49 protein-coding genes and 3 tRNA genes (1 of these 52 cut by a window edge) are annotated in these 56,491 nt (G+C 73.2%); 30 read left to right on the forward strand and 22 right to left on the reverse strand.

Annotated features, from left to right (window positions below; genetic code table 11):
• Positions 1–90: 90 nt before the first annotated feature.
• Both ABZ887_RS45015 and ABZ887_RS45020 read right to left on the reverse strand, forming a co-directional pair.
• A complete protein-coding gene (locus ABZ887_RS45015) occupies positions 91–702 on the reverse strand; it encodes a hypothetical protein (RefSeq protein ID WP_361304214.1) in 612 nt (203 codons plus the stop codon).
• A gap of 333 nt (positions 703–1,035) precedes the next feature.
• Positions 1,036–1,111, reverse strand: a tRNA-Trp gene (locus ABZ887_RS45020).
• A gap of 90 nt (positions 1,112–1,201) precedes the next feature.
• On the opposite strand from ABZ887_RS45020, the gene ABZ887_RS45025 reads away from it, so the two are divergent.
• Together ABZ887_RS45025 and ABZ887_RS45030 are read left to right on the forward strand one after the other, a co-directional pair.
• A complete protein-coding gene (locus ABZ887_RS45025) occupies positions 1,202–2,605 on the forward strand; it encodes a hypothetical protein (protein WP_361304217.1) in 1,404 nt (467 codons plus the stop codon).
• Positions 2,606–4,429, forward strand: coding sequence for an AAA family ATPase (locus tag ABZ887_RS45030; RefSeq protein ID WP_361304220.1), 1,824 nt, complete (start codon positions 2,606–2,608; stop codon positions 4,427–4,429).
• A 3-nt stretch (positions 4,430–4,432) separates the two neighbouring features.
• On the opposite strand, the gene ABZ887_RS45035 is transcribed toward ABZ887_RS45030, so the two are convergent.
• From ABZ887_RS45035 to ABZ887_RS45055, 5 genes are all read right to left on the reverse strand, one after another.
• Positions 4,433–5,623 carry a ribonuclease inhibitor gene (locus ABZ887_RS45035; RefSeq protein WP_361304223.1) on the reverse strand — a complete coding sequence of 397 codons (1,191 nt, stop codon included), beginning with the start codon at positions 5,621–5,623 and terminating at the stop codon, positions 4,433–4,435.
• Positions 5,620–6,948 carry an SDR family oxidoreductase gene (locus ABZ887_RS45040; protein WP_361304226.1) on the reverse strand — a complete coding sequence of 443 codons (1,329 nt, stop codon included), beginning with the start codon at positions 6,946–6,948 and terminating at the stop codon, positions 5,620–5,622. The genes ABZ887_RS45035 and ABZ887_RS45040 overlap by 4 nt, the downstream gene beginning before the upstream one ends.
• Positions 6,949–6,975: 27 nt before the next feature.
• Positions 6,976–7,047: transfer RNA gene (locus ABZ887_RS45045), tRNA-Asp, on the reverse strand.
• Between the two features lie 11 nt (positions 7,048–7,058).
• Positions 7,059–7,130: transfer RNA gene (locus ABZ887_RS45050), tRNA-Ala, on the reverse strand.
• A gap of 81 nt (positions 7,131–7,211) precedes the next feature.
• Positions 7,212–7,466, reverse strand: a complete 255-nt coding sequence (locus ABZ887_RS45055; RefSeq protein ID WP_361304229.1) for a WhiB family transcriptional regulator — start codon at positions 7,464–7,466, stop codon at positions 7,212–7,214.
• Positions 7,467–7,725: 259 nt separating this feature from the next.
• On the opposite strand from ABZ887_RS45055, the gene ABZ887_RS45060 reads away from it, so the two are divergent.
• Positions 7,726–8,517 (forward strand): VOC family protein, encoded by a 792-nt coding sequence (locus ABZ887_RS45060; protein ID WP_361304232.1) that lies wholly within the window; start codon positions 7,726–7,728, stop codon positions 8,515–8,517.
• A gap of 51 nt (positions 8,518–8,568) precedes the next feature.
• Here the strand turns inward: ABZ887_RS45060 and ABZ887_RS45065 are convergent, their stop codons facing one another.
• The gene (locus ABZ887_RS45065) at positions 8,569–9,597 is read right to left on the reverse strand and encodes a LacI family DNA-binding transcriptional regulator (RefSeq protein ID WP_361304235.1); all 1,029 of its coding nucleotides are present in this window, start codon (positions 9,595–9,597) and stop codon (positions 8,569–8,571) included.
• 121 nt (positions 9,598–9,718) lie between these two features.
• Positions 9,719–10,738 carry a non-homologous end-joining DNA ligase gene (gene ligD / locus ABZ887_RS45070; RefSeq protein ID WP_361304238.1) on the reverse strand — a complete coding sequence of 340 codons (1,020 nt, stop codon included), beginning with the start codon at positions 10,736–10,738 and terminating at the stop codon, positions 9,719–9,721.
• A gap of 142 nt (positions 10,739–10,880) precedes the next feature.
• Here ligD and ABZ887_RS45075 point away from each other — a divergent pair, with 142 nt between their 5' ends.
• Together ABZ887_RS45075 and ABZ887_RS45080 are read left to right on the forward strand one after the other, a co-directional pair.
• Positions 10,881–11,945 carry an ATP-dependent DNA ligase gene (locus ABZ887_RS45075; protein WP_361304241.1) on the forward strand — a complete coding sequence of 355 codons (1,065 nt, stop codon included), beginning with the start codon at positions 10,881–10,883 and terminating at the stop codon, positions 11,943–11,945.
• Positions 11,946–12,107: 162 nt separating this feature from the next.
• The gene (locus tag ABZ887_RS45080; protein WP_361304244.1) at positions 12,108–13,061 is read left to right on the forward strand and encodes a DUF3048 domain-containing protein; all 954 of its coding nucleotides are present in this window, start codon (positions 12,108–12,110) and stop codon (positions 13,059–13,061) included.
• Here ABZ887_RS45080 and ABZ887_RS45085 read toward each other — a convergent pair.
• Positions 13,031–13,522 (reverse strand): MarR family transcriptional regulator, encoded by a 492-nt coding sequence (locus ABZ887_RS45085; protein ID WP_361304247.1) that lies wholly within the window; start codon positions 13,520–13,522, stop codon positions 13,031–13,033. The genes ABZ887_RS45080 and ABZ887_RS45085 overlap by 31 nt on opposite strands.
• 184 nt (positions 13,523–13,706) lie before the next feature.
• Here ABZ887_RS45085 and ABZ887_RS45090 point away from each other — a divergent pair, with 184 nt between their 5' ends.
• From ABZ887_RS45090 to ABZ887_RS45125, 8 genes are all read left to right on the forward strand, one after another.
• Positions 13,707–14,462 carry a CoA transferase subunit A gene (locus ABZ887_RS45090; protein WP_361304254.1) on the forward strand — a complete coding sequence of 252 codons (756 nt, stop codon included), beginning with the start codon at positions 13,707–13,709 and terminating at the stop codon, positions 14,460–14,462.
• Entirely contained in the window at positions 14,462–15,106 is a 645-nt protein-coding gene (locus ABZ887_RS45095) for a CoA transferase subunit B (protein ID WP_361304257.1), read from the forward strand. Before ABZ887_RS45090 ends, ABZ887_RS45095 begins: the two co-directional genes overlap by 1 nt.
• Positions 15,103–16,305, forward strand: a complete 1,203-nt coding sequence (locus tag ABZ887_RS45100; RefSeq protein ID WP_361304260.1) for a thiolase family protein — start codon at positions 15,103–15,105, stop codon at positions 16,303–16,305. Before ABZ887_RS45095 ends, ABZ887_RS45100 begins: the two co-directional genes overlap by 4 nt.
• Before the next feature lie 107 nt (positions 16,306–16,412).
• Positions 16,413–17,186 (forward strand): protocatechuate 3,4-dioxygenase subunit beta, encoded by a 774-nt coding sequence (pcaH, locus tag ABZ887_RS45105; RefSeq protein ID WP_361304263.1) that lies wholly within the window; start codon positions 16,413–16,415, stop codon positions 17,184–17,186.
• Between the two features lie 6 nt (positions 17,187–17,192).
• On the forward strand, positions 17,193–17,795 hold the full coding sequence (gene pcaG / locus ABZ887_RS45110) for a protocatechuate 3,4-dioxygenase subunit alpha (protein WP_361304266.1): 603 nt from the start codon (positions 17,193–17,195) through the stop codon (positions 17,793–17,795).
• A complete protein-coding gene (pcaB, locus tag ABZ887_RS45115) occupies positions 17,792–19,132 on the forward strand; it encodes a 3-carboxy-cis,cis-muconate cycloisomerase (protein ID WP_361304269.1) in 1,341 nt (446 codons plus the stop codon). The genes pcaG and pcaB overlap by 4 nt, the downstream gene beginning before the upstream one ends.
• On the forward strand, positions 19,129–20,244 hold the full coding sequence (gene pcaD / locus ABZ887_RS45120; protein ID WP_361304272.1) for a 3-oxoadipate enol-lactonase: 1,116 nt from the start codon (positions 19,129–19,131) through the stop codon (positions 20,242–20,244). The genes pcaB and pcaD overlap by 4 nt, the downstream gene beginning before the upstream one ends.
• Before the next feature lie 64 nt (positions 20,245–20,308).
• Positions 20,309–21,100 carry an SDR family NAD(P)-dependent oxidoreductase gene (locus tag ABZ887_RS45125; RefSeq protein ID WP_361304275.1) on the forward strand — a complete coding sequence of 264 codons (792 nt, stop codon included), beginning with the start codon at positions 20,309–20,311 and terminating at the stop codon, positions 21,098–21,100.
• 100 nt (positions 21,101–21,200) lie between these two features.
• On the opposite strand, the gene ABZ887_RS45130 is transcribed toward ABZ887_RS45125, so the two are convergent.
• Positions 21,201–23,882 (reverse strand): AAA family ATPase, encoded by a 2,682-nt coding sequence (locus tag ABZ887_RS45130; RefSeq protein ID WP_361304278.1) that lies wholly within the window; start codon positions 23,880–23,882, stop codon positions 21,201–21,203.
• A gap of 181 nt (positions 23,883–24,063) precedes the next feature.
• Here ABZ887_RS45130 and ABZ887_RS45135 point away from each other — a divergent pair, with 181 nt between their 5' ends.
• The 3 genes from ABZ887_RS45135 to ABZ887_RS45145 all read left to right on the forward strand — a co-directional run bounded on the left by ABZ887_RS45135 (position 24,064) and on the right by ABZ887_RS45145 (position 27,727).
• Positions 24,064–25,347, forward strand: a complete 1,284-nt coding sequence (locus ABZ887_RS45135) for an MFS transporter (RefSeq protein WP_361304281.1) — start codon at positions 24,064–24,066, stop codon at positions 25,345–25,347.
• A 4-nt stretch (positions 25,348–25,351) separates the two neighbouring features.
• On the forward strand, positions 25,352–26,494 hold the full coding sequence (locus tag ABZ887_RS45140) for an anhydro-N-acetylmuramic acid kinase (RefSeq protein WP_361304284.1): 1,143 nt from the start codon (positions 25,352–25,354) through the stop codon (positions 26,492–26,494).
• A gap of 147 nt (positions 26,495–26,641) precedes the next feature.
• A complete protein-coding gene (locus tag ABZ887_RS45145; RefSeq protein ID WP_361304287.1) occupies positions 26,642–27,727 on the forward strand; it encodes a DUF2510 domain-containing protein in 1,086 nt (361 codons plus the stop codon).
• 154 nt (positions 27,728–27,881) lie between these two features.
• On the opposite strand, the gene ABZ887_RS45150 is transcribed toward ABZ887_RS45145, so the two are convergent.
• On the reverse strand, positions 27,882–28,496 hold the full coding sequence (locus ABZ887_RS45150; RefSeq protein ID WP_361304290.1) for a TetR/AcrR family transcriptional regulator: 615 nt from the start codon (positions 28,494–28,496) through the stop codon (positions 27,882–27,884).
• Positions 28,497–28,720: 224 nt separating this feature from the next.
• Between ABZ887_RS45150 and ABZ887_RS45155 the strand changes: the two genes are divergently transcribed.
• On the forward strand, positions 28,721–29,515 hold the full coding sequence (locus ABZ887_RS45155; protein ID WP_361304293.1) for a phosphatase PAP2 family protein: 795 nt from the start codon (positions 28,721–28,723) through the stop codon (positions 29,513–29,515).
• Positions 29,512–30,447 carry a hypothetical protein gene (locus tag ABZ887_RS45160; RefSeq protein WP_361304296.1) on the forward strand — a complete coding sequence of 312 codons (936 nt, stop codon included), beginning with the start codon at positions 29,512–29,514 and terminating at the stop codon, positions 30,445–30,447. The genes ABZ887_RS45155 and ABZ887_RS45160 overlap by 4 nt, the downstream gene beginning before the upstream one ends.
• A gap of 198 nt (positions 30,448–30,645) precedes the next feature.
• Here ABZ887_RS45160 and ABZ887_RS45165 read toward each other — a convergent pair whose 3' ends face one another.
• The 3 genes from ABZ887_RS45165 to ABZ887_RS45175 form a co-directional block, all read right to left on the reverse strand.
• The gene (locus tag ABZ887_RS45165) at positions 30,646–32,694 is read right to left on the reverse strand and encodes a phosphocholine-specific phospholipase C (RefSeq protein WP_361304299.1); all 2,049 of its coding nucleotides are present in this window, start codon (positions 32,692–32,694) and stop codon (positions 30,646–30,648) included.
• A gap of 203 nt (positions 32,695–32,897) precedes the next feature.
• Entirely contained in the window at positions 32,898–33,344 is a 447-nt protein-coding gene (locus tag ABZ887_RS45170; protein ID WP_361304302.1) for a hypothetical protein, read from the reverse strand.
• 101 nt (positions 33,345–33,445) lie between these two features.
• Positions 33,446–34,381: a hypothetical protein gene (locus ABZ887_RS45175; protein ID WP_361304305.1), complete on the reverse strand. Its 936-nt coding sequence runs from the start codon at positions 34,379–34,381 to the stop codon at positions 33,446–33,448.
• Between the two features lie 396 nt (positions 34,382–34,777).
• On the opposite strand from ABZ887_RS45175, the gene ABZ887_RS45180 reads away from it, so the two are divergent.
• The 4 genes from ABZ887_RS45180 to ABZ887_RS45195 all read left to right on the forward strand — a co-directional run bounded on the left by ABZ887_RS45180 (position 34,778) and on the right by ABZ887_RS45195 (position 40,426).
• A complete protein-coding gene (locus ABZ887_RS45180) occupies positions 34,778–37,828 on the forward strand; it encodes a BTAD domain-containing putative transcriptional regulator (RefSeq protein ID WP_361304308.1) in 3,051 nt (1,016 codons plus the stop codon).
• 106 nt (positions 37,829–37,934) lie between these two features.
• Positions 37,935–38,600, forward strand: coding sequence for a M15 family metallopeptidase (locus ABZ887_RS45185; protein WP_361304311.1), 666 nt, complete (start codon positions 37,935–37,937; stop codon positions 38,598–38,600).
• A 119-nt stretch (positions 38,601–38,719) separates the two neighbouring features.
• Positions 38,720–39,202: an RNA polymerase sigma factor gene (locus ABZ887_RS45190; protein WP_361304378.1), complete on the forward strand. Its 483-nt coding sequence runs from the start codon at positions 38,720–38,722 to the stop codon at positions 39,200–39,202.
• An 87-nt stretch (positions 39,203–39,289) separates the two neighbouring features.
• Positions 39,290–40,426 carry an NlpC/P60 family protein gene (locus ABZ887_RS45195; RefSeq protein ID WP_361304314.1) on the forward strand — a complete coding sequence of 379 codons (1,137 nt, stop codon included), beginning with the start codon at positions 39,290–39,292 and terminating at the stop codon, positions 40,424–40,426.
• 54 nt (positions 40,427–40,480) lie between these two features.
• Here the strand turns inward: ABZ887_RS45195 and ABZ887_RS45200 are convergent, their stop codons facing one another.
• Positions 40,481–41,059, reverse strand: coding sequence for a PadR family transcriptional regulator (locus ABZ887_RS45200; protein ID WP_361304317.1), 579 nt, complete (start codon positions 41,057–41,059; stop codon positions 40,481–40,483).
• A gap of 63 nt (positions 41,060–41,122) precedes the next feature.
• On the opposite strand from ABZ887_RS45200, the gene ABZ887_RS45205 reads away from it, so the two are divergent.
• Positions 41,123–41,518, forward strand: a complete 396-nt coding sequence (locus ABZ887_RS45205; protein WP_361304381.1) for a nuclear transport factor 2 family protein — start codon at positions 41,123–41,125, stop codon at positions 41,516–41,518.
• 106 nt (positions 41,519–41,624) lie between these two features.
• On the forward strand, positions 41,625–42,380 hold the full coding sequence (locus tag ABZ887_RS45210; protein WP_361304320.1) for a class I SAM-dependent methyltransferase: 756 nt from the start codon (positions 41,625–41,627) through the stop codon (positions 42,378–42,380).
• On the opposite strand, the gene ABZ887_RS45215 is transcribed toward ABZ887_RS45210, so the two are convergent.
• The 5 genes from ABZ887_RS45215 to ABZ887_RS45235 form a co-directional block, all read right to left on the reverse strand.
• Complete coding sequence (locus ABZ887_RS45215; RefSeq protein WP_361304323.1) at positions 42,349–43,224, reverse strand: helix-turn-helix transcriptional regulator; 876 nt, start codon at positions 43,222–43,224, stop codon at positions 42,349–42,351. The genes ABZ887_RS45210 and ABZ887_RS45215 overlap by 32 nt on opposite strands.
• 151 nt (positions 43,225–43,375) lie before the next feature.
• Positions 43,376–43,978, reverse strand: coding sequence for a hypothetical protein (locus ABZ887_RS45220; protein ID WP_361304326.1), 603 nt, complete (start codon positions 43,976–43,978; stop codon positions 43,376–43,378).
• Positions 43,979–44,022: 44 nt separating this feature from the next.
• Entirely contained in the window at positions 44,023–44,712 is a 690-nt protein-coding gene (locus ABZ887_RS45225) for a CBS domain-containing protein (RefSeq protein WP_361304329.1), read from the reverse strand.
• A 168-nt stretch (positions 44,713–44,880) separates the two neighbouring features.
• A complete protein-coding gene (locus tag ABZ887_RS45230; protein ID WP_361304332.1) occupies positions 44,881–46,626 on the reverse strand; it encodes a GAF domain-containing protein in 1,746 nt (581 codons plus the stop codon).
• A gap of 351 nt (positions 46,627–46,977) precedes the next feature.
• Positions 46,978–47,418, reverse strand: a complete 441-nt coding sequence (locus tag ABZ887_RS45235; protein WP_361304335.1) for a pyridoxamine 5'-phosphate oxidase family protein — start codon at positions 47,416–47,418, stop codon at positions 46,978–46,980.
• A 291-nt stretch (positions 47,419–47,709) separates the two neighbouring features.
• On the opposite strand from ABZ887_RS45235, the gene ABZ887_RS45240 reads away from it, so the two are divergent.
• Positions 47,710–48,090, forward strand: a complete 381-nt coding sequence (locus ABZ887_RS45240) for an STAS domain-containing protein (protein WP_361304338.1) — start codon at positions 47,710–47,712, stop codon at positions 48,088–48,090.
• A 56-nt stretch (positions 48,091–48,146) separates the two neighbouring features.
• Here ABZ887_RS45240 and ABZ887_RS45245 read toward each other — a convergent pair whose 3' ends face one another.
• Positions 48,147–50,531, reverse strand: a complete 2,385-nt coding sequence (locus ABZ887_RS45245) for a phosphoketolase family protein (protein ID WP_361304341.1) — start codon at positions 50,529–50,531, stop codon at positions 48,147–48,149.
• Positions 50,532–50,572: 41 nt separating this feature from the next.
• Between ABZ887_RS45245 and ppk2 the strand changes: the two genes are divergently transcribed.
• The 5 genes from ppk2 to ABZ887_RS45270 form a co-directional block, all read left to right on the forward strand.
• Entirely contained in the window at positions 50,573–51,376 is an 804-nt protein-coding gene (gene ppk2 / locus ABZ887_RS45250; RefSeq protein ID WP_361304344.1) for a polyphosphate kinase 2, read from the forward strand.
• 344 nt (positions 51,377–51,720) lie between these two features.
• Positions 51,721–53,445 carry a sulfate permease gene (gene sulP / locus ABZ887_RS45255; RefSeq protein ID WP_361304347.1) on the forward strand — a complete coding sequence of 575 codons (1,725 nt, stop codon included), beginning with the start codon at positions 51,721–51,723 and terminating at the stop codon, positions 53,443–53,445.
• Positions 53,446–53,670: 225 nt separating this feature from the next.
• Positions 53,671–54,135: a cyclic nucleotide-binding domain-containing protein gene (locus tag ABZ887_RS45260; protein WP_361304351.1), complete on the forward strand. Its 465-nt coding sequence runs from the start codon at positions 53,671–53,673 to the stop codon at positions 54,133–54,135.
• Between the two features lie 183 nt (positions 54,136–54,318).
• Complete coding sequence (locus ABZ887_RS45265; RefSeq protein WP_361304354.1) at positions 54,319–55,020, forward strand: response regulator transcription factor; 702 nt, start codon at positions 54,319–54,321, stop codon at positions 55,018–55,020.
• A gap of 171 nt (positions 55,021–55,191) precedes the next feature.
• Positions 55,192–56,491, forward strand: partial view of a glucosidase gene (locus tag ABZ887_RS45270; protein ID WP_361304357.1) — the 5' portion only. 1,388 nt of this gene lie beyond the right edge of the window; only the first 1,300 of its 2,688 coding nucleotides appear in the window; the start codon lies at positions 55,192–55,194; its stop codon lies off the right edge, out of view.

Genomic DNA, 56,491 nt, shown 5'->3' on the forward strand with positions numbered 1-56,491 from the left:
ACCTGGCACCTCGCACCCGCCGGTACATGACCGCAGGGGCTGTCCGGCCTGACGGCCGGACAGCCCCTCACCAAGATCTTCATCGACCTTCTAGGCCCCCGCCCGCTGCTTGTACGTCTCCGGATAGCGCTCGGTGAACTTCACCGCCCAGACCAGCAGGGCGATGGGGACGACCCAGTTGAACCAGTCGCTGCCCGCCGGGATCAGGATGGCCAGCCAGGTGGAGAGGGCCATCAGCGCGAAGACCGCTCCCCAGGCCGCGGTCAGCACCGTGTTCACGTGCTTGAAGACGGGCGAGTCCCAGTACTCGCGGGGCACCGAGTGGCGGGCGTACTGCGCGGTGAAGGGGTCGGACAGCAGGGAGCCGAGCGCCACGAGGGCCACGACCGCGCTGGAGACGACCTGGGCGTATGTCTCCAGCCAGATCAGCTCGTGGCGGTCCAGGGCCAGGGCGAGGACACAGAGCACGGCGAAGAACACGATGGCGACCATGTCCAGGAGGAAGAAACGGCCCCGGAGCATGTCCTTGCCGGAGAGCACGGCGGCGGCGATCAGCGCGGCCAGCGCCGCGTACTCCCAGGTGCTGGGGCTGGCCACGACGCCGAAGACGACCCATGGGGCGAAGGAGAGGAACACGCTTCCGGCGCCGACGGGCTTCTCGGCCCGGGACCGGGTGGCGGGTCGCTGTTCGGTGTGTCCCATGGGAACTCCTCCCATCACCACGTCGCTCTCCTACCAGCGTGCCGCTCGGGCGGGCCGCTCGCATGCCTGGCCCGGTGCGCGACCCGGCGGCACGGCTCCTGACGTGGGAAGGGCCGCCGACGCGGGCGCCGGGAGCGTTCCGGTGCCCGGGGCTCGTATCCGGTGACCGGGGTCCGCATCCGGTGACCGTCGGTGTGGGAAAGCCGGCCGCCATGCCCTACCGGTTCGCCGAGGCCCCCTCGCCCGCCCCCGCTGCCGAGGCCTCCGCCCGTCCCTGCTGTTGTCGGCGGACGCCGGATCGTGCCGGTCGGCATCGGCCGGGCCGACTCGGGGGGCGGGGCGGCCGGATTCGAACCGGCGTGTTCTGGTTCTGGAGACCGGTGCGCCTGCCTCTGCGCTACGGCCCCGCCCTTGCGCCAGATCGTAATGCCTTGGCCCGTTGTCAGTGCCGGCTGGTACCAATGGAGCACTGGGGGAACTGCGGCACGGGGGACGGCACATGGCGTACGGAGAGCGGGGGCGGCCACGCCCTCTCGTGGTCGACCTGGCCGACCGCAGGGCACTCGAGGCCTACCGCCCGGCGGATCCGGAGGTCGTGGCGGAGGCACGGCGGCTGAAGGAGGCCGCGCTGCTGGACTTCGGGCTGACGGAGTCGGCGGTGGCCTCGTGGCTGTACTCGAAGTGCCCGCACCAGATCCCGACGACGGCGGTGGACACGGCGGCCGTGGTCGCCTCGGGCGACGGCACCTGTCTGCTGCTCTACAACCCGGACTTCTTCGTCGGACTGGGCCTGGACGGCGTGAAGTTCGTGCTGTTCCACGAGGCCCGGCATCTGGTGCACCGGCATCTCCTGGCCGACCCCGAACTGCGCGAGGACCCGGTCTTCACGCTCGCCGCCGAGGTCGCCGTCAACCACGTGGCCCTGGTCCGTCTGGGCCGCACGGAGCTGCCCCTGGTGGAGGGCCGGCCGACGGGGGTGGACCCGCGCGCGGTGCACGACGCCTACCTCGAAGACCTGACGGCCCACGGCCTGGAGCCCCTCGCGTACGAGGAGTTCGTCGAGACCGACATGCGCATCTACGGCGAGCTGAAGCGCATGTGCGATCCGCCGGTGCCGCCGCCGCTGTGCCCGCACCTGGTGGCCGGTCTGGTCCCCGCCGACCAGGAGACGGTCGACGCGGTGACCTCGTCCGCGCTGCTCAACTCCCTGCTGGCGGCCCGGCGCGGCCACGCGGGCGCCGAGCACGAGCTGCTCGACCTCATGAACCGCACGGAGGAGGGTTCGGCGCGGGCCGCGAAGCTCTGGGGCAAGCTGGGCGCGGGCATGCTGCGTGGCGAGACTGCCCGCACCGGGACCGTCGACTGGTGGCAGCGCTGGCTGGTCGACGTCCTGGGCTCCCGGCTGCGTGACGGCGAGCGACTGGTGTACCCGAAGAAGCGCGGCGCCCTGCTGGCGGCCCTCGGCCAGGACCCGATGCTCGCCCGCCGCGGCCCGGTGCGCGACAAGGTGCTGGTCATCGCCTACGACACCTCGGGTTCGATGCCGGACCGGGTGATCGACTGGCTCACCCGGCTCGTCGGCCGGATCGACGGGGTGGCGGCGCACTGGCTGTCCTTCGACGCCGTGGTGATGCCGTTCCGGCCCGGCGAGAGGGTGTACGGCGGAGGCGGTACCAGCTTCCAGGCGGTCGCGGACTACGTGGAGGGCCGTACCGAGGTGGCGGGCCGGCGCTGCGAGGTGGACCCGGACGCGGTCGTCGTCCTCACCGACGGATACGCGCCGCCGATCACCCCGGCCGAGCCGGAGAAATGGATCTGGCTGATCACCGAGGGCGGCAACGACTGGCCCGAGACGCACACACCCGCGATGGACTGCCATCGCGTCACCACGGGATCACGGTAGATGACCACAGAGCCGCAGAAGACACAGCAGGCGCAGAAGACACCGGAGCCCACCGCCTCCCGTCTGGAGTCCTTCATCGACGCGATGATCGACCTGGGGCAGACCGGACAGGTCTTCGGCGAGCACGGCATCGGCAAGACGGCGACGTTCTTCTCGCACCTCGCCCGCGCCCACCCGGACACCACCCTGGTGTACGTGCCGGCGGCGAACCTGACCCCGGACGACCTGCTGGTCAACGCTCCGGTCCGGGACCCGCAGACGGGCGAACTGGTGCTGCGCCAGCTGGTGATGAGCCAGCTCAAGCCGGGCCGGCCGTTCGTGCTGCTGATCGACGACTCGCTGCAGGCGGGCGACACGATCCAGTCGCAGCTCATGCAGATCGCCTGCAACTGGTCGCTGGGCGAGCACGATCTGCGCGCCCTGGGCTGCGTCGGCGTGTTCCTGACCGACAACGAGTCGCTGTCGGAGACCTCGGCACGCCGTGGTGACCTGGCGCTCCTGGACCGCATGGTGACGATCCGGATCTCGGCGAACGACACGTCGTGGCGTCGGCACCTCGCGGCCAAGTACCGCCCGTGGGACCTGCGTCCGATCTTCTCGCTGTGGGCGTCCCTCTCCCCCGCGCTGCGCGAGCTGTTCTCCCCGCGCACCCTGGACCATGTGCTGGCCAACGCGCGCGAGGGCTTCCCGCTGCGCTGGGGCCTGCCGCTGGTCGACGGCGAGCGGCTGCGGCTGGCCGAGCCGGGCCCGGACGGACGGCCGGGGCAGAACCGCACGGCCGAGATCCTCGACCGGATCGCGGCGAGCGTCGGCGTGGCCAACCCGGCGACGGTCGCGGACCCGGTGCGGCAGGTGGTGCGGGCGGCGCTGCGCAGCCGCTGGACGGTGCTGCTCCAGGGGCCGCCGGGCTGCGGCAAGACGGAGCTGGTCCGGGAGACCCTGCGCGAGGGGCTGGGCCGGGACGCCCTGTACTTCTCGCTGCCGGTGACGAACGTCGAGGACCTGTGCGCGCCGGTGCCGTCTCCGGACGGCACGCTCGACAACCTCCTCGCCGCGCCCTTCACGGGCCCGGAGCCCAAGGCGATCGTGTGGGACGAGTACAACCGGCCCAAGGACAAGGCCGCGTTCGCCAAGCTGATGGAGGTCACCCAGGAGTGGTCGCTGGCGGGACGCCGGATCGAGAACCTGCGGGCCCAGATAGCCGTGCAGAACCCGCCGTACCACCTGGGCCGCAAGCTGCTGGTGTCGCGGAACAACATCGCCCAGGCGACCCGGTTCACGGCGTCGCTGCTGGTCGAGCCCGAGGACATCCCGGCCAACGAGTGGCTGCTCGCGCGGTACGGCCGGGACGCCGAGACGGTCCTGGAGTGGTGGAAGCACGACATCGACGACGAGGGCCGGGCCTGGATCACCAAGCGGACCCTGGAGCGGCTGGTCAAGCTGCACCGCAAGGGGCTGCCGCTGGAGATGGGCACGGTCTACCTCGGCGACGGCGAGTACGCGCCGGTGCCGCTGACCGCCCTCGTGGACCGTTTCAAGGGCCGCCCGGTCACCGGTCTGCGCGAGCTGGCCCGGGACGTCGACGCCTGGGAGGCCCGGCTGCGCAGGGCCGCCGCGCACTCCGACGAGGGCGGTGACGACAGCGACGTGGTGCACCAGGTCCTCGCCAACGCGGAGCTGTCCCAGCTGAAGAGGCACCGGGCGGCGGTGGGCCGCCTGGTGGCGCTGCTCCCGGCCAAGTTGCGCGCGACCTACCTGGTGGGGGCGTCCGAGCGGCAGCAGCGGTACTGGATGGAGGTCTTCACGGACCTGCGCCGGAGCTGACGGTCAGGCCTCCGGCGGCGCGGTCCGGTGGACGCTGCGTACGGCGGCCACGTCGGCCGGGACGGCGGGGGCCGGGATGTGGGAGCTGAGGTCGGCCAGGCGGCGCTTGACGCTCGCGGCGATGCCGGTGCCGAGCCGGTAGCGGGTGGCCGTGCCGGCTCGGTCCGCGTGGTCGAGGAGGCGGTGGGCTTCGCGGCTGCGCATCCCGGTGTGGGTGAGTACGAGGTGGGCGAGGCGGTGTTCCGAGCCGGACAGGGCCCGGCCGATCGTGTCGGCGGCGGCCAGGTCGATCCTGTTGTCGGCGGCCGCGAGCACGGCCGCCGCGCGGACCCGCCCCAGGTCGAGCAGGGTCACTCCGGCGGCGGCCGCCGCGGTCACCAGGCGGGCGGCGGCCGACGGGCCGATGCCGTTGCTGGCGACCGCGAGCCGGGTGAGCCGTCCGTACGGGGCCCGCTCCAGGGCGTCGGCCAGCTCCAGGGCGCCCGCGTCCCCCAACCGGGCGGCGGACACGTACAGTTCACCGAGCCCGCCGCCGGCGACGACTGCGGCGAGGGCCCGCGCCCCGGCCGCGCCCAGCGGGTTGCCACCCACGAAGAGCCGCTCGATCCGGCGCCCGTTGCCGGCCGCCGCCAGCAGCGCGTCGGCGAGCACCGCCGCTCCGTCCGGGTCGAGTCCGGTCTGGACGAGGTCGAGGGTGCGCAGGGAGCGTGCGGACTCGATGAGTTCGGCGGCGGCCTGCCCGCCTGCGCCGCCCAGCGGGTTGCGCTTGAGCCACACCCCGGTGACGACCTGCGGCGAGGCCCGCAGCTGGTCGGCGATCCGGCAGGCGCCGCCCGCCGTGATGCCGTTGCAGCCCAGGTAGAGCGTCTCCACCTCGGCGCCGGAACCGGCCACGGCTTCGGCGCCCTCGTCGCCGAGCGCGTCCGTGCCGAGCAGCAGGTGCCGTACCGGGGTGGGCCCCTGGCCGAGGGCCTCGGCGATGAGGGCGGCGCCCGCCGCGCCGACGTCCTGCTTGCACAGGTCGAGGCGGCCGTCCGGGAGGGCGGTGCCCGCCGCGAAGTCCAGCCGTTCCCCCGCCGGGCGGCCGGCCCGCAACCAGTCGAGCAGCGGGGCGAGTTCGGCGGCCGGGCGCGGCACGACGTGCGGGACACCGGCGAAGGTGTGCCGCCGAGGATCCTGCGGGTCCTCGGTCACCACTCCGCCTCCCGGTAGTCCTTCAGGAACACCCCGGACACCGGGTGCCCGGCCTCGCCGCGCACGATCGGGTCGTAGACGCGGGCCGCGCCGTCGACGATGTCGAGGGGGGTGCGGAAGCCGGCGCCCGCCATCCGGGCCTTCTTCGGCGCCGGGTTCTCGTCGGTGATCCAGCCGGTGTCCACGGCGCACATGTGGACGCCCCGCTCGGCGAGTTCGGCGGCGCTGGTGCGGGTGAGCATGTTGAGGGCGGCCTTGGCCATGTTGGTGTGCGGATGGCCGGCCATCTTGTTGCGGACGGCGAACCGGCCCTCGACGGCGGTCACGTTGACCACGTACCGGCGCGGGTGCGGCGAGGCCAGCAGCAGCGGCAGCAGCCGGTCGCACAGCAGGGCCGGGGCCAGGGCGTTGACGAGCTGGGTCTCCAGGACCTCGGCGGGGTCGAGCGCGCCGAGCCGGGCCGACCAGGAGTTCTCCGGCGACGGGTCGGGCAGCAGCCCGGCCTCGTCGGCCTCGCGCAGCGCGACGGGCAGGGCCGCGGCCGAGCCGGCCAGCCTGCGCATCGGGGTGAATCCGGGGGCCTGCCGGGCGCCCGGGGGCAGCGCCTCGGGTTCGCCGGCGGCCAGCAGGGCGTACGACTCGGGCGGTCTGCGCACGGTCTGGGCCGCGTTGTTGACGAGGACGTCCAGCGGCTTCCCTTCCTGCCGCAACTCCTCGCACAGGCCGAGGACCTGGCGCGGGTCGCGCAGGTCGACGGCGAGGACGGTGAGCCGCTCCAGCCACCCGTCGCTGCCCGGCACCGCCTCGAAACGCCGCCGGGTGTCGTACGGGAAGCGCGAGGTGACGAGGACCTCGGCGCCGTCGCGCAGCATCATCAGCGCCAGCTGGAAGCCGATCTTCACCCTGCCGCCGGTGAGCAGCACCCGACGGCCGCCGAGGTCGGTGCTCAGGGCGCGGCGCGCGGTGTTGTCGGCGGCGCAGTCGGGGCAGAGCCGGTGATAGAAGGAGTCGACCTGTCGATAGGGCGACTTGCAGACGTAGCAGGTGCGCGGCTTGTGGAAGACGCCGCCGGCGCCGGGCACGGCAAGGGGCGCGTCCTCGCGGCGGTCCAGGGCGCCGGTCGCGGTCGCGGCCATCGCCGCGGCATCCGCCGTCGACACCTCGTCGCTCCGTGTCCTGCGGCGGCGCAGCCGTCCGTCGCGGGCGAAGGAGGCGGCGACCTGCTCGGCGCGCAGCCGCACCGGGTCGTCGACGGGCAGCGCCCGCAGCTTCCCCACCACCTGGTGGAAGGCGGCCAGTTCCGCCTCGGTGATCGCCTCGCTCATCCGCCCCGCCCCGTGTCCGCCGTACCGCGGTCCCGACCGGATTCGAACCGGCGTATCCACCCTGACAAGGTGGCGAGTCTGCCTCTGCTCTACGGGACCTCGTCACGCGACCCGGACGACCGGATTCGAACCGGTGTGTTCCGTCTTGCCAAGCGGTGCGCCTGCCTCTGCGCTACGTCCGGCCGCGTCCCCGGATGGTATCCGGGCCTGGGCGTACGGCCGTACCGCATTATCCGGGCGGGGTTGTCCGGGCGGGCGTGGGTTCAGCGGGCGGCGCGGCGCAGTTCCAGGCGTTCCTTCTCGGACAGGCCGCCCCAGACGCCGAAGCGTTCGTCGTTGTCCAGCGCGTACTCCAGGCAGGCCGCACGCATCTCGCACATACCGCAGATGCGCTTGGCCTCGCGCACCGAGCTGCCGGGCTCGGGAAAGAAGAAGTCCGCCCCGGTCTGCGCGCACAACGCCTGCGCCTGCCAGGCCGGGACGGGCGTGCGGGGCGGGATGACGGTGTCGAAGTACATGGCCAGGATCGTGCCGGGCGGCGAAAAACGTTCGATCAACGCCCGCTCAACGCGACAGCGACAGACCACGGCAGCCTCGATCATGCGCCTGCGCGCCACGCCCGCGCACGGCGGCGCGCGGAACGATTCCGAAACTCGCCGAGTGCGTCGGGTGACCCACGGTAACCGGCCTGCGGTGGGCGTGGTCGGGCAGCGATTGTCAGTGGACGGTGGAAGACTCGGCGCAGCAGAGAACAGGACCCTTCCGAGGAGGGCGACGATGCTCACCACCCGTTTCGTCAACGGCGCTCCCAACTGGATCGACCTCGGCACACCCGAGATCGACGGCGCCATCTCCTTCTACAACGGTCTCTTCGGCTGGCAGTTCCAGTCGGCGGGACCCGACGCCGGCGGTTACGGCTTCTTCCAGTCGGACGGCAGGACCGTCGCCGGCGGTATGCAGACCACCCCGGAGCAGGGTCCGCCGTCCTGGACGGTGTACTTCCAGAGCGAGGACGCGCAGGCCACCGCGAAGGCGGCCGAGCAGGCGCACGGCAGCGTCCTCGCCCAGCCGACGGACGTCATGGGCCAGGGCCACCTGGCGATCCTCGCCGACCAGGCGGGGGTGCCCTTCGGCATCTGGCAGCCGGCACTGACCAAGGGCGTCGACGTGGCGGGCGATCCGGGTTCGCTGTGCTGGGTCGAGCTGTACACCCCGGACATCGCGGCCGCCGCGGCCTTCTACCACAGGACACTCGGTCTGGAGACCTCCGGCGTGCCCTTCCCCGGCGGCACCTACACCTGCGTCAACCCGGCGGGCGGTGACGACGCGTCGATGTTCGGCGGGATGGTCCCGCTGGCCGAGGACCCGGCCGAGGCGCAGGCCGGCGCGTACTGGCTGCCGTACTTCGAGGTGGAGGATCCGGACGCGGTGGTCGAGAAGGCCCAGCAGACGGGCGGCCGGGTGCGGATGCCGGCGACCACGCTGGAGGGTGTGGGCCGGATGGCCAAGCTGGCCGACCCGTACGGCGCCCGCTTCGCGGTGATCAAGGGCGAGCCGCAGCAGACCTGAGGGCAGCACCGGGAAGAGGCCTGACAGCGGGCCTGAGGCGGAGCCGGGCGGCTAGGCGGTCGCGCGCCGTATCAGTGTCGTGGGCAGGACGACTCCGGCCGGCGCGCCGGTCGCCGGCTCGCCGCGGTTCAGCGTGGTCAGCAGCAGCCGGGCCATCAACCGGCCCATCTCCTCGATGTCCTGACGGACCGTCGTCAGCGCGGGCTCGGTCTGTTCGGCGACGGGCAGCACGTCGTCGAAGCCGATCACGGCGACGTCCTCGGGCACCCGGCGGCCGCGCTCGCGCAGGACGCGCAGGGCGCCGAGCGCGGTGAGGTCGTTGGCGGCGAACACGGCGTCCACGTCCGGGCAGCGGTCGAGGAGCTCGCTCATGGCGCGCTCACCACCGGCCGGGGTGAAGTCGCTGGCGACGACCAGCCGTGGATCGGTCTCGCCCATGACGTCCCGGTATCCCTGGAGGCGGTCGGCGGCCGACGTCTGGTCCAGCGGCCCGGTGATGTGCGCGATCCGGGTCCGGCCGAGGCCGACGAGATGGCGTACGGCGTCCTCGGCACCGCCCCGGTTGTCGCAGTCGACGTACACGGCGTTCTTCGCGCCGCCGCTCCAGCCGGGCCGGCCGCCGAACACGGTGGGGACGCCGGCGCCCTCGATCAGTCCGGGCAGCGGGTCGTCGAGGTGGAGCGAGAAGACCAGTGCGCCGTCGACATGGCCGCCGGCGAGATAGCGGGCCACCCGTGCGTGGTCGTCCCGTCCCTCGGTGAGCAGTAGCACGAGCTGGTTGTCCTGGGCGGTCAGTTCCTTGCTGATGCCGCGCAGTTGGAGGGCGAAGAAGGGGTCGGTGAAGATCCGGGTCTCGGGTTCGGCGATGACGACGGCTACGGCGTCGTGCCGTTTGGTGACGAGGCTGCGGGCCGCCTGGTTGGGGACGTAGCCGAGTTCCTCGACCGCCCGGCGCACCCGTTCGACGAGCGGCTCGCGCACACCGTCCCCGCCGTTGACGACCCGTGACACGGTGGCCCGGGAGACCCCGGCCCGCGCGGCCACGGCCTCCAGCGTGGGGCGCGACACTGCCTCGGACACCTCGGCCCTCCTCGTCGGCGGCTGACGATCAGCATAGTCCCGGGCGCCGGGAGGCGGTCAGAGCGCTCTCGGGGCGGCACCGCCCGCCGACCGCCACCGGGATGCCGGCCAAGTCACGCCGTCAGGAGGGCTGTTCGGGCCGCGCCCGGCTCGGCTGGACGCGCTTGGGCTCGCCCGGCATCTTCGGGTACTCCGGCGGGTAGGGCAGGTCGCCGAGGCCGTGGTCCTGTTCGTCGCGGCGGGCGAGCTCCAGGAGGGCGTCCAGGGAGTAGGCGTGCTCGTCCATGTCGGCGTGCACGTCGCCGACTTCGGCGAACCGGACCGGCATGGTGGCCAGGTCGAAGTCCGCGGGCCGTACCTCGTCGACCTCCTCCCAGCGCAGCGGCGCGGAGACGGGGGCGTTCGGGCGGGGCCGCAGGGAGTAGGCGGAGGCGATGGTGCGGTCGCGCGCGGTCTGGTTGTAGTCGACGAAGATCCGCTCGCCGCGTTCCTCCTTCCACCACTTGATGGTCACCCGGTCCGGCATCCGGCGTTCCAGCTCCCGGCCCACGGCGATCGCCGCGCGCCGGACCTGGGTGAAGGTCCATCTCGGTTCGATGGGCACGAAGACGTGCAGCCCGCGGCCGCCGGAGGTCTTGGGCCAGCCCCGCAGGCCGCCGAACTCGTCCAGGACGGCGCGCAGTTCGTGGGCGGCACGGACCGCGTCGGCGAAGTCGGTGCCGGGCTGCGGATCCAGGTCGATACGGAGCTCGTCGGGCCGGTCGACGTCGTCGCGGCGCACCGGCCAGGGATGGAAGGTGAGCGTGCCGTACTGCGCCGCCCACACCACGGCGGCCTCCTCCGTGGGGCACATCTCGTCGGCGGTGCGGCCGCTGGGGAAGGTGATGTGGGCGGTGGGGATCCAGTCGGGCATGCCCTTGGGGGCGCGCTTCTGGTAGAACCACTCGCCCTCGATGCCGTCCGGGTAGCGCTGCAGGGTGGTGGGGCGCTCGCGCAGGGCGCGCAGGATGCCGGGGGCGACGGCCGCATAGTAGCGGGCGACGTCCAGCTTGGTGAAACCGCGCTCCGGGAAGAACACCTTGTCCGGGCTGGACAGCCGTACGGTCCGGCCGGCCACCTCCAGTTGCACCGCATCGCCCATGCGGCCACGGTAGGCGCACCACCCCCACCGCGCATATCGGCTCGACATGGTCCCCTGATCCAGGAGACGGCGGGTCCCGGGCCCCGAACCGGAGGGTGCCGCGTGACGAGCGCGCGCCGGGGACCGCTCGTACAGTCATGGCATGGATCTGCCGGTGATGCCGCCCGTGAAACCGATGCTCGCCAAGTCGGTGGCGACGATCCCGCCGGACATGCAGTACGAGGCGAAGTGGGACGGCTTCCGTGCGATCGTGTTCCGGGACGGCGCCGAGGTCGAGCTCGGCAGTCGTACCGGGAAGCCGTTGACCAGGTACTTCCCCGAGCTGGTGGCGGCGCTGAAGGAGCGGGTGCCCGAGCGGTGCGTGCTGGACGGGGAGATCGTCATCGCCCGGGAGGGCCGGCTGGACTTCGACGCGCTGACCGAGCGGATCCATCCGGCGGACTCCAGGGTGCGCACGCTGGCGGAGCGGACGCCTGCCTCCTTCGTCGCCTTCGACCTGCTGGCGCTGGCCGACGAGTCACTGCTCGACATGGTGCTGACCGACCGCCGCGCGCTGCTCACGCGGGCGCTGGAGGGGGTGACCCCGCCGGTGCATCTGGCGCCGGCCACGACCGATGTCGAGGTGGCCCGGCGGTGGTTCGAGCAGTACGAGGGGGCCGGCCTCGACGGGGTGATCGCCAAGCCGCTCACCCTGCGCTACCGGCAGGACGAGCGCGCCATGTTCAAGGTCAAGCACGAGCGGACGGCCGACGTCGTGGTGGCCGGCTACCGCTTCCACAAGAGCGGCCCGGTGGTGGGCTCGCTGCTGCTCGGCCTGTACGACGACGGGGGCGCCCTCCAGCACGTGGGCGTGTCGGCCGCGTTCACGATGAAGCGGCGGGCCGAGCTGATCGAGGAGCTGGAGCCGCTGCGCATGGCCGACGTCTCCGGGCATCCGTGGGCGGCCTGGGCGGAGGAGGCCGCCCATGAGTCGGCCCGGCTGCCCGGCGCGCCGAGCCGCTGGTCGGGCAAGAAGGACCTGTCCTGGGTGCCGCTGCGGCCGGAACGGGTGGCCGAGGTGGCGTACGACCACATGGAGAACGGGGCGCGCTTCCGGCACACGGCCCGGTTCCGCCGCTGGCGCCCGGACCGTACACCGGACAGCTGCACCTACGCCCAGCTGGAGGAGCCGGTGCGCTACGACCTCACGGAGATCCTGGGGTCCTGACCGCGCGGCCCCTCGGCCGGCCCGACCAGGCACGACGAGTTTCGACCGGGTATGGCCTCCGATGACCCGATGAGCACACAATCATGCAAGAGAGTGTGCGGGGTGGGACGAACGGGGTGGGCAGCGGTGGGCATGCGACACAGGGGGCCGACGCGCCGAACCGTGCTGACGGCAGCACTGGCGACGGCCGCGGCGGCCGTATCCCTCACGGCGGGCTGTACACGGCACGGCGCAGCGGACGACGGCCGCGCGCCAAAGGGCACCCCAGCACCGAGCGAGGGCACCCCGGCACCGACGCAGGCCACCGGATCCGTACTCGCCGTGAAGATCGACAACGTGGCCGCGGCCCGCCCCCAGACCGGGCTGGACTCGGCGGACGTGGTGTACGCGGAGCAGGTGGAGGGCGGGCTCAGCCGGCTGATGGCGGTGTACGCCACCCGGCTCCCGGAGGTCATCGGCCCCGTCCGCAGCGCCCGCGAGTCCGACCTGGAGCTGCTGCGCCAGTTCGACCGCCCGACACTCGCCTTCTCCGGCGCCCAGAAGAAACTGCTCCCCCTGATCCGCCGGGCACCGCTACGGCCGGAGTCACCCGCGGAGGCGTCCGACGCCTACTACCGGGGCAACGGCCGCGCGGCCCCGCACAACCTGTACCTCCGCCCGGCCAGGCTGATGAACGGGGCGCCCGGCAGGTCGGCGCTGACCACCGGCTTCCGCCACGGCCCGGCCCCGGCCGGCGGCACGGTCACCGCCGTACGCACCGTGCGGTACCCGGCGGCCCGCTTCGCCTTCACCTGGTCCGCCGGCCGGAACCGCTGGCTGGTGTCGATGGACGGCACCCCGGCGAGGGCTTCGGCCGGCGACCGGCTGGCACCGGCGACGGTCGTGGTGCAGCACGTGCGGGTGACGAGGTCGGCGTATCACGACGTGCTCGGCAACTACACGCCGTTCACCGAGACGGTGGGCTCGGGCAGGGCGGAAGTGCTGCGGGACGGGCGGTCGTTCGAAGCCACCTGGTCGCGCCCGGAGGCCACCGGCGGAACGACGTTCACGGGCACGGACGGCGGCCCGGTGAACTTCGCCGACGGTCAGGTGTGGGTGGTGTTCGCGAAGGCCTGACCCTGCGGCTCGGCCGGTTCGGCCGGGTTGCGCAGGTCCTCCGCCGCGTCCGAGACCCGGCGGATCAGGTCGAAGAACTGGGACTGCTCCGCGGCCGAGAGCGGGGCCAGGAAGACCTGGTTCATCCGGGCGGTGCGCACGGAGAGCTTGCGGTGGACCCGCACCCCCTCGTCGGTGAGACGCAGCAGGAAGCGACGGCCGTCCTGCGGGTCGCGCACCTTGTCGAGAAGCTCGCGCCGCCCCAGCCGGCTGATGACCTCGGCGATGGTCGACCGGTCCAGCCCCACCCGCTCCCCCACGGTCCGCTGGTCCAGTCCCGGCTCGGCGACGAGCGCGTTCAGCACGGCGAACTGCGGCGAGGTGATCTCCTCCGAGACCATCGTGTTCCACAGCAGGTAGTGGGCCTGCTGGAGCCGCCGGGCCAGGTGCCCGGGGTGGGTGGTGAGGTCCACCGCGGCCATGTGCGCTCCCGTGGTCCGAATTCGTTGGTGTACTGAACGATACCCGCAGCCACCCTTCCTGTCTGTACACCCGTCTGCCATCAGTGCAGGTCTTGACGGGTGGCGACGGCAGTGGCAGCGTGGCAGACATCTCGCTGAAATACTCAGTGCCCTGATTAATTCGCTGAGAGATGAGGCTGCACGGATGGACAAGGTGGTCGCCACTGCCGCGGAGGCGGTGGCCGATGTGCCGGAGGGCGCGTCGCTGGCGGTGGGCGGGTTCGGGCTGAGCGGTGTGCCGAACGTGCTGATCGGGGCGTTGTACGAGCGGGGCGTCAGCGGCCTGTCGGTGGTCTCGAACAACTGCGGGGCGATGGACACGGGTCTGGCCGTGCTGCTCGCGGCGGGGCGGATCGCGCGGGTGACCGGTTCCTACATCGGGGCCAACAAGGAGTTCGCGCGGCAGTACCTGGCCGGTGAGCTGGAGGTGGAGCTGATCCCCCAGGGCACCCTCGCCGAGCGGCTGCGGGCGGGCGGCGCCGGGATCCCCGCGTTCTACACCCCCGCCGGGGTGGGCACGCAGGTCGCGGAGGGCGGGCTGCCCTGGCGCTACGACGGCTCCGGCGGGGTGGCGCTGGCCTCGCCCGCGAAGGAGGTGCGGGAGTTCGACGGCACCGAGTACGTGCTGGAGCGGGGTATCCGTACGGACTTCGCGCTGGTGCGGGCGGCGAAGGGCGACCGGCACGGGAACCTGGTGTTCAACAAGTCCACCCGCAACTTCAACCCGCTCGCGGCGATGGCCGGGAAGGTCACGATCGCCGAGGTGGAGGAGCTGGTGGAGCCCGGCGAGATCGATCCGGACGCGGTGCATCTGCCGGGGATCTTCGTGCAGCGGGTGGTGGCGTTGACTCCGGAACAGGCCGGGGACAAGAAGATCGAGCAGCGGACGGTGAGCAGCTGATGGCCTGGACGCGCCAGGAGATGGCCGCGCGGGCGGCGCGCGAGCTGCGGGACGGGCAGTACGTGAACCTGGGGATCGGGCTGCCGACGCTGATCCCGAACTATCTGCCCGAGGGGGTGGAGGTGGTCCTGGAGTCGGAGAACGGCATCCTGGGCACCGGCCCCTACCCCACCGAGGACGCCGTCGACCCGGACCTGATCAACGCGGGGAAGGAGACGGTCACGGTCCTGCCGGGGGCGTCGTTCTTCGACTCGGCGCTGTCGTTCTCGATGATCCGCGGCGGGCACATCGACGTCGCGGTGCTCGGGGCCATGCAGGTCTCCGCGCGCGGGGACCTGGCGAACTGGGCGATCCCGGGGAAGCTGGTCACGGGGATCGGCGGGGCGATGGACCTGGTCCACGGCGCCCGCACGGTCATCGTCGTGATGACCCACACCGCCAAGGACGGCTCGGCGAAGATCCTCGAGCAGTGCGCGCTGCCGCTGACCGGGAAGGCGTGCGTGGACCGGATCATCACCGACCTCGCCGTCCTCGACGTGACCGACGAGGGACTCGTCCTCGTCGAGACCGCGCCCGGGGTCGGTGCCGAGGAGATCATCGCCAAGACCGACGCGAAACTCACTGTCCCGGAGGGTCTGCTGTGAACACGGTGTACATCGTCGACGCGGTCCGCACGCCGATCGGCCGCTACAACGGCGGCCTCGCCGGCGTACGCCCCGACGACCTGGCCGCCCACGCCGTCCGTGAACTCCTCGCCCGCACCCCCGGCCTGGACCCGGCCCGGATCGAGGACGTCTACTTCGGCAACGCCAACGGCGCCGGCGAGGAGAACCGCAACGTCGGCCGGATGGCCGCGCTGCTCGCCGGGCTGCCCACCAGCGTGCCGGGCGTCACCGTCAACCGGCTGTGCGCCTCCGGCCTGGAAGCGGTCATCCAGGCCGCCCGCGCCATCGCGGTGGGCGATGCCTCCATCGCCGTGGCCGGCGGTGTGGAGTCCATGACCCGGGCACCGTACGTGCTGCCCAAGAGCGACCGGCCGTTCCCCGCCCAGAACGCCGAGCTGTACTCGACCACCCTCGGCTGGCGCATGGTCAACCCGAAGATGGACCCGCAGTGGACCATCCCGCTGGGCGAGTCCGCGGAACGTATCGCGGACAAGCACAAGATCAGCCGGGAGCAGCAGGACGAGTTCGCCCTCGCCTCCCACCAGAAGGCGGCCGCCGCGCAGGATCAGGGCCTGTTCGACGCCGAGCTGGCCCCCGTGTCCGTCCCGCAGCGCAAGGGCGACCCGGTCCCCTTCGCCGCCGACGAATGCGTACGGCCGGATGCCTCCCTCACCGCGATGGCCAGGCTCAAGCCGTCCTTCCGCACGGAGGGAGGCACCGTGACCGCGGCCAACGCGTCCCCCCTCAACGACGGCGCGGCGGCGCTGCTGCTGACCGACGAGGAGGGTCTGAAGGCGGTCGGGCGGGAGCCGCTGGCCCGGGTCAGCGCGACCGGGGTGTCCGGGATCGACCCGGACTACTTCGGGCTCGCGCCGGTCGAGGCGGTGACGCGTGCGCTGGGCAAGGCCGGCAAGGGGTTCGGGGATCTGTCGGTGCTGGAGTTGAACGAGGCGTTCGCGGCGCAGGTGCTGGGGTGTGTCGCCGAGTGGCCCGAGTTCGATCCGGCGATCCTCAATCCGCAGGGTGGGGCGATCGCGTTGGGGCATCCGCTCGGCGCCTCCGGGGCGCGGCTCGCCGGTACGGTCGCGCACCAACTCGCCCGGCGCGGTTCCGGTGTCGGCGTGGCCAGCCTTTGCATCGGCGTCGGGCAAGGGCTCGCGCTTGTTCTTGAGCGATAGAGCGACAGAGCGACAGGTCGTCGAGCACCTGCGGGTGCGTTGTGGCTGGTCGCGCAGTTCCCCGCGCCCCTAAAGACAAAGTCAGGGCGCTTCACCGAGGACTTCTTATGACACTCACCCAGGGCGACATCGACCTCGAAATCGCCGCTGAGCATGCCGCCTATGAAAAGCGTGTCGCCGACGGTGCTCCCGTCGAGCATCATCCCCGGCGGGACTACGCCCCCTACCGGTCCTCCGTGCTCCGGCATCCGAAGCAGCCCCTGGTCGCCATCGACACGGCCAAGGACCCGGAGCTGGTGGAGCTGCACTCGCCCGCGTTCGGGGAGCGGGACATCACCGGGATAGACAACGACCTGACCCGGCAGCACGACGGTGAGCCCATCGGTGAGCGGATCACCGTCTCCGGGCGGCTCCTGGACCGGAGCGGCCGGCCGGTCCGGGGCCAGCTGATCGAGGTCTGGCAGGCCAACTCGGCGGGCCGCTACGCGCACCAGCGCGAGCAGCACGACGCCCCGCTGGACCCCAACTTCACGGGTGTCGGCCGTACGATCACCGACGCCGACGGCGGCTACCACTTCACCACCATCCAGCCGGGCCCCTACCCCTGGCGCAACCACCTCAACGCCTGGCGTCCGGCCCACATCCACTTCTCGATGTTCGGTTCGGCGTTCACGCAGCGGCTGGTGACGCAGATGTACTTCCCGAGCGACCCGCTGTTCCCGTACGACCCGATCATCCAGTCGGTGACGGACGACGCGGCCCGGCAGCGCCTGGTCGCGACGTACGACCACGGTCTGTCCGTGCCGGAGTTCTCGATGGGCTACCACTGGGACATCGTGCTGGACGGCCCGAACGCCACCTGGATCGAAGAAGGACGCTGACCTGACATGACGAAGATCGACACGAGCAGCCCGGAGAACGTGCTGCCCACGCCGTCGCACACGGTCGGCCCGTTCTACGGGTACGCGCTGCCGTTCCGCGGCGGCGAGGACATCGCGCCCCTCGGGCACCCGGACACGGTCACGGTCCACGGGTACGTCTTCGACGGCGAGGGCACCCCGCTGCCCGACGCACTCGTGGAGCTGTGGGGTGCCGATCCCGACGGGAACGTGTCCACGACCGACGGTTCGATCCGCCGCGATCCGGCGACCGGCGACTACCTCGGCCGCAACGGCGTGGAGTTCACCGGCTGGGGCCGGATCCAGACGGACACCAACGGGCACTGGTACGCGCGGACGCTGCGGCCCGGTGCCCGTGGCGGCGGCGCGCCCTACATCAGCGTGTGCGTGTTCGCGCGCGGGCTGCTGATGCACCTGTTCACCCGGATCTACCTGCCGGGCGACGACGCGGCACTCGCCGCCGACCCGCTGCTCACCCGGGTGGGCGAGCGACGCGACACGCTGGTCGCCGCCGACGAGGGCCGGGGGACCTACCGTTTCGACATCCGCCTTCAGGGAGAGGGCGAGACGGTCTTCCTGGAGTTCCAGTGACAACAGCGGATGACGGCGGCGGCGACGGCGGGCTGCTCGGTCCCGGGTGGTCCGGTTCCGCCGCCGCGGCCGCGACGAGCGACGGCGCGTACCTGCGGGCGCTGCTCGACGCGGAAGCGGCCCTCACCCGTGCCCAGGCCGCCCTGGGGCTGGCCCCGGCCGGGGCCGCCACGGCGGTGACCGAGGCGGCCGGGCACGGCCGTTTCGACGTCGGGTCCCTGGCGGAGCGCGCCCGGGGCGGCGGCAACCCGGTGATCCCGCTGGTCGCCGATCTGACGAAGGCGGTCGGCGCGGAGCACGGGCCCTACGTGCACCGGGGCGCGACCAGCCAGGACATCATGGACACGGCGACGATGCTGGTCGCCGCCCGCACTCTTGACCTCGTACGCGCCGACCTCGGACGGACCGGGCAGGCGCTGGCCCTGCTGGCCGCCGAGCACCGCGACACGCCGATGCCGGGCCGCACGCTCACCCAGCACGCCGTGCCGACGACGTTCGGGCTGAAGGCGGCCGGCTGGCGCTCGCTGGTCCTCGACGCCCGGGACCGCGTGGCCCTGGTCCGGGAGTCGCTGCCCGCCCAACTCGGTGGCGCGGCAGGCACGCTGGCCGCCTTCGGCGCGTACGGCGCCCGGCACGCCGAGGAGCTGCCGGCCGCGTACGCCCGTGAACTCGCCCTCGCCGCCCCGCTGTTGCCCTGGCACACCCTGCGCACGCCGATCGCCGACCTCGCCGGATGTCTCGCCTTCGCGGCCGGGGCGCTGGGGAAGGTCGCCGCGGACGTGCTGACCTTGTCCCGTACCGAGATCGGCGAGGTCTCCGAGGGCGGCGGGGGCGGTTCCTCGGCGATGCCGCACAAGGCCAACCCGGTGCGGTCGACGCTGATCGCTGCGGCCGCGCGGCGGGCCCCGCAGCTCGCGGCCGTCCTGTACGGCTCGATGACCGCGCAGGACGAGCGGCCGGCCGGTGCCTGGCACGCCGAGTGGGAGCCGTTGCGTGACCTGCTGCGGACCGTGGGCGGTGCGGCGCGGGACGCGGCGGAGCTGGCGGAGGGGCTGCGGGTGCACCCGGAGGCGATGCGTCGGCACCTCGACCTCACCAACGGACTGATCGTCTCGGAGCGGCTCTCCGCCGCACTGGCACCCGTGCTCGGCCGGGGCCGCGCCAAGGAGCTGCTGACCGAGCTGGCCCGCCGCACCCACATCGAGCACCGGGCGCTGCGCGAACTCCTGGCCGAGGAGCCTGACTTGAAGGACGTCGACCTCGACAGCCTGACCGATCCCGCCCGCTACACCGGCTCCGCCGGTGTGCTCACCGACCGTGCTCTGGAGCGACGTTGACCGAGAACCTCCTCAACCACCGTGTCGAGGGCCCTGCTTCAGCTCCCCCGCTGCTCCTCGGGCCGTCCCTCGGCACCTCGTACGCCCTGTGGGACGCCGTGGCGCCCGAACTGTCCACCGCCCACCGGGTGGTGCGCTGGGACCTGCCGGGGCACGGCGGTTCGGCACCCGACCTGATCAAGGCGGGGGCGACCGTCGGTGACCTCGCCGACCTGGTGCTCGCGCTCGCCGACTCGCTCGGCATCGAGCGGTTCGCGTACGCGGGGGTGTCGCTGGGCGGTGCCGTGGGCCTGCACCTGGCCGTCCACCACCCGGACCGGCTGGAGAACCTGGCGGTGATCTGCTCCTCGGCCCACTTCGGCGGGTCCCGTCCGTGGGAGGAGCGGGCCGAGCGGGTGCGCCGGGAGGGCGTGGAGTGGCTGGCGGAGAACGCCCCCGGCCGCTGGTTCACCCCCGGCTTCACCGTGCCGCGCCTGGTCGAGGACCAGCGGACGGCCGACCCGGAGGCGTACGCCGCCTGCTGCGACGCGCTCGCCGCCTTCGACCTGCGGGACCGGCTCGGCGAGATCGCCGTCCGCACCCTGCTGGTCGCCGGCCGGCAGGACCCCGCGACCCCGCCGCCGCATCTGCGGGAGATCGCGGACGCGGTGCCGTCGTCCACGCTGGTCGAACTGCCGGGCGCGGCGCATCTGGCGCCCGCGCAGTGCCCCGAGGCCGTCCTCACCGCGCTCCGCGCCCACCTCGACGGCGGCGCCAGGCGCGGGATGGCCGTACGCCGCGAGGTGCTCGGCGACGCGCACGTCGACGGCGCCCAGGCCCGGCAGACGCCCTTCACGGCCCGCTTCCAGGACTTCATCTCGCGCTACGCCTGGGGCGAGATCTGGACCGACCCCACCCTCTCCCGCCGCGAACGCAGCATGATCACCCTCACCGCGCTGGTCGCCCACGGCCACTACGACGAGCTGGCCATGCATGTACGGGCCGCCCGGCGCAACGGGCTGACGCCGGAGGAGATCGGCGCGGTACTGCTGCAGACGGCCGTGTACTGCGGGGTCCCGGCGGCGAACTCGGCGTTCGCGACGGCGCAACGGGTGCTGGCGGAGGAAGGGTGACCCTGCCGGTCGTACCCCCAGCGGCACCACCCACCCGGCGCCGCCCCGTGCCTAGGCTGGAGGCATGTCCACTGTTCTGATCACGGGTGCCACCTCCGGGCTCGGCCGGTACGTCGCCTTCGAACTGGTCCGCTCCGGCCACCTCGTCCTCGCGCACGGCCGCGATCCGGGCCGTACCGAGCGACTGGTCGAGGAACTGCGCACCGAGGGCGACGCGGAGGGCTTCGTCGCGGACCTGGCCTCACTGGCCCGGGTCCGCGAGCTGGGCGCACAGGTCGCCGACGCGCATCCCGACCTGGACGTCCTGATCAACAACGCGGGCATCGGCGCCGGCACACCCGGCTCGGGCCGCGAACTGAGCGCGGACGGCCACGAGTTGCGCCTGGCCGTCAACTACCTGGCCCCGGTGACCCTCACCCGCGCCCTCCTCCCGGTACTGCGCACGAACACCCCCGCCCGGATCGTGAACGTCGGCTCGGCGGGCCAGGAACCCCTCGACTTCGACGACCCCGAATTCACCCGCGGCTACCAGGGCTTCGCGGCGTACTGCCGGGCCAAGTTCGCCCTGGCAGCCCATACCTTCACCCTGGCCGAGGAGTCGGCGGACACGGGCGTCGCGGTGAACGTCCTGCACCCCGCCACCTTCATGGACACGGCGATGGTGAGGGAGGGCGGGGTAGCGCCCTGGAGCACGGTGGCGGACGGCGCGCCGGGGGTACTGGCCCTGGCGACACGGGACTTGGGAACGGGCGGTTATTTCGACGGAACGAGTCCCGCGAGGGCGCACGAAGCGACTTACGACCGAGAGGTACAGAAACGCCTGTCGGCGGTCACTGATCAACTCCTCGCGCTCTAGCGCCCCTTCTTTTTTTGGGGGCGCGGGGCTGCATCGATGTGCGGCTGCCGCCGCGTGGGCGCGACAAGCCCCCACGCACCCGCACCCCGCGACGCACCCGTCACCGCAGCCCCCGCCCCGTGTCCAGCACCTCCCGAGCCTGAGCGACCAGCCCATCTGCCCCACACGACCGAGCCAGCGCCAGCCCCCGATTCAGCTCGGCCACCGACCGCGCGGCAATCCCGTACTCCACCCGCGCCGCCGCATGCTCGTACTGGCAGGGCGATGCCTCCAGATAGGCAACGGCCTGCGAGGCCAGCCGCACCTGCCGTTGCCCGGTCTCCAGCGCGGCAGCGCACCGCAGCGCCTCGCCGATCGCCGTGTCCGTGCCGAACCGCTCGGCCTGGCGCCGCGCGTCGCCCGCCAGTTGCGCCGCCCGCGCCGGGTCCTCGCTCGCGAGGGCCCGGGCGAGATCGAGTGCCCAGGGCACGACCACGGGGTTGAAGTGGCCGCGCGCGGCGGCCGCCTTCTCCGCCGCCTCCAGTTCGTTCACTGCCTCCTTCGTGCGGCCGACGGCGAGCAGCAGCCGGCCGCGCACCGACCGCGGGTCCGGCATCACGATGGTGGAGGGGTACGGCGGTGCGAAGCCGTACTGTTCGGCGGTCTCCCAGGCCTGCTGGACATGGCCGCGGGCGAGCAGCGTGTCCACGAGGTTGCAGGTGGCGGTCCAGTACAGGGGCAGCCGGCGGCCGACCCGCTCGGCGATCCGCAGGGACTCCCGCAGGGAGATCTCCGCCTCCCGCAGCCGGCCGCGCCTGCGGTGGCCGAGGCCGACGTAGGCATGGGCGAGGGAGAGGTGGCCGCCGCTCCAGCCGGAGGACTCGTAGGCGCGCAGGCCTTCGTTGTACAGGCTCTCCGCGCGGTCGAGGCGGTCGGTGTAGACGTAGGAGTTGGCGAGCATCAGCAGGAGTTCGATGCCCCACTCGGTGTCGGTCCAGCCGAGGCCGGGCGCGAGCCGGCCGTTGACGAGGGCGCGGTCGCACAGTTCGACGACCTCTTCGGCGCTCTCGCCCTGGACGAGGAGGTCGAAGCCGCGCAGCATGAGCAGGGCGCGCTCGGAGTTGTCGCGGCCGGTGCAGGTGGCGGCGAGGTCGGCGAGCCGTTCGGAGCGGCGTGGGGAGACGGCCTCGCCCGCGATGCCCTCCCACATGAACTGGACGGCCTGGAGCCGGAGTCTGGCGGGTCCTTCCTCGTGCCGGGCGGCCTCCGCCTCGACCGTGCGGACGGCTTCCTCCAGCTGGTCGTTGTGGAGGAGGGCCTGGGAGAGCCGGAAGACGGCGTCCACGCGTTCGGGACCGGCGAGGCCGGACATGCCGAGGGCGCTCTGCAGGTGGCCGATGGTGACGGCGGGGTTGGTGAGGAGGGTGGCGCAGCCCAGTTCGTAGAGCACGCGCGCGTGGACCTCGGGGACGGGCGGTTCGAGGAGGGCGCGTTCGAGGCAGCGGCGGGCCGCGTCCGGGGCGCCGACGGCGAGGTGTTCCTTGGCGGCGTCCCGCAGCTGTTCGACGAGTTCCTCGTCGTCGTCCGGGTGCACCTTCAGCAGATGGCGGGAGGCCTCGGCGATGCCCCGGCCGTCGTCGATGACGATCTGGGCGGCGATGCCGTGCATGGCGGTGCACATCGCGGGCGGGATGGAGTTGTAGACGGCGGTGGCGATCAGCGGGTGGACGAACTCCAGGTCGCCGGCGTGGGACCGGGAGCCGGCCGGGTCGGGTTCGGTGAGGATACGGGCGCTGCACAGCAGTTCGGCACAGCGCTCGGCGTCGTCCACGGCCATGCTGGCGAGCTGGGCGACGAGGCCCACGGAGATGCCGGTGCCGAGGATGGCGGCGGCCCAGGCGAACCGGGTGGCGTCGACGCCTAGGCCTTCGAGGCGGGTGACGAGGCCGCCGCCCCTGGCCGAGCGGTTGAGGGCGCGCAGTTCGCCGGCCCGGGACTCGACGGGTTCGACCTCGCTGTCCTGGACCTTGGCGAGGAGTTCGACGGTCTCGTAGGGGTTGCCGCCGGTGACCGCCCAGACCTCGCGGCAGAACGGGGCGTCGGCGTGCTCGCCGAGGGTGGCGCGGGTGAGACCGGCGGTGGCGTCCGGGGTGAGGGCGCTGATGGTGCGGACGGGGCGGCCGGCCGCGGCGGCCACCGCGTCGAGGTAGCGGGCGCTGTCGCCGTTGACCTCGCCGGGGCGGCGGGCCATCAGGACCAGCACGGACAGGTCGTCCAGGCGTTCGACGAAGGCGGCGAGCCAGGCCAGGGTCTCCTGGTCGGCCCAGTGCGCGTCGTCGATCAGCAGGACCAGCGGCCAGTCCCGTTTGGCGAGCCGGCGGACGGCGGCGACCAGACCGTCGCAGACGCCCTGCGGGTCGGCCAGGCGGTCTCCGGGGTCCGTTATGCCGAGGGCGGGGCCGGCGATGTCGTACCAGTCGCCGAGGTACTCCCGGGCCTCCTCGGGCAGCAGGGAGACCAGGGCGGGCTGTAACAGCTGGCGTACGACGTGGAAGGGCACGCTGCGCAGGGTCTCGACGCCGCGGGTGGACCAGACGGTGCAGCCCCGGCGTTCGGCGATGCGGCGGGTCTCGGCCAGCAGCGCGGTCTTGCCGAGCCCGGCCTCGCCGCGCAGCACCAGCAGGTTCCCGGAGGTGGAATGGTCGGCGCCCAGTGCGTCGAGCGCCTCGGTGATGGCGGCGATCTCCTCCTCGCGCTCCCAGAGGGGGGCCGAGGCGCCTCCCGGGAGCTGCTCCTCCGTCATCCCGTTACCTCCCCAAGTCGCCCGAACGACGTACAGACCACGAGCGTAGCCGTCCGGTTGGCTGTCCGGAGGCGGGTCCGGGCAGCTGTTGCCGTGACGGGTGAAACCGGATGCGGCCGGGCGACGCGGAACGGCCCCGACCTGCCGATGTGCTGCTAACGGACCGTCAACGGGCAGGAACATGAGGCTGACTTTCGAAGATCGGGAAGTACGGGAGCGGAACCAGCCCCTCCGGGCGCTGGCGGCGGGCTCGGTGGGCAACTTCATCGAGTGGTACGAGTTCGGTGTCTACGGCTATGTCGCGACCGTCGTCGCCGAGCGGTTCTTCACCCCGGCGGGCGGGAGTGCGGCCGAGGGGCTGGTGCGCACCTACGCCTCGTTCGGGCTGGCGTTCTTCTTCCGTCCGCTGGGCGCGGCCCTGTTCGGCCGGCTGGCGGACCGGCTCGGCCGGCGGCCGGTGCTGATCCTGGTGGTGGCGCTGATGACGGGCGCGACGGCGCTGATCGGCGTGCTGCCGACGTACGCGCAGGCGGGGGCGCTCGCGCCGTGGCTGCTGACGTTCCTGAGGGTGGTTCAGGGGCTGTCGGCGGGCGGGGAGTTCGGTGGCGCGGTGGCGATGCTGACCGAGTTCGCGCCGCCGGGGCGGCGGGGGCTGTACGGGGCGTGGCAGTCGTTCACCGTGGCGCTGGGACTGCTCGGCGGGGCGGGGGCCGCGGTGGGGCTGTCCGTGTTCCTGACGGCGGACCAGTTCGGTTCCTGGGGGTGGCGGTTGCCGTTCCTGCTGGCGCTGCCGCTGGGTGCGCTGGCGCTGTGGCTGCGGATCGGGCTGGACGAGACCCCGGAGTTCCGGGAGCCGGGCGCGGGCCCGGCCGTGGGCGCGGTGAGGGTGCCGGTCGGGGCGATCGCGCTGGCCGCCGCCCGGGTGATGGGCTGGTCGGCGGCCGGGTACACCTTCCTGGTGGTGCTGCCGTCGTACCTGCAGGCAGCGCTGCACACCGGCTTCCGTGAGGCGTTGCTGGCGACCGTGGTGGCGAACCTGGGGTTCGCGGCGGCGATCCTGCCGGCGGGGCTGCTCAGCGACCGGGTGGGGCGGCGGCCGGTGATGCTGACGGGCGCCGGGCTCGTGGTGGTGCTGGCGCTGCCCCTGCTGCACCTCCTCCAGGATCCGGGGACGTCGGCCGCCGCGAAGGGGGCGGCCCTGTGCGGGGCGGGTGCGGTGGTGGGGCTGATGGCCGGGCCGGGGCCCGCACTGCTGGCCGAGATGTTCCCGGCGCGGGCCCGCTGCACGGGCCTCGGACTCGCCTACGCCCTGTCCAATGCCGTGTTCTCGGGCTGTGCCGGCCTCATCATCACGGAGGCGGTGCGGCGCACCGGGAATCTCGACGTTCCCGGCTACTACGCGGCGGCGACCTGCGCGGTCAGCGTGCTCGCGCTGCTCGGGCCCCCGAGGACGAAGGCGGGTTGAGACATTGCTGGTGATCGGCCTGATGTCCGGGACGTCGTACGACGCGGTGGACGCGGCGGCGGCCGAGCTGCGGCTGGCGGACGGCACGCTGCTGCTGAAGCCGCTGGGGATGGTGAGCACGCCGTACGACGAGGAGCTGCGCGAGGCGCTCGCCGGGGCGCTGCCGCCGGCCTCGGTGCCGCTGGCCCGGGTGTGTCTGCTGGACACCCGGATCGGGCAGGCGTTCGCGGCCGCCGCGATCCGGGCGAACCGCGAACTGTGCGGCGGACGAGCCGAGTTGGTGGTCTCGCACGGGCAGACGGTCTATCACTGGGTGGCGGGCGGCCGGGTGCACGGCACCCTGCAGCTCGGGCAGCCGGCGTGGATCGCGGAGGCGACGGGGCTGCCGGTCGTCGCCGACCTGCGGCCGCGGGACGTGGCGGCCGGGGGTCAGGGCGCTCCCCTGGTGAGCCTGTTCGACCTGCTGTGGCTGCGCGGGCGGCCGGGGACGCCGGTGGCGCTGAACATCGGCGGGATCGCCAACGTCACCGCACCGGACGGCACGGCCTTCGACACCGGGCCCGGGTGCGCGCTGATGGACGCGGCGGTCCGGGAGTTCACCGGAGGGCGGCTGGCGTACGACGTGGACGGGGCGCTGGCGGCGAGCGGCCGCCCGGACGGGCCGCTGCTCGACGAGTTGCTGGCGGAGCCGTACTACGCGCTGTCCGCGCCGAAGACCACCGGCAAGGAGCTGTTCCACGCGGGGTACCGGCAGGCGCCGGCGGGCCTGTCGGCCGAGGACGCGCTGGCGACCCTCACCCTGCTGACGGCGCGCACCGTGGCGGACGCGGTGCGCGGCGTGGCGGCGACGGAGGTGATCGCTTCGGGCGGCGGCACCCGCAACCCGGTGCTGATGCGGATGCTCGGCGAGCTGCTGCCGGAGATCCCGGTACGCGTCTCCGACGAGCTCGGTCTGCCCGCGGCGGCGAAGGAGGCGTACGCCTTCGCGGTCCTCGGCTTCCTCACCGCCCACGGCCTCCCGGCCACGGTCCCGACCGCCACCGGCGCCCGCCACCCGAGCCTCCTCGGCTCCCTGACCCCGGGACGCGACGGCCTGTGCCTGCCGCCTCCGGCACCGGGGCCGCCGGTCCGGCTGCGGATCGAATGACGCGTGCCGGACCGCTTCGGACGACGGATGCGGACCGCCTCGAACGACGGGCACGGACCGCCTCGAACGACGAGTGCGGACCGCCTCGTACGAACATTGCCGGATCCTCTCATCCGACTTTCACCGATGCCTCATACGGTGGGGGACATGACGCAGGTGACTCCTCCCGGGTGGTATCCCGATCCCGGGCAGACAAGTGACGGTCCGGCCACCGAACGCTGGTGGGACGGCAAGGCCTGGACGGAGCAGACCCGGCCCGCCGGGTCGGCCGCCGACTGGGGTCCCCCGCCGCAGCCGCCGGCCGAGGGGGCGCAGCCGGCCGACGGCGCACAGCCGCCGTACCCGGCGTACCCGGCCGACGGGGCGTACCCGGGTTATCCGGGGTACCCGGCGCTGCCGGCGACGGGTAGGCGCGGGCTGCGTACCGGTGTTGCCGTCGGCATCGCCGTGGCGGTCCTCGCCGCCATCGGGGTGGGCGCGTGGGCGCTCACCGGCAGCGGCGGCGACAGCGGCAACCAGCAGGCCTCGCAGCAGGGCTCGGGCGGCCAGGGCGGGTTCGGCCAGGGTGGTCCCGAGGGGCAGAACGGCGGACAGGGCGGCGGGCAGAACGGCGGGCAGGGCTTCCCGTTCGGCGGGTCGGGTTCCGGCGGCACCGACGGGGGCGCCTCGCCGTCGCCGGGCCAGTCCGAGGCGCCGGAGGTCAAGGGCGGCGGCACGGTGTCGGACTCGACCAACGCCATCAGCATCCCGGTGCCGGACGGCTGGACCGGGCAGGCGATCGACTACGGCGCCCAGATCAGCTCCGACGACTCGTACAAGTGCCCGGGCGACACCTCGAAGTCCTGCACCGCCGGCGGGGCCTACTCGCGGCCCGCGGTGCTGCTGGGCACCAAGGGCGACACCGCCGAGGCGGTCGCCAAGGCGGACATCTCGGCCAACGCCACGGAGTCCTACGGCGGCAAGAGCTACGGGTCGATCACCTCGCACGAGGTGCTGGCGTCCAAGGCGGTCACGGTGGCCGGGCAGAAGGGGTACCTGGTCCGCTGGAAGGCGATCACCAGCAAGGGCGCCGACGGCTACGTCGAGTCGCTGGCCTTCCCGTCGCCCGCGAACTCCGCACAGATCGTCGTGGTCCGGTTCGGCGTCGACGTCGGCCAGAAGGAGTCGATCATCGACACGATCACCAGCGGGATCAAGGTGTCCTCGGGCAGCGGCAGCGGTTCGAACGTCTGACCTGCTCCGGTCCCGGAACAGCAGTCGGCCGGGTGGAGCGCCCCTCCGCTCAAAGGGGCACCCCACCCGGCCGGGGGGTGCGCGCCGCCCCCGTCCCCACGGTGCGGCGCGAGCAGGTCGCCGTCCGGTCATCCCGTGGACGGCGGCCTGGGTCCTAGGTCAGTCCGAGTGCGGGCAGCGCGACGGCCTCCACGAACCGGACGAGATAGTCGGCGTCGGCGTACTCGCCGGTGAGCACCGGCCGCACCCGCAGGACGCCGAACATCATGGCGGGCACGTAGTCCAGCGCCGGATGCCCCTCGGGCACCTCGCCGCGCTCGACCCCGCGGCGCAGGATCTCCTGGAGCGCGGCGATCTCGGGCTGGACGAGCGCCTCGCGCAGCGCCTGCGCCAGCTCCTCGTCCGCGGTGACCGCGTGCCCCAGCGCCTGGAGCGTCTTGGTGTCCTTGCGTGACCAGTCGCCCGCGGCCCGCGCGACCTCGCGCAGGTCCTCGGCGAGCGACCCGGTGTCGATCCCGACGAAACGCACCCTGCGGTTGGCGCGCAGCGCGGCCGCGACGAACTGCGGCTTGGTCTTCCACTGCCGGTAGAGCGTGGACTTGCTGCACCGGGTGCTGGCGGCGACCCCCTCCATGGTCACGGAGTCATAGCCACACTCTCTGATCTGTTCGAGCACGGCGTCGAAGAACTCCCGCTCACGCTCCGGCGTGATCTTGGAGCGGCGCGAGGCGGCGACCATGTCCGGTCCGTCCGCGGCCTGCGACGTCATGTGCCCTGCTCCTCACTCGTTCATCACGTTCGGATCACTTCCGCCCCGCCCTCCGTTCGGCCGGCGCGGAAACCTACAACCAGTGTGGCCTACGTCTATCGATACGCCACTGTACCGGTACTCGACCGTATCGGTACAGTGGCGTATCGGTACGCTTCCGTATCGAAGAGTTCGGGCCACCGTCCGGTACTCGCACAGCACCACCGTCAGTGAGGGGGCCTGGGATGAGATCCCAGTCCGAGCCGGCATCAGCGGAGCCGGGCGCGATAGCCCGGCCGCCGCTCGTCCGTGAGCTCCTGCTCGTCGCAGGGCTCTTCCTCGTCTACAAATTCGGGCGCCAGCTGGCCACCGGCCACACCGCCGAGGCCCTGCACAACGCCCACCGGATCTGGGACCTGGAACGGACGCTGCACCTGCCCTCGGAGGTCGACGTGCAGTCCGCACTGCTGCACGGCGACACCCTCGTCCACCTGGCCAACACCTACTACGCCACGATTCATTTCCCGGCCACGCTGGCCTTCCTGGTCTGGCTCTACCTGAAGCGGCCCGCCCACTACGTCTGGGCCCGCCGGGTCCTGGCCGTGGTCACGGCCGCCGCCCTGGTCCTGCCCTTCACGTTCCCGCTGGCGCCGCCCCGGATGCTGGCCGCGACCGGCCTCGTCGACACGGCCCATGTCTACGGCCCCTCCGTCTACGGCCCGCCCTCCAGCGACCACCTCTCCAACCAGTTCGCGGCGATGCCCTCGCTCCACTTCGGCTGGGCCCTGATGGTGGCGATCGGCCTGATCGTCGCGACCCGGTCCCGCTGGCGCTGGCTGTGGCTGCTGCACCCCGCGATCACCCTTCTCGTGATCGTCGGCACCGCCAACCACTACTGGCTCGACGCGATCGTCGCCACCGCGATGCTCGGCGTGGCCCTCGCCCTGATCCACCCGCCGCACCGCACGGCCACCACGGCCGGACGCGGCACCCGGCACCTCGTCGCCGAGGAGCCCGCGCTGGTGGGGGCGGGCCGATGAGCGCCGCGGCCCTGGTCGCCGTCGCCCTCTCCCTGGTCTCGGCCGTCGCCTACGCGGCCGCCGCCGTGGCCCAGGAGCGCCTCGCCTCGAAGACCGACGGCGCCGGCCTGCTGCGGCTGCTCGGCTCCGGTCCCTGGTGGGCGGCGGTGGGCCTGAACGCCGGCGCCGCCCTCCTCCACGTCGTGGCCCTGAAGTACGGCCCGCTCACCCTGGTCCAGCCGCTGGGCGCGCTCACCCTCGTCGCGGCCGTGCCCATGGGCGCCCGGGTGGCCGGCCGCCGGGTCACCGCGACGGAGTGGCGGGGCACCGCCCTCACCCTGCTCGGCCTCGGCGCCCTTCTGATCACGGCCTCGGGTCCGGCACCCCACCAGGTACTGAGCCTCACCGAGGCCCTCGCCGTCGCCGGTACGACGGCTGCCCTGATCGGCGCCCTCTCCCGCCCCGGCACCCGCCCGGGCCTGCGCCACGCGACCGCGTCCGGCTTCGCCTCGGGCGTCGCCTCGGCCCTCACCCAGACGGTGACGGTGGCGGCGACGGACCGCTCGGGCCCGGCCCTGAGCGTCGAGGTGGTCGTGGTGGCTCTGCTGGTCGCCGCGTTCGCGGTCGGCGGCCTGCTGCTCTCCCAGACGGCCTACCGCGGCGGCCTGGGCGCCCCGCTGGCCATGGTCACCCTCTCCAACCCACTGGCAGCGGCGATCATCGGCCTGACCCTGCTGGGCCAGGGCCTGCAAGGCGGCGTGTGGGGCATCCTGCTCGCGCTCACGGGCGCGGGCCTGGCCTCCTGGGGCGTGGTCCTGCTCACCCGGGTGGCCCCGCCGACGCCGGTCCTCGAACTGGACGACGACGAACACCCGGTGGCAGCGGTCCTGGCCCTGGACCCGACGCTGCTCCCCCGGCAGACACCGGAGCCGAGAAAGCTGACGGCTCTCTAGTGCCCGGGCAGGCCGCGTCGGTCGGGTGCGGCTGTGTGGGGGCTGGTCTCGCAGTTCCCCGCGCCCCTAAAGGGGCGACGCGCCCCCGAAGGGGCGCGGGGCTGTATTGACTGTGCGGCTGCCGCCGCGTGGGCGCGACCGGCCGCGAACCACCCGCAGCCGCCGCACGACAGTCCCCCACGCCCCTTGGGCGCACGCTCACACCGTGATGATCGCCGGGTCGCTGACCCCGGCCTCCCCGTTCTCCACGTGCCCCGCGAACCGCCGCACGAAGCTCGCGTCGGCCTCGGACGTGACCGTCAGGTCGTACCACCGCTCGCTGTGGTTGAGGTGCACGATGTGCGTCACGACGGCCCCGGCCCGCACCGTGAACGTGCGGCCCCGGCCGCCGTACCCGTCGGCCACCGCCAGCTTCACCGTGCCGCTGCCCTTGTTGGTGAACGTCAACTCGATGTCGTCACCGTGCGGCCGGGCCGTGACCTCGGGTCCGGCCACCTTGCCGCGCCCCTGGAAGGTGCGCAGGAAGCCGTTCGGGCCGTGCACGGTCAGGTCGTAGGAGCCGCCCGAGTACACCGAGTTCCAGGTGTCGGAGACGGACTTGCCGGCCTCGGTGGTGTAGCTCCAGGGGCCGTCGGTGCGGTTGTTCGAGGTCACCAGGAAGGCGGCACCGGCGTGCGCGCCCGACGCGAAGGTGAGCGTGAACTTCCCGGCCGCCGCATCCAGCGAACCGTCCACCAGCGGGGCGTACCTGAGCGGCCGGGTGGGCCGCGAGCCGCGCTCCTGCTTGGGCAGGGAGGGGTTGGCGGGCGGGGTGGGGACGTAGTCGGGGTGGCGGTTGCCGTCCGGCGGCTGATAGCCGTCCGTGGACGGCAGGGCGACCGGCTTGGTGTCCTTGCGGGAGAAGTCGAACGCGGAGGTCAGGTCACCGCTGACGGTGCGCCGCCAGGGCGAGATGTTGGGCTCGTGGACGCCGAAGCGGGCCTCCATGAACCGGATGATCGAGGTGTGGTCGAGCGTCTCGGAGCAGACGTAGCCGCCCTTGCTCCACGGGGAGACGACGAGCATCGGGACGCGCTGGCCGAGGCCGTAGGCGCCGGCGGGGTGGCTCGCGTTGCCCGCGAAGAGGTCCAGGGCCGGGTCGACCGTGGACTTGCCCTGCGCGGCGGAGGCCGGCGGGAACGGCGGGATCAGGTGGTCGAAGAAGCCGTCGTTCTCGTCGTACGTGATGAACACGGCCGTCTTCGCCCACACCTTGGGGTCGGCGGTGAGCGCGTCGAGGACCTGGGAGACGTACCAGGCGCCGTAGTTGGCCGGCCAGTTGGGGTGCTCGGTGAACGCCTCGGGGGCGACGACCCAGGAGATCTGCGGCAGCTTGCCGGCCTTGACGTCGGCCTTCAGCTGGTCGAAGAAGCCCTCGCCCTTGGTCGCGTCGGTGCCGGTGCGTGCCTTGTCGTACAGCGGGTCGCCGGGCTGGGCGTTCTGGTACTGCTTGAAGTACAGCAGCGAGTTGTCGCCGTAGTTGCCGCGGTAGGCGTCCTGGATCCAGCCCCAGCCGCCGGCCGCGTCCAGGCCGTCGCCGACGTCCTGGTAGATCTTCCAGGAGACGCCGGCCTTCTCCAGGCGCTCCGGGTACGTGGTCCAGCTGTAGCCGGCCTCGTCGTTGCCGAGGACCGGGCCGCCGCCCTGGCCGTCGTTGCCCGTGTAACCCGTCCACATGTAGTAGCGGTTCGGGTCGGTGGAGCCCATGAACGAGCAGTGGTAGGCGTCGCAGATGGTGAACGCGTCGGCGAGCGCGTAGTGGAACGGTATGTCGTCCCGGTTCAGGTACGCCATGGTCGTGGAGCCCTTGGCCGGCACCCACTTGTCGTACTTGCCGCCGTCGACGGCGGTGTGCGTGTCGTTCCAGCCGTGCGGGAGGTCCTGGAGGAAGGCGAGGCCCAGGTCGTCGGCGTCCGGGTGGAAGGGCAGGATGTCCTTCGTGCCGTCCGACTGCTTCCAGACGGACTTGTTGTTCTGGGTGACCGAGCGGGGGTCGCCGAAGCCGCGGACGCCGCTGAGGGTGCCGAAGTAGTGGTCGAACGACCGGTTCTCCTGCATCAGGACGACGATGTGCTCGACGTCCTCGATCGACCCGGTGCGGTGGTTCGCGGGCAGTGCCGCGGCGCGCTGGATGCTGCTGGACAGCGCGGTGAACGCCGTGGTGGCGCCCGCGAGTTGGAGGAATCGGCGCCGGTTTACTTCGGGCATGGGTGAGCGACCTCTCATCCTGACGCACGGGTTGGCCGGAACAGGGCGGATTGTGCGCGGTGCGAGTGTTCCAAGGGCATCGAACGTCAGGGAAGGGTCGGGTGTCGCGGATGTGAAAGTCGGCGGTACGTGAGGTAGGTAATCGGTAAGGAGACGGCGCCGGCCGCGGGCGGGGGAACGGTGACCGCGGCCGGCGCCGGGCTTCAGCTGATGAACGAGCCCGCTGCGCAGGCGCTCGCCGTCACCCACTGGTGGGACAGGATGTTGTCGTTCATGGGGTGGCCGTCGGTGAAGTGGTCGCGGGTGAGGTCGTCCACGTAGAGCTCGCCCGGCTTCAGGCAGCCGTAGCCGCCCCCGTAGTTGGTGAGGTAGTAGAAGGCGACGACGTCCTTGCCGCCGACGTAGCCGCTGTTCATCACGGAGGAGGCGACGTTGCCGACGCCCTGGAAGCCGCCTGCGCCGTCGGCCCAGTTGGCGTCGTTGCCCGCGCTGACGCCGAGCAGGCCGCCCGCGCAGTCCCAGTCCTTCCAGGCCCGCACGTTGCCGTCGCGGCCCGGCCAGGCCGCGTTGCAGCCGGCGGAGGCGTGGGCGTTCACCGGCAGGGCGAAGCCGACGGCGGCGAGGGCCAGCGTGGTGAGGGCGAGGGTCATTTTGCGCATGATGAGTCCCGTTCTGCCTCGTCGGAGGCGGTCGGTGTGGGAGAGGGCCGCGGCGGTCGCCGCGGAGTCATGGGGTACGGCAGGTGCGGGTGTCAGGTGCGGGCGGGCACGATCCGCTCGGCGCGCTCCAGCGCCGTCAGGCGCACCTGCCGGTAGGCGTCCAGCCGGGCGCCGTACGCGCCGTCCAGCTGCGCCAGATAGTGGGCCTCGCGGTCCTGGCCCACGGACCTGAGGGAGACCTGGCGGGCGCAGGTCGCGTCGGCGACCGCGATCCGGGTCTCGGCGGCGAAGCTCCTGGCCTCCTCGGCCCGGCTCTGGACCGCGGGGTGCTCCCGGGTGGCCTGCCGGACCGCGTCCGGGTCCGGGTAGGGGTGGCCGGCGCGCCTCATGCAGCCGGACCAGGCGTGCACGGCGGCGGTGAACCGCCGGTCGTGCAGCAGTTTGCCGACGTAGAGCGGGCGCAGGTTGCTCGCCGTGGTGTCGAGCCGGAACCAGGTCTGCGGATCGCCGTAGAGCCGGCGCTCGGCCTCGGCGTCGCAGCCGCCGGTCTGCTTCCTGACCTCGCCCCCGCCCGGGACGTCGGTGCGCAGCAGTTCGGCCTGCCGGCCGCCGTCGAGCGCGGTGTCGTACGCGGCCTGCCGGGTGGCGGTGAGGCCCTTGCGGTAGGCGCTGTTGGGGTTGCGCAGCCGGGCGCGGTCCTCCTTCGCGGTGATCCGGCTGCCGTATCCGTAGGTGCGGGCCCAGTTCACGTCGTCCTGGACGTAGCCGAGCGGCCTGCTCTCGGCCAGGCTCAGCGGGTGGTCCGTCCAGTAGCGGAAGCCGTGGCGGGCCATGCACCGGGCGACCAGGCGCTGTTCGGCGTCCGATACCCGCAGGTCCTCCACGTAGGTGAGGTCGCGGACCCGGTGCGCGGCGACGGGGGCCGAGCCGCCGCCGGACGTCCGGGAGCAGCCGGTGAGGGCGAGCGCGGCCACGGCGGCGACGGCGCTCAGTCGCGCGGCACTTCGGCGGAAGGCGGTGCGCTTCATCGGGTCACTCCCTGGCGTGCGGCGAACGGCTCGGGTCCTACGGGCCGTTGACGCCATCGGAAGGGCGTTCGTATGACATGCGGCCGCCGGGTTTTTTCGGCGCCACGGATTTCACGGCGGACCGGGGAGCGCGGTCATACGGGAGCCGCCCGCAGGCCGTCTCCCGCACAGGGGGCGCTATGGCCACCCACAGAAACCAGCCAACTGCGGCAGGAGGGAGAACGGCTCCCGCAGCGCCGAAGGGTCAAGGCCCCGTCCGGTACGCCGGGCGTCGTGGGGGTTCCGTCCGACCGGTCGGGCGGAACGGTTCCGGACACGACGGCCCGGCTGTCGGCCTGCCCCGACGGTGGCCGCCGATATCGTTGTCGATATCCGCGGGGCGGCGATCGGGGACCGATGTTCGAAGTACGTCTGCTCGGCCCGGTGGAGGTCTGGGAGGGCGGCAGGCGGGCCCCGCTCGGCGGCTCCCGGCCACTGGCCGTCCTCGCCGCGCTCGTCGTCCATCTGGGCGAGGTGATCTCCACCGAGCGCCTCGTGGACTTCGTCTGGGACGAGGAGGCGCCGGCCACCGCGGCCGCCCTGGTCGCCACCCATGTCTCCGCCGTACGCCGGGCCCTGGCCCGGGTCGGCACGGCCGAGGTGATCCGCACCCGGCCGCCCGGCTATCTCGCCGACCTCGCCCCGGACCGGGTCGACGCCCGCCGCTTCGAGGAACTCCTCGCGGCCGGGCGGTCCCTGGGCCGCACGGAGGAGGCCGCCGACATCCTCGCCGAGGCGCTCGGGCTGTGGCGGGGCCGGGAGGCGCTGGAGGGGCTCGGCCAGTCGTTCGCCCGGATCGAGGCGGCCCGGCTCGGTGAACTGCGGCTGGTGGCCCAGGAGGAGTCCTTCGGGCTGGCCCTGGACCTGGACCGCGCGGACGGCGCCATCGCACCTCTGCTCGCCCATGTCGCCGCGCATCCGCTGCGCGAGCGGCCGCGCGGCCAGCTGATGACCGCCCTGTTCCGTACCGGCCGGGTCTCCGACGCCCTGCGCGTCTACCAGGAGGGCCGCGCGGCGCTCCGCGACGAGCTGGGCATCGACCCGGGACCGGAGCTGCGGGCGGTGCACCAGGCCGTCCTCACCCATGACACCGGCGTGCTGGGGACCGGACAGGCGGCGGCCCCGACGGTACCGGCTCCCCGGAGCGGGCGGCCGCGCCCCGCGCCCTCCCATCTCCCGCCCGACATCGCCGACTTCGTGGGCCGGGCGGACCAGGTCAAGTGGGCGACCGAGCTGGTGCGGGGCGTCGGCGACACCGGCCGGACCGCGCCGCCGATCGGGGTGATCTCCGGGCGCTCCGGCATCGGCAAGACCGCCCTCGCCGTGCACGTCGGCCACCGCACCGCCGACCTCTTCCCGGACGGCCGGCTCTTCGTGGACCTGCGGGCCGCCGACACCACCCCGCTGGAACCCGCCGACGCGCTGGCCCGGCTGCTGCGGGCGATGGGCGTCGACCCGGACACGCTGCCCTCCGGCGTCGAGGAGCTGACCGGCCTGTACCGCACGCACATCGGGCACCGGCGGACCCTGATCGTCCTGGACAACGCGGCCGGTGAGGCGCACCTGCGGCCCCTGCTCCCGCCGGGCCCCGGTTCGGCGGTGCTGATCACCAGCCGCCGCCGACTGGTGGCACTGGAGGGCGCCGCCCATCTGGACCTCGCCGTCCCGGACGAGGCCGAGGCCCTCGACCTGCTGCGCCGGGTGGCCGGTGCGGGGCGGACCGGGGCGGAGCCGGAGCGGGCCGCCGAGATCGTCGCCCTGTGCGGGCGGCTGCCGCTCGCGGTGCGGATCGCCGGCGCCCGCCTGGCGGCCCGCCCGCACTGGGCGCCCGGCCGGCTCGCCGAACGGCTGCGCGACGAGCGCCGCCGGCTCAACGAACTCAGCGCCGGGGACCTGGAGTTGCGCACCAGCCTGGAACTCGGCTACGCGGACCTCGGCCCACAGGAGCGCCGGGCGCTGCGCCGCCTCGCCCTGCTGGACCTCCCGGACTTCGCGGCCTGGATCGCCGCTCCGCTGCTCGGCATAGGGACGGAGGAGGCCGAGGAGGCCGTCGAGCGGCTGGTGGACTGCCACTTCATCGACGTGATCGGCGTGGACGGCACCGGGCTCGCCCGCTACCGCATCCACGACCTCGCCCGCGAACACGCCCGCGAGCGCTGCCTCGTGGAGGAGAGCGCCGAGGACCGGGCGGCCGCGGTGCTGCGGCTGGCCGCGAGCTGGCTGGACCTCGCCCGGAAGGCGGCCGCCCGGGGCCCCGGCGGCGCGGCCCGCCACTTCCCCGAACCGGCCGCGGTCCGCCCGCTCGACCCGGAGACCGAGGAGGCGCTCCTCGCCCGGCCCGCGGCCTGGTTCGCCGCCGAGCAGGCCGGGCTGCTGGCCGCCGTGACGCACTGCGCCGACCACGGCATGGCCCGCACCGCGCGTGATCTCGCCGGGGCGCTGATCGCGAGTTCGGCCGCGCTGTACAACCAGTTCGATGCCTGGTCCCGCGCGCACACCGCGGCCATGGCGGCGGTGCGGCGCGGCGGGGACGTGGAGGGCGAGGCCTGGCTGCTCGCCGGGCTCGGCCAACTCCGTTACGAGCAGGACCGCTTCGAGGACTCGTACACCTACTTCGCGGACGCGCTGCGGCTGTTCGGGGAGCGGGTGCCGGACGGGTCGGCCGTGGCGCTCGCCGGGATGGGCACCGCCCGCCGCGAACAGGCCCGCTATGCCGAGGCACTGGAGCTCCTGGAGGCCGCGCTGGAGCGGTACGGCGACACGGGCGACGCCGGGGCCCGGGCGGGGGTGCTGTACGGCATCGGCTACGTGCACCTCGAACAGGGGCGCGGCCCGCGGGCCCGGGCGGCGCTGTCCGGGGCCCTCGCGCTGTACCGGGCGGCGGCCGACCTGCACGGCGAGGGGCTCACACTGCGCCTGCTGGCCCTGTGCGACCGGGCCGACGGACAGTACGCCGACGCCGAACGGCTGCTCCACGACGCGCTGCGGCTCTTCACCGGCCTGCACGACACCTTCGGCGTGATGTACACCGAACAGGCCCTGGCCAAGGTGGAGTTGCGCACCGGACGGACGGAGGAGGCAGGACTGCGGCTGGCCCGCTGCCTGGCGGTGGCCCGGGAGCGGCAGGACCGGTTCGGCGAGGCGCTGGTGCTGCGCACGCTCGGCGAGCTGCGGCTGGCGGACGGGGACACCGACGCGGCCCGGGAGCCGCTGGAGCCGGCCGCGGCCCTCTGGGCGGAGCTGGGACTGCCGCTGTGGCGGGCCCGCACGCTGTGGGACCTCGCCTCGGTGTGGTCGGCGGACGGCGAGACGGAACGGGCCCGGGTGGCACGGGCGGAGGCGCTGGAGGTGTTCCGGTCGCTGGGCGGACGGGAGGCGCAGGAGCACGCGGGCGACGAGCTGCCGTAGCCGTGCCGTGGGCGCACCGGGCCCGACTGCGGCTGCAGAAGCGCTGGTGGCGCGCTTGCAGGGAAGCTGCAGAGCAATTGCAGGGGCCCCGGGCACGCTGTTCTGCGTGACGGACATCATCACGCTCTCCGACTCCCGGGTCGCCGAGGTCACCGAGCAGGAGTGCGGTGAACCCCTGGTCGACCTGCGGGAGACACCCGGCCTGCGGATCGACCTCCGCCAGGCCGACACCGACGGCAGCTACGCGCACCTGCGCCTCGGGGCGCTGCGCCGGCTGCTCCAGGCCCAGTCCCTGCTGCCCGCCGGGGTCCGGTTCCTGGTGGTCGAGGGGTTCCGGCCGCCCGAGCTGCAGCGCCGCTATTTCGAGGAGTACGCGGCGACCCTGCGCGCGGCCCACCCCGACGCCGGTCCGGACCGGATCCGCGAGCTGGCCAGCGCCTACATCTCGCCGCCGGAGGTGGCCCCGCACGTGAGCGGCGGGGCGGTCGACCTGACCCTGTGCACCGCCGACGGCACCGAGCTGCCGCTGGGCACGGAGGTCAACGCCACCCCGGAGGAGAGCGCGGGCGCCTGCCGTACCGGGGCACCGGACGTCGGTGCCGCGGCGCGCGCCAACCGGGCGCTGATGGGACGGGCCCTGACCACGGCCGGCTTCGTCAACTACCCCACGGAGTGGTGGCACTGGTCCTACGGCGACCGGTACTGGGCCCTGCTGAGCGGGGCACCGGCCGCCCGCTACGGACCCGCCGCCGCACCCGTCCGGCCCGCCTGACCGACGGACCGGACACCTCTTCCGCACCACCAACCACCATCGGGGGGACGACCATGGAGAACCACGGCGGCACCTGTACACGGGACCCGCGCGACGGCTTGGACGACGTCCACGAGCCCATGAGTCCGGCGGAGTTCGACGCCGGCTTCACCGCCGACATGCCCAGACTGCGCAGACGGCTGCTCGCCCTCACCGGCAACCCGCACGACGCCGACGACCTCCTCCAGGAGACGTACCTGCGGCTCTCCCGGCGGGCCCGGGCCAGGAACCTGACGTCCCAGCGGCATCCGTACGCCTACACCTGCGCGGTCGCGCTGAACCTGCTGCGCGACTCCTGGCTGCATCCGTCCCGACGGGAGAGCACCACCGACCGGCTGCCGGAGGCCGGCTGGGACGGCGGCCTCGGCACCTACGAGGCCTCGGCCACCGCCCTCGCGCTGCTGAGCGTGCTCTCGCCGAAGGAGGCGGCCGCGGTGATCCTCGTCGACCTGGAGGGGCTCACCCACGACACGGCCGGGGAACGGCTCGGCGCCCATCGCGGCACCGTCCAGCGCAACCGCATGCGGGCGCTGGCCAAGATGCGCGCGGCGCTGGCCGGTTGAGCTCCGGGTGCCGCGCCCCGACGGGGGTGGGGCGCGGCACCCGGTGGATCCGCCCGACCCCCGCACCCGGCTCCACGTCGACGAAGGATGCGCACCTTGAACCTCATCACGCCTGCCAGGACGCTCGCGGCGGTCGCGGCCCTCGCGACGGCCCCGCTGCTGCCCGTCACCGCGCATGCCGCCGCCCAGGACACCTCGTGCGGTGTGCTGGCCTCCGGCGCCTCGGCCACCGCGCAGGCGGCCGTCGCGGCGGCCTGCTCCCAGATCGGCGTCTGGTACAGCTGGGGCGGCGGCCACGGTGCCACGCCCGGTGCCACGTACGGCTACTACGACGGCTCCGACCCGGACAGCCTGCACGACAACGAGCGCATGGGTTTCGACTGTTCGGGCCTGATGCGGTACGCGTACTACCGGGCGACCGGCCGTGACCTGCTCAACGGCACCGCCGACGACCAGTTCCACAGCCCGCAGGCCTCGGCCCGCTTCTCGGCGGGCCAGGGCACCGCTCCGCTGGTCCCCGGCGACCTGATGTTCTGGGGCAGCGGGTACATCCACCACGTCGCCATGTACCTGGGCGCGGGGCAGATGGTCGAGGCGTACGAGTCGGGCACCCACATCCGGGTGACCCCGGTCCGCACGGGCGGCGACTACGCGGGCGCGATCCGCATCAACCCGACCGGCACGCCGGTGCCGCCGCCGGCGAACGGCGGTTCGACGTTCCAGACGTGGGGCACCGGGGTGCACACGCACTCCACGCCGAGCGTGCACGCCCCGGTCGTCGACACCTTCGCCGGTCCCACGCAGATTTCCGTCCAGTGCCAGGAGCACGCGGAGGAGGTGAGCGCCGAGGGCTACACCAACGACATCTGGGCCAAGCTCGCCGACGGCTCCTGGATGACCAACATCTACATCAAGGGCCCGGCCGAGCTGCCCGGCATCCCGGACTGCGGCGGCGACAGCCCGACGCCGCCGAGCGGGGGCAGCACAGCGTTCCAGACCTGGGGCACGGGCGTGCGCACGCACAGCCAGCCCAACGTGAACGCCGGTGTCGTGGACTACTTCGCGCAGCCGACGACGGTCAACGTGGTCTGCCAGGCGCACGCGCAGACGGTCACCGCCGAGGGCTACACCAACGACGCCTGGTCCAAGCTGACCAACGGCGCGTGGATGACGAACATCTACCTCAAGGGCCCGGCCTGGCTGCCGGGGGTGGCGACCTGCTGACCTGAGCCGACCGCGGGGTGCGCGGCCCACCGGGCACCCCGCCCGTGCGCGCAGCTACTCACTTTGTTGACTAAGCAGGGCCGCCCGCTGTTCGAGTCTGCGCAGCGCCAGCTCCCCCCACTGCAGGTTCTCCCGCTCGAAGGACATCCCGCGCAGCAGGGTCAGGTACGGGCCGATGCGCTCCGCCTCGGCGAAGTAGGCCTCCTCCGAGCGGCCGGCGAGCAGGCGCTGCCGGATCCGTTCGTAGCGGGCCAGTTTGGCGACGGCCCACTCCAGGCGCCCGGCGACGGCGGTGCGCACCGCGTCCAGGTCGCCGGCGTCCGCGCACTGCACCTTGACCAGCAGCTCGTCACGGACCACGGCCGGCCGGGCCGGGGGCTCGGCCGTGTACGCGCGGACCGCGTCGCGTCCGGCCCGGGTGAGCGAGAACAGCCTCTTGTTGGGGCGACGTTCCTGCTCGACGACGCGGGCGGTGACCAGCCCCTCGGCCTCCATACGCTCCAGTTCGCGGTAGAGCTGCTGGGGCGTCGCCGTCCAGAAGTTGGCGACCGTCGCGTCGAATCCCTTGGCGAGGTCGTATCCGGAGGCCTCGCCCTCCAGAAGGGCGGCCATCACCGCGTTCCGCAGAGCCATGTGTGCACGCTAGCATGCGCCTACTCAACTTTTTGAATAGGTGAGGTGGACCCCATGCACCCCGTGCACCCCTTCCGCGAGGCCGTCGAGAACCACGACATGGACGCCGTGGCCGCCCTGCTCTCCGACGACGTCGTCTTCACCAGCCCGGTCGCGTTCAAGCCGTACCCGGGCAAGCCCATCACCGCCGCGATCCTGCGGGCGGTGTCGCAGGTGTTCGAGGACTTCACCTACGTACGGGAGATCGCGAACCCGGACGGCCGCGACCACGCCTTCGTGTTCACGGCGACGGTCGCCGGCAAGGAGCTCCAGGGCTGCGACTTCCTGCACTTCGACGAGGACGGGAAGATCGACGAGTTCACCGTGATGGTGCGCCCGCTGTCGGCCGCGCAGGCGCTGTCCGAGGCGATGGGCGCCCGGTTCGAGCAGATCGCCCAGGAGGCCGCCGCGGCCCGGTGAGGCCGGCGGAAGCTGCGGGCCCGGCTCCCGCGTCGCCCGGTCAGGGAGCCCCGTCGCCCGATCGAGGGACTGGTGGGTCCGGGGCTCCGGCCACAAGACTCGGATCATGACCGCTTCCTCCGACCGGTCGCAGGCGGCGCTCGCCTGGGACACCCCCGCGGCGGCGGCCGCCTACCGCGACCGCGACATGCGGCTGGCCCGGCAGCTGATCTTCCCCGCGGTCCTGGACGGGGTCGGCACTCCCCCGTACCCCGGCGCGGCCGTCCTGGACATCGGCTGCGGCACCGGCGCCCTGACCCTGGAACTCGCCGACACGGGCGGCTGGTCGGTGCAGGGCGTCGACCCCTCGGCGCACATGCTGGACATCGCCCGCGCCGACCGCCCGCACCCGCGCGTCGGCTACCGCCTCTTCGACGGCCGTTCGCTGGCCTGGATCCCGGACGGCACGATCGACGCGGCCGTCTGCTGCCTGGTCTACTGCACCGACCCCGACGACCTGCGGCTGGCCGCGCTGACCGCCGAGATCCACCGCGTGCTCCGGCCCGGCGCCCCCTACGTCCTCGCCGACCTCAACCCGGGCGCGGTGGGGGAACAGTTCGCCACGCTGCGGTACGGCGAGCCCGGCGCGTCCTACGCCGAGGGGGCGCCCGTGCCCACCGAGCTGCGCCGGCTCGACGGCGGCTCCGTCACGACCGTCTGCCACTACCGCTCCCTGCCGGCCTACACCGCCTTCCTCACCGGGGCCGGTTTCACCGCGCCCGCCACCGACACCCCCTTCGCGACCGGGCCCGACCGGGCGGCCGGGCCGGGCCGGGCCCCGTACATGGTGCTCAGCACCGCCCGTCCCGGGGCAGGCCGGTGAGCGCGTCGCGCAGGCCGGCGCGGGAGGAGACGCCGAGTTTCGGGAAGGCGCTGCGCAGGTGCGCGGCCACCGTGCGGGGCGAGAGGTAGAGCCGGGCGGCGATCTGCTTGTTGGTCAGCCCGGTCGCGGCCAGCTGGGCCATCTGCAGTTCCTGCGGGGTGAGCAGGGCCGGGCGGTCCGCACCGGACGCCGTGCCGGGGACCGCGATGCCGCTGGCCCGCAGTTCGTTCGCGGCCCGGGCGGCCCAGGGGGCGGCGCCCAGGCTCTGGAAGGTGCTGAGCGCGGCGTCGAGATGGCCCCGGGCCGCCGCTCCGGCCTTGGCCCTGCGCAGCCGTTCGCCGTAGAGCAGCCGGATCCGTGCCCATTCGAAGGGCCAGCGCCGGGCGCCGGGCGTGGCGATGGCGCTCTCGAACAGGTCGTGGGCGCCGGCGTCCGGGGTGGCGACGGCGCGGGCGGCGGCGGTCAGCATCGTCAGCCGGGGCGAGAGGGCGGGGATCTGGGCCTCGCCGACCGCGGCCACGTGGGCGGCGGCCTCCGCGTGGCGGCCGGTGCGGGCCGCGGTCTCGGCGAAGTCCAGGAAGAACCAGAGGGCGTGGGGCTGGTAGGGCGGCAGTTCGCCCGGGGTGACGACCGCCGCCAGATGCCGGTACGCGCTCTCGAAGTCGGCGCTGCCGAGCGCGCACAGCGCCCTGATGTGGGCGGCGTACACGCCCAGGGTGTCCAGTCTCCGCGGGCCGCCCCAGGACACCAGGCGGTCGGCGACGGTCAGCGCGGTGCGGGTGTCGCCCTGGGCGGCGGCCAGCAGGCCCCGCACGTACCGGCAGGGCTGCGCGGTGAGCCGCACAGCCGATCAGACGGGCCTCTCTCGTCCGGGGGCCACTCCGCGCACATCGGCTCGGGCTCTTCATGGCGACAGACTAGGCAGTACTCCGCGGCCCGCTCGTCGCCCGGACGCGGCAGATACCGGTACCGCGACCGCGGTACTCCGGCGTCCGTCATCCCTTGCCGCCGCTGAAGTTCCGCCACTGGGGCCCGATCTGCCGCCATTCCGCGTCCCATTCGGCGAGGCGGCGCCGTAGCAGCTGCCGGCGGACCACCCATCCGCCGCCCCACACCGCGGTGGCGACGACCGGGGCCACGAGGACGGCGGTCGCGAGGGATTCGCAGGTGACCTCGGCCCGGCTCGGCGGCGGACCGACCAGCCGGCCACCACGGTCCACCCAGACCTGCAGCGGGCTGCCCGCCTTGGCCGTGGGCACGGCCTTGGCCAGGCCGGTGCGGGTGGAGCCGTCCGCGGCCGTCCAGCGCACGGTGACCCACGCCTTGCCCACGTCGTAGCCGGCGATGACGGGTGGGCCGTCCGCCGCGTTCTCGGTCAGCCGGGCCGACACCGGGTGGGTGGCGGCGCTCCGGTCGGTGAAGCTCCGGTGCACGGCCGCGCCGGCCGCCCCTCCGGCGAGCAGCCCGCCGAGGAGGGCCAGGGTCCAGACGGCGAGCACGATCCAGGCTTCCACGACGTCGCTGTGGCGCCGCAGCGGATTGCGCCGCCAGCGCCAGAACGGTCTCCTGGCCGCGCGTACGCGACGCGTCCTGGTCATGTCCGGCGCCTCCTTCCGGGGCGTGCCGTCGTGGGCGGCCCGGCTCAGGCCGGTCGAGCGTGTTCCGTGTCGGGGAGGTCGGGGTCCAGGTCCGGGCGGCGGGGCGGACCCGCGAGCGCGCAGTCCACGGCGACCACGCCGTCCACGCCCCGCACCCACCCGACGGCCACCGGCACCAGTGCGGTGTCCGGGACGCGGCCGGAGAGGGTGACGACGCCGTCGCGGACCCGCACGCGCACCGGTTCGGCCGAGTCGGGGAAGAGGTGCGGGACGATGTCGTGCCGGATCTCCTCGGCGATGTCCTCGTCGTCCCGCAGGAACACCTTCAGCAGGTCGGCTCGGCTCACGACGCCCCGCAACAGGCCGTCCGCGTCGACCACCGGAAGCCGTTTGACGCCGTGCCGGGCCATCGTGCGGGCGGCCTCGGGCAGCGGGGCCTCGGGGTGGACGGTGACGGCGGGGACGGTCATCAGCTCCCCGGCGGTGACCGCCGTCGTCTTGGTCCCCTCGGAGCCGGGCCGGGGGCCGGGGTCGTCGGCGCGGGCCTGCTCCTTGCGCAGCAGGTCGGCCTCCGAGACGACGCCGACGACACGGCCGTCGTCGTCGAGGACGGGGGCCGCGCTCACCTGCCACCGCTGCATGGCCTTCACGACGTCCTTGAAGGGCGCGCCGCGGCGCAGGGCGAGGACGGTGTGGGTCATCACGTCGTTCACGACGTGTGGAGTGCCGGTCATGGCGACCTCCAGGGTTCGGCTGCCGTGGTCCGACACCCCCAGAATCGTTCATCCGTGCCCTGCGGGCATAGGCCGAACGGTCCCGTTCCCGGTTCCGGCCCTCCCGGGGCCGGTCCTCCCGGGCCGGGCGGCCGGGGCGGCGAGCCGGACAGCGCGGGCAGTTCGACGCTACGGCCTCGTCACCGGCACCCGCCACACCAGCGTCGTACCGCCGCCCTGCGGACCCCGGGACCCCTCCGGACCTCCGCGGCAGGTCCACTCCAGTCGGCCGCCGAGTTCCGCCGCCCGCTCCGCCATGTTGCGCAGCCCGCTGCGGCGGCCGTCGGCCGGGATCCCGACGCCGTTGTCCCGGACGGTGAGGACCAGTTCCCGGCCGTCGGTCACCAGGACGATCTCCGTGCGGTCGGCGCGGGCGTGGCGGGCGATGTTGGTCAGGGCCTCGGAGAGGACGGCGACCGCGTGGTCGGCGATCTCCTTGGGCACGTCGGTGTCGATCAGCCCCTCCATGCGGACGCTCGGCGCGAACCCGAGCGCCGGGGCCGCCTCGCCCGCCACCTGCACCGCGCGCGCCCGCAGCCCGGCGCCGGCGCCGCCCTCCCGGGTCCGCAGCCCGAAGATGGTCGACCTGATGATCTTGATGGTCTCGTCCAGGTCGTCCACGGCGCGCAGCACCCGCTCGGACGCCTCCGAGTGCTCGATGAAACGCCCGGCGCTCTGCAGGGTCATCCCGGTGGCGAACAGCCGCTGGATCGCCAGGTCGTGCAGGTCCCGGGCGATCCGGTCGCGGTCCTTCAGCACCGCGATCTCCTCGGCGTCCCGCCGCCGTTCCGCCAGCTCCATCGCGATGGCCGCCTGGGCCGCGAAGACCTGGAGCGGCTCGGTCTCCTTCGCGGTGAACGGCGGCTGCCCCGCCTCACGGGCCAGCAGCACCACACCGCGCACCCCCGTCCCGCCCGTGCCGATGGGGATGGCCACCGCCGGGCCGAGTCCGCCGAAGCGCGGCGGCTCGGGCGTGACCCGCTCGTCCTGGGTGACGTCCATGCTGGTCACCGCCGCGCCCTCGGCGAACGCCAGGCCCATCAGGGTCCTGTCCATGGCCAGCACCAGCCCGCGGTGGGCGTCCGCGTCCATGCCGACGGCGATCTCCACGGTGAGCGAGTCGGTGTCCGCCATCGGGGTCGCGACGGCGGCCAGCGCCGAGCCGGTGATCTCCCTGGCCTGCTCGGCGATCAGCCCGAGGGCCTCGGCGCTCGCGCTGCCGGACATCAGGCTGTGGCTGATCTCCGCGCTCGCCCGCAGCCAGCGCTCGCGCAGCCGTGACTCCTCGTACAGCCGGGCGTTGTCGATCGCCACGCCGGCCGCCACGGCCAGCGTCGACGTCACCGACACGTCCTCCTCGTCGAACTGGCCGCCGCCCCGTTTCTCGGTGAGGTAGAGGTTGCCGAAGACCTGGTCGCGGACGCGGATCGGGACGCCGAGGAAGGTGTTCATCGGCGGGTGGTTCGGCGGGAAGCCGTACGAGGCCGGATGCTCGGAGAGCTTGGTCAGGCGCAGCGGCTCGGGGTGGCGGATCAGCTCGCCGAGGATGCCGTGGCCCTCCGGGAAGGGCCCGATCCGGGCGATCTCCTCCTCGGTGACGCCAACGGTGTGGAAGGCCGACAGCCGCCTGCCGTCGGGCCCGATCACGCCGAGGGCCCCGTACTCGGCGTCGACCAGCACGGCCGCCGCCTCCACGATGCTGCGCAGAGCCTGCTCCAGGTCGAGTTCCCGGCCGACCGAGAGCACCGCCTCCAGCAGGCTGTGCACACGGTCCCGGGTGCCGCGCGCGGCGTCCAGCCGGGCCTGCAGCTCCTCCAGCAACTCGTCCAGCCTGAGCTGCGGCAACCGCACCCGGGCCGCCTCATGGCTCTCCACCGCACTCCTCCCGATCCCGTCGACTCACACACCGGCAGGTCCGGTCAAAGCCCACCGTAGTGGGCACCGACCGCACCGGGCACCCCGATCCGGCAAGTCACGGTCGCCCCCGGAGCACCCGGCGTCGCCCGGCCCGGAGCGGGGCATCCGTAACCGGTGCGTCGGCCGTGGCGCAAGGGCCGAGCTGCCCCCGACAGGTGACCATCGGCACCTGCTCCGGGGCAGGGGCGGGGAGAGACTGGGCCGAGGAGCGGCACCGGTCCCCCGCGGTGTCGCTCCGCCCGTGTCACCGGTCCGCTCGAACCCGCCGTCACCTGGTCCGGCTCGGGGTGCGGCGGAGGGTGCGGAGGGTCAGGAGATGGGATCCAGGCCGTACAGGGTCCGGCCGCCGGTCAGTTCGCGTCCGGTGACCAGCTCCGGCTCGATGCGGACGAAGACCTCCCGGGGGGAGGACACCCAGGACGTGGGGCCGTCCCGGACGAGCCGTTCGTGTTCGACGGGGTCGTCGACCACGGTCGCGCGGCCGGTCACGACGACGCTCCAGCCGGCGTGCGCGACGGCGTCGACCTCGTCGGCCTCGAAGGCGACGACGGAGCCGTCGATGGCCCGCACCAGCTCCGAGGCCGCGGACGTGCGCAGCACCACCGCTCCGTCCCGGTCCAGACCGAAGTTGACGGGCAGCACGGCCGGCAGCGCCCCGCGTGTGTGGACGATTCGGCCGACCGGCACCCCGGCGAGCAGTCTCAGGCACTCCCGCCGGTCGAGTTCGCGGAATCCGTCGTTGGCATACATCGGCCGTCCCGTCTCCCAGGTCTCTCGCGTCGTCCCGCTGGAGGTACGACGTCGGTGCCACCCCGCAGCTCCAGCCTGTCCCGGCCCTGCGGGATGCGCTTGGGCCGTCCGGCCCCGGTCGCCCGCCGGACGGGCCCTCGTACGCCGGGACGGGGCGGGACCGCACGCGCGGACGGGGCGGGACCGCGCGCCAGGACGGGGCGGGACGGGTCGATCGGGTCTGCCACCGGGGAACCGAGGGGGGCCGAACGGCCCTTCCGCGTGACCCGCGGGCTGGACTTCGCTCTGTCCATGGCCGACAACCACCCGAGGTCCGCGACCTACCGCACGACCCGTACCGACGGCGGCGCCACCGTCGTCACCCTGCACGGCGAACTCGACCTCCTGGCGATTCCGGCGCTCTCCGCGGCCCTCGACCGACTGACGTCCGGTGCGGAGCCGGATCTGGTGCTCGATCTGAGTCCCGTCTCGTTCATCGACTGCTCCGGCCTCAGCCTCCTGTGCCGGGCCGGCAACCGGGTCCGGTACCGCGTCGGCAGACTGCGCCTGGTCACACCGGACGACGGCTTCCCCCGGCTGCTGCGCTGCACGGGGCTGGGCGACACCTTCGAGCTGTATCCCGGCCTCGCCGAGGCCCTCGCCGGCAAGGACGCGCCGGGAGCGGTCGTCTGACCGTGCCCCGCCCGGGGCCGGCGGCCGCACGGGGCCGGCGGCCGGCGGCCCGGCGGTCAGCCGGTCCAGGTCCAGTCGGCGACCTCGGGCAGGTCGGTGCCGTGGGCGCGGATCCAGGCCTGGTGGCGGGTGCGCGCGTCGGCCATCTGCTGGCGCACGGCGGCGGCGCGGACGGCGAGACCGGGGACGCGGTCGATGACGTCCATGACCAGGCGGTAGCGGTCCAGGTCGTTGCGGACGACCATGTCGAACGGGGTGGTCGTGGTCCCCGACTCCTTGTAGCCGCGCACGTGCAGGTTCTGGTGGCCGGTGCGCCGGTAGGCGAGGCGGTGGATCAGCCAGGGATACCCGTGGTAGGCGAAGATCACCGGCTTGTCGGTGGTGAACAGGCCGTCGTACTCGAAGTCGCTCATGCCGTGCGGGTGCTCGCCCTTCGGGAGCAGCCTCGTCATGTCGACGACGTTCACCACCCGCACGGCCAGCTGCGGCAGATGCCGGCGCAGCAGCTGCGCGGCGGCCAGGATCTCCTGGGTGGGCACGTCACCGGCGCACGCGAGCACGACGTCGGGTTCACGGGAGCCGTTCTCCGTCCCCGCCCACTCCCAGATCCCGGCGCCGCGCGCGCAGTGGACGCGGGCCTGGTCCATGGAGAGCCAGTCGAAGCAGGGCTGCTTGCCGGCCACGATCACATTCACGTAGTCGCGGCTGCGCAACGCGTGATCCGCCACCGAGAGCAGGGTGTTGGCGTCCGGCGGCAGGTAGACGCGGACGACCTCGGGGCTCTTGTTGAGGACGTGGTCGACGAAACCGGGGTCCTGGTGCGAGAACCCGTTGTGGTCCTGCCGCCACACATGGGACGTGAGCAGGTAGTTGAGGGAGGCGATGGGGGCCCGCCAGGCCAGCTCCCTTGATGTCTTCAGCCACTTGATGTGCTGGTTGACCATCGAGTCGACGATGTGCACGAACGCCTCGTAGCAGGAGAACAGCCCGTGCCGGCCGGTGAGGAGATAGCCCTCCAGCCAGCCCTGGCAGAGGTGTTCGGAGAGGATCTCCATCACCCGGCCGTGGTGTTCGAGGTGTTCGTCGACCGGGAGCCGCTCGGCCTGCCAGGCCTTGCCGCTGACGTCGAAGACGGCCTGGAGCCGGTTGGAGGCGGTCTCGTCGGGTCCGACCAGCCGGAAGTCCCTGCGCTGCCCGGTGTCCTTCATGACCCGGGCGAGGAAGTCGCCCAGGACCCGGGTGGGTTCGTGCAGGGTCGCGCCCGGCTTCTCGACCGGCACGGCGAACTCGTCGAGGTCCGCCAGGGGCAGGTCGCGGACGAGCAGACCGCCGTTGGCGTACGGCGACGCGCCGAGACGCCTCGCGCCGTCGGGGACACAGGCGAGCACGTCGGCAACGGGACGGCCGTCGGGGCCGAAGAGCTCCTCGGGCCGGTACGACCGCAGCCACGCCTCCAGCTGCCGCAGGTGCTCCGGGTTCTCCCGGACCCCGGCCAGCGGCACCTGATGGGCCCGCCAGGTGCCCTCGACGGGAACGCCGTCCACCTCGGCCGGACCGGTCCAGCCCTTGGGCGTCCGCAGCACGATCACCGGCCAGTGCACGCGCTCGGTCACCCCCTCCTCGCGCGCCGAGCGCTGCATCACGGCGATCCGGTCCAGTGCGGTGTCCATCGCCGCCGCCATGGCCCGGTGCACCTCGCGCGGGTCGTCGCCCGTGACGTGGATCGGCTCGTGACCGTAGCCGCGCAGCAGCGCGTCCAGTTCCGCCTCCGGCAGCCGGGACAGCACCGTCGGGTTGGCGATCTTGTAGCCGTTGAGGTGGAGAATCGGCAGGACCGCACCGTCGTGGACCGGGTCCAGGAACTTGTTCGAGTGCCAGGAGGCGGCCAGCGGCCCGGTCTCCGCCTCACCGTCCCCGACCACACAGGCGACCAGCAGATCCGGGTGGTCCAGGGCGGCGCCGTAGGCGTGCGCGAGGGAGTAGCCCAGCTCACCGCCCTCGTGGATGGAGCCCGGCGTCTCGGGCGCCACGTGGCTGGGCACCCCGCCGGGGAAGGAGAACTGCCGGAACAGCCGGCCCATCCCCGCCGCGTCCCGGGAGACGTCCGGGTAGGTCTCGCCGTAGCTGCCCTCCAGCCAGGAGTTCGCCAGCACGGACGGACCGCCGTGCCCCGGCCCCCACACGCACAACGCGTCCAGCCCGCGCGCCCTGATCACCCGGTTGAGGTGCGTGTACACGAGGTTCAGGCCCGGTGAGGTGCCCCAGTGGCCCAGCAGCCGCGGCTTGACGTGCTCCGGGCGCAGCGGCTCGGTCAGCAGCGGGTTGGACATCAGGTAGATCTGGCCCGCCGCCAGGTAGTTGGCAGCACGCCAGTGCGCGTCCAGGGTGCGCAGTTCCTCATCGGACAGTACGGTGGCGTCCTGGTGTTCGACCTTGGACATCGGATGGCTCCATGGGTAGGTCATCGGGCGGTGGAGGCGGCATGGCCGGCAAGCAGGCGGCGGAGCTGCCGCGCAAGGCGTACGAGGCGGAACTGCTCCGCTTGCAGACCGAGTTGGTGAAGCTGCAGGAGTGGGTGCGGGCCACGGGCGCCCGCCTTGTAGTGATCTTCGAGGGACGGGACGCGGCCGGCAAAGGCGGCACGATCAAACGGGTGACCGAGCACCTCAATCCGCGGAGCGCCCGGATCGCGGCGCTGCCGAAACCCACCGAGCGCGAGCGCACCCAGTGGTACTTCCAGCGGTACGCGGAGCATCTCCCGGCGGCCGGGGAGATCGTGCTGTTCGACCGGTCCTGGTACAACCGGGCCGGTGTCGAGCATGTGATGGGCTTCTGTACGCGGGAGGAGTACCAGCTCTTCCTGCGGCACTGCCCGATCTTCGAGCGGATGCTGGTGGAGTCCGGGATCCTGCTGCGCAAGTACTGGTTCTCGGTGAGCGACACCGAGCAGCAGGAGCGGTTCCGCAAGCGCCTCGACGATCCGCTGCGGCGCTGGAAGCTCTCGCCGATGGACCTGGAGTCGATCACCCACTGGGAGGCCTACTCCCGGGCCAAGGACGAGATGCTGATCCACACCGACGTCACCGAGGCGCCCTGGTACATCGTGGAGAGCGACGACAAGCGCCGGGCCCGGCTGAACATGATGGCCCACCTGCTGTCCACGGTGCCCTACCACGACGTGCCGCCGCCGGTGCTGGAACTCCCGAAGCGGCCGCCGTCGACCGGCTACCAACGCCCGCCGCGGGATCTGCAGACCTACGTCCCCGACCACGCGGCGAGCCTCTGAGCAGCCGCTCACCACGGTCACGGCGACGGTCCGGGGCCGGCCGGCGGAGGGCGGGCGCAGGCCGGAGCTCCGCTGCGGGGGCTCGGACACGGCCATGACGATGATCCCTTCGGGGCGTCGGGGACGGTGCGTACGACTCCTGGTCGGGGCGTCGGAGACGGTGGGTACGACTGCCGGCACCGCCCACTCTGACGGGGCGGGCACGCTCGCGCCGGATGCCGAAGGTCGCTGCCCGTTGGGCTGAACGGCCCTGTCCTCGGGGCCTGTTGGACGTGCGCACGGCGTGTGCAGCGCGGTCCGCCGAGGACCGATGGATGCTGGGACCACCGGACGAGAGGCGGCGCATGACCCACGGCAGAGGCGGCGGTCCCCGGGGGTGGCACCGGCTCGCGCCCGGACTCGTCTCGCTGCTCGGCTACCGGCGTGCCTGGCTGAGGGGCGACCTGCTGGCCGGGGTGACGGTCGCCGCGTACCTGGTGCCGCAGGTGATGGCGTACGCCGGGGTGGCCGGGCTGCCCCCGGTCGCCGGCCTGTGGGCGATCCTGCCCGCCCTGGCCCTGTACACGGTGTTCGGCTCCTCGCGGCTGCTGTCGGTCGGCCCGGAGTCGACGACCGCGCTGATGACGGCCACGGTGGTGGCCCCGCTCGCCGCCGGTGACCCCGGCCGGTACGCCGTGCTGGCGGCCGCCCTCGCCGCCGCGGTCGGCCTGCTCTGCGTGATCGCGCGGGCGGTCCGCCTGGGCTTTCTGGCGGACCTGCTCTCCCGCCCCGTCCTGATCGGCTACCTGGCCGGCGTGGCCCTGATCATGGTGGTGGACCAGCTGCCCAAACTCACCGGGGTACCGGCGACGGGCACCGAGTTCTTCCCCCAGCTCTGGTCGTTCTTCACGCACGTGGGCGAGGCACGGCCGGCGACCGTGGTCTTCGCGGCGGCGACGCTGCTCTTCCTCCTGGTCGTCACGCGGTACTTCCGGGCGCTCCCCGGCCCGCTGCTGGCCGTGGTCCTGGGCACGGCGGCCGTGGTGGCGTTCGACCTCGACGGCCGTCACGGCATCCGGGTCATCGGCACGGTCCCGGCGGGCGTGCCCGGCCTCGCCCTGCCGGACCTGACCGAGGTGCCGCGCCTGGTCCTGCCCGCGCTCGGTGTCCTCCTGGTGGCGTACACGGACTTCATCCTCACGGCCCGCGCGTTCGCCGGCCGGGGTCCCGGCGACGGCCCCGGGCTCGACGCCGACCAGGAGTTCCTGGCCCTCGGCGCGGCCAACCTCGGGTCGAGCGTCCTGCACGGCTTCCCGGTGAGCAGCAGCGCCAGCCGCACCGCGCTGGCCACCTCGGCCGGGGCCCGCAGCCAGGCGTACTCCCTGGTCGCCGGCGCCCTGGTGCTCGCGGTCCTGCTCTTCCTCAGCCCGCTCCTCACCCGGACGCCCGTCGCGGTGCTGGGTGCGCTGGTCGTCTACGCGGCGACGCGCATGACCGACCTCGCGGGTTTCCGCCGTCTGGCCGCCTTCCGTCGCCGCGAGCTGTTCCTCGCGCTCGGCTGCCTGGCCGGGGTGCTCGCCCTGGACATCCTGTACGGCGTGCTGGTCGCCGTCGGCCTGTCGGTGGCCGAACTGCTGACCCGGGTGGCGCGCCCGCACGACGCTGTCGAGGGCCTGGTGCCGGGCGTGGCCGGTATGCACGACATCGACGACTACCCGACCGCCCGGACGATCCCGGGGCTCCTGGTCTACCGCTACGACTCGCCCCTGTTCTTCGCCAACGCCGAGAACTTCCACCGCCGGGCCCTGGCCGCCGTCGACGAGCAGACCGGGCCCGTCCGCTGGTTCGTGCTCAACACCGAGGCCAACGTGGAGGTGGACATCACCGCCCTCGACGCGGTCGAGGCCCTCCGCCGCGAGCTGACCGCGCGCGGCGTCGTGTTCGCCCTGGCCCGGGTGAAGCAGGACCTGCTGGACAGCCTGGAGACGTACGGCCTCGCGGACGCGGTCGGCCACGACCGCATCTTCCCGACCCTGCCGACGGCGGTGACGGCGTACCGCGCGTGGCTGGCGGCGCAGCCGGGGCAGTAGACCCGGGGGCAGCGCCGGGCGCGTACCACCGAAGCGACGGTCCGGGGCCGGCGACGTACCGACGGTCCCGGGCCGGGCAGTACCGAAGGTCCCGGGCACTTACCGAAGGTCCCGGGCCGACGGGCCGCTCGGCCCATGGCCGGTCCGGCGCCGGCGCCGCACCCTGACAGTGCCGGCTCGTCCACAGATCCCGTCACACGTCCCGTCCCGTCCCGGGAGGCTGCCATGAACGCCCCGCCGACCCTGAGCATGCTGCGCGCCCTGCCGGCCGACCAGCAGCGGCAGCTGATGCGCCATGCCCGGGAGGTCTCCTTCACGCCGGGAACCAGGCTCTTCGAGGAAGGCGGCCATGCCGACCGGTTCTGGCTCATCCGGACCGGCCGCGTCGAACTCGACATGCGCGTCCCGGGCCGCCGGGCCGCCGTCATCGAGAGCCTCGGACACAACGAACTGGTCGGCTGGTCCTGGCTGTTCGCACCCCCCGTGTGGCACCTGGGCGCCGAGGCCACCACGCCCGTACGCGCCTACGAGTTCGACGCCGCGACCGTCCTGGCCCTGTGCCGGGAGGATCCGGTGCTGGGCAACGCGGTCAGCCAGTGGGTGGGCCAGGTGCTCGCGCACCGCCTGCGCGCGGCCCGCAAACGGCTGCTGGACCTGTACGCCCCGTACGGCGCCGGGGCGAGCGTCTGACGAGCGGGGGGGCGGACGTGGGAATCGAACCAGGATGGGATCCGGCGTTCGGTCTCACCGGGGGGCAAGTGGGGCCGGTCGGCCCTAGTACAGCCGGCCCTGGCGGACAATGATCCTCATGGGGCGGCCCGCGGTCTGCCCTCCGTCCGGGAACAGCCGGAAAACCGGGGACAAGGGGACGTCATGGCAGAGCCACGCACCTTCTCGGAGCAGGACCCGATCCGTGTGTTCCTGGTGGACGACCACGAGGTCGTCCGGCGTGGCCTGACGGACCTCCTCGACGCGGAGCCCGACATCTCGGTCGTCGGGGAAGCCGGCACCGTCCAGCACGCCCTCGCCCGCGGCCCCGCGCTGCGCACGCACGTCGCCGTCCTCGACGTCCGGCTGCCCGACGGCGACGGCATCACGGTCTGCCGGGAGCTGCGCGACCAGATGCCCGACCTGGCCTGCCTCATGCTGACGTCGTTCGACGACGAGGACGCCCTGCTGGACGCGATCATGGCCGGGGCGTCCGGCTACGTGCTGAAGCAGATCAAGGGCTCGGACCTGGTCTCGGCGGTCCGTACGGTCGCCTCGGGCCAGTCGATGCTGGACCCCGCGACCACGGCCCGCCTCATGCGCTCGCTGCGCGCCGACCCGGCCGAGACCCCGGCCATGCCGCCCGAGCTGGCCGACCTGTCCCCCCGCGAACGCGACATCCTCGCCCTCATCGGCGACGGACTCACCAACCGCGAGATCGGCAGGAAGCTCTACCTCTCCGAGAAGACCGTCAAGAACCACATCTCCCGCCTCCTCGCCAAGCTGGGCGTCCAGCGCCGCGTCCAGGCCGCGGTCCTCGCCTCCCATCTGGAACAGCCGGAGACCGGGGGCCGGCCGGCGAAGTAGGCCGCCGGGGACCGAGCCCGGGCCCAGGACACCACGACACACGCGAACTCACTCCCGCCGGCCGGGCGAAGCGGCTCGCCGAGGGCTCGGACGGCGCGGACCGCCGCACAATGGTGGCGACCGAGTCCGGGACGTCCGAGTCCGAGTGAAGGTGTCCAGGGAGGGCGTGCGATGACGGAGAACGCGGGCGGGGCCGACGCCGAGCGGCTGCGGCTGGCGGAGGCCGACGCGGGGCGGGTGCCGTGGCGGCGGTGGGGGCCGTATCTCAGTGAGCGCCAGTGGGGCACGGTCCGCGAGGACTACAGCGCCACCGGCGACGCCTGGTCGTACTTCACGCACGACCAGGCCCGCTCCCGTGCCTACCGCTGGGGCGAGGACGGCATCGCGGGCGTCAGCGACGACAAGCAGCGGCTCTGCTTCGCGCTCGCGCTGTGGAACGGCCGCGACCCGATCCTCAAGGAGCGGATGTTCGGCCTCACCAACGCCGAGGGCAACCACGGCGAAGACGTCAAGGAGTACTACTTCTACCTCGACAGCACACCGACCCATTCGTACATGAAGTTCCTCTACAAGTACCCGCAGGCGGAGTTCCCCTACGACGAACTGGTGGCCGTCAACCGCGACCGCGGGCGCTCCGACTTCGAGTACGAGCTGCTGGACACCGGTGTCTTCGACGAGGACCGCTACTTCGACGTGTTCGTGGAGTACGCCAAGGCCGGTCCCGAGGACCTGCTCGTCGAGATCACCGCGCACAACCGCGGCCCCGACGAGGCCGCACTGCACGTGCTGCCGACACTGTGGTTCCGGCACACCTGGTCGTGGGCGGGCGGCACCGCGGTGCCCGGCCTGCGGCACACGGACGGCGCGATCCTCGCCGAGCATGACGAACTCGGCACCCACCGGCTGTACTTCGAGGGCGGGGCGGAGACCCTCTTCACCGAGAACGACACCGACAACGAGCGCGTCTTCGGCAGCCCCAACGCCACCCCGTACGTGAAGGACGGCATCGGCCGGTACGTCGTCGACGGCGCGCGGGACGCCGTCAACCCCGGGCGCGCCGGCACCAAGGCGTCCGTCCACCAGGTGCTCACCGTGCCCGCCGGCGGCAGCGCCACCGTCCGGCTGCGCCTGACATGCGATCAACTCGCCGACCCGTGGGGCGGGTTCGGGCAGGTGATGGCCGCGCGCCGGGCCGAGGCCGACTCCTTCTTCGAGGGGGTCGTCCCGGACGGCCTCGGCGCGGACGAACGGCGGCTGGTGCGGCAGGCTCTGGCCGGGATGCTGTGGAGCAAGCAGTACTACTACCTCGACGTGGAACGGTGGCTCGCCGAGCACGGCGTCGATCCGCTCGCCGCCGACCCGCGCGTCCGCAACAGCGCCTGGTACCACATGGTCAACGACGAGATCATGTCGATGCCGGACACCTGGGAGTACCCGTGGTTCGCGGCCTGGGACCTCGCCTTCCACACCA

This window comes from Streptomyces sp. NPDC047061, assembly GCF_040643955.1.
In the GTDB taxonomy this organism is placed as follows: Bacteria; Actinomycetota; Actinomycetes; order Streptomycetales; family Streptomycetaceae; genus Streptomyces.

Bases quoted from the DNA above. Each gene is read 5' to 3' on its own strand.
- ABZ887_RS45015 (WP_361304214.1), bottom strand. From the start codon at position 702: ATGGGACACACCGAACAGCGACCCGCCACCCGGTCCCGGGCCGAGAAG.
- ABZ887_RS45025 (WP_361304217.1), top strand. From the start codon at position 1,202: ATGGCGTACGGAGAGCGGGGGCGGCCACGCCCTCTCGTGGTCGACCTG.
- ABZ887_RS45030 (WP_361304220.1), top strand. From the start codon at position 2,606: ATGACCACAGAGCCGCAGAAGACACAGCAGGCGCAGAAGACACCGGAG.
- ABZ887_RS45040 (WP_361304226.1), bottom strand. From the start codon at position 6,948: ATGAGCGAGGCGATCACCGAGGCGGAACTGGCCGCCTTCCACCAGGTG.
- ABZ887_RS45055 (WP_361304229.1), bottom strand. From the start codon at position 7,466: ATGTACTTCGACACCGTCATCCCGCCCCGCACGCCCGTCCCGGCCTGG.
- ABZ887_RS45060 (WP_361304232.1), top strand. From the start codon at position 7,726: ATGCTCACCACCCGTTTCGTCAACGGCGCTCCCAACTGGATCGACCTC.
- ligD (WP_361304238.1), bottom strand. From the start codon at position 10,738: ATGGGCGATGCGGTGCAACTGGAGGTGGCCGGCCGGACCGTACGGCTG.
- ABZ887_RS45075 (WP_361304241.1), top strand. From the start codon at position 10,881: ATGGATCTGCCGGTGATGCCGCCCGTGAAACCGATGCTCGCCAAGTCG.
- ABZ887_RS45085 (WP_361304247.1), bottom strand. From the start codon at position 13,522: ATGGCCGCGGTGGACCTCACCACCCACCCCGGGCACCTGGCCCGGCGG.
- ABZ887_RS45090 (WP_361304254.1), top strand. From the start codon at position 13,707: ATGGACAAGGTGGTCGCCACTGCCGCGGAGGCGGTGGCCGATGTGCCG.
- ABZ887_RS45095 (WP_361304257.1), top strand. From the start codon at position 14,462: ATGGCCTGGACGCGCCAGGAGATGGCCGCGCGGGCGGCGCGCGAGCTG.
- pcaH (WP_361304263.1), top strand. From the start codon at position 16,413: ATGACACTCACCCAGGGCGACATCGACCTCGAAATCGCCGCTGAGCAT.
- pcaG (WP_361304266.1), top strand. From the start codon at position 17,193: ATGACGAAGATCGACACGAGCAGCCCGGAGAACGTGCTGCCCACGCCG.
- ABZ887_RS45125 (WP_361304275.1), top strand. From the start codon at position 20,309: ATGTCCACTGTTCTGATCACGGGTGCCACCTCCGGGCTCGGCCGGTAC.
- ABZ887_RS45130 (WP_361304278.1), bottom strand. From the start codon at position 23,882: ATGACGGAGGAGCAGCTCCCGGGAGGCGCCTCGGCCCCCCTCTGGGAG.
- ABZ887_RS45135 (WP_361304281.1), top strand. From the start codon at position 24,064: ATGAGGCTGACTTTCGAAGATCGGGAAGTACGGGAGCGGAACCAGCCC.
- ABZ887_RS45145 (WP_361304287.1), top strand. From the start codon at position 26,642: ATGACGCAGGTGACTCCTCCCGGGTGGTATCCCGATCCCGGGCAGACA.
- ABZ887_RS45150 (WP_361304290.1), bottom strand. From the start codon at position 28,496: ATGACGTCGCAGGCCGCGGACGGACCGGACATGGTCGCCGCCTCGCGC.
- ABZ887_RS45155 (WP_361304293.1), top strand. From the start codon at position 28,721: ATGAGATCCCAGTCCGAGCCGGCATCAGCGGAGCCGGGCGCGATAGCC.
- ABZ887_RS45160 (WP_361304296.1), top strand. From the start codon at position 29,512: ATGAGCGCCGCGGCCCTGGTCGCCGTCGCCCTCTCCCTGGTCTCGGCC.
- ABZ887_RS45165 (WP_361304299.1), bottom strand. From the start codon at position 32,694: ATGCCCGAAGTAAACCGGCGCCGATTCCTCCAACTCGCGGGCGCCACC.
- ABZ887_RS45170 (WP_361304302.1), bottom strand. From the start codon at position 33,344: ATGACCCTCGCCCTCACCACGCTGGCCCTCGCCGCCGTCGGCTTCGCC.
- ABZ887_RS45175 (WP_361304305.1), bottom strand. From the start codon at position 34,381: ATGAAGCGCACCGCCTTCCGCCGAAGTGCCGCGCGACTGAGCGCCGTC.
- ABZ887_RS45180 (WP_361304308.1), top strand. From the start codon at position 34,778: ATGTTCGAAGTACGTCTGCTCGGCCCGGTGGAGGTCTGGGAGGGCGGC.
- ABZ887_RS45190 (WP_361304378.1), top strand. From the start codon at position 38,720: ATGAGTCCGGCGGAGTTCGACGCCGGCTTCACCGCCGACATGCCCAGA.
- ABZ887_RS45195 (WP_361304314.1), top strand. From the start codon at position 39,290: ATGCGCACCTTGAACCTCATCACGCCTGCCAGGACGCTCGCGGCGGTC.
- ABZ887_RS45200 (WP_361304317.1), bottom strand. From the start codon at position 41,059: ATGGCTCTGCGGAACGCGGTGATGGCCGCCCTTCTGGAGGGCGAGGCC.
- ABZ887_RS45210 (WP_361304320.1), top strand. From the start codon at position 41,625: ATGACCGCTTCCTCCGACCGGTCGCAGGCGGCGCTCGCCTGGGACACC.
- ABZ887_RS45220 (WP_361304326.1), bottom strand. From the start codon at position 43,978: ATGACCAGGACGCGTCGCGTACGCGCGGCCAGGAGACCGTTCTGGCGC.
- ABZ887_RS45225 (WP_361304329.1), bottom strand. From the start codon at position 44,712: ATGACCGGCACTCCACACGTCGTGAACGACGTGATGACCCACACCGTC.
- ABZ887_RS45235 (WP_361304335.1), bottom strand. From the start codon at position 47,418: ATGTATGCCAACGACGGATTCCGCGAACTCGACCGGCGGGAGTGCCTG.
- ABZ887_RS45240 (WP_361304338.1), top strand. From the start codon at position 47,710: ATGGCCGACAACCACCCGAGGTCCGCGACCTACCGCACGACCCGTACC.
- ABZ887_RS45245 (WP_361304341.1), bottom strand. From the start codon at position 50,531: ATGTCCAAGGTCGAACACCAGGACGCCACCGTACTGTCCGATGAGGAA.
- ppk2 (WP_361304344.1), top strand. From the start codon at position 50,573: ATGGCCGGCAAGCAGGCGGCGGAGCTGCCGCGCAAGGCGTACGAGGCG.
- sulP (WP_361304347.1), top strand. From the start codon at position 51,721: ATGACCCACGGCAGAGGCGGCGGTCCCCGGGGGTGGCACCGGCTCGCG.
- ABZ887_RS45260 (WP_361304351.1), top strand. From the start codon at position 53,671: ATGAACGCCCCGCCGACCCTGAGCATGCTGCGCGCCCTGCCGGCCGAC.
- ABZ887_RS45265 (WP_361304354.1), top strand. From the start codon at position 54,319: ATGGCAGAGCCACGCACCTTCTCGGAGCAGGACCCGATCCGTGTGTTC.